The sequence below is a fragment of the Acinetobacter sp. C26M genome (genome assembly GCF_023702675.1).
In the GTDB taxonomy this organism is placed as follows: Bacteria; Pseudomonadota; Gammaproteobacteria; order Pseudomonadales; family Moraxellaceae; genus Acinetobacter.
Genome location: NZ_CP098478.1, coordinates 1,612,649 through 1,670,319 on the forward strand (window position 1 = coordinate 1,612,649; position 57,671 = coordinate 1,670,319).

Consider the following 57,671-nt stretch of genomic DNA (forward strand, 5'->3'; position numbering starts at 1 on the left):
GGATATTCGCAAGAAAGAACTTGATGCTGAAAAATCAAAACAGGTTGAACGTTTAAACCAAACTTGGGATAAATTCGGCCCTGAACAAAAATCACAATTGCAGCAAGATCAAGCAGATTGGTTTGAAAAGCGTGATATCGACTGTAAGGTACTCTCACAGAAAAACGTGTATGATATTCCAGAAAAAGATCGTGAGACTTATCAGAAACAATCCAGCTATTGGAATGATGCAATGCGTCAGCAAGACCAAGAGATGCAGTATACTAAATGCTTTACTCAACGTACCATTGAACGCATTGTCTATCTGAATAATGTCAATTAAGTGATCAGTAAAGAAAAGGGCGAATTGATTCGTCCTTTTTTTATTGGCATGCTTAAGCAATTACGATGAATAGAAAGAGATTATGCGAATTACATTGATTGGTGCTGGCCGTGTTGCGACACATTTAGCCAAGGTATTGCAGTTAAAGCATCAAATTGTTCAGATCTTGAGCCGAGATTTACAGCATGCCCAGACACTAGCAAATCAGGTTAAGGCACAAGCAATTAATGAGGTTCAACAGCTTGATTCGCAAACAGACTTAGTCATTATTGCGGTGAGCGATCAAGCAATTTCGAGTGTGATTGAAGCCATTACTCAATATTTACCTGATAATCTTATTGTTCATACATCGGGTAGCACAGATTTAGCGATACTTGAACAGAGACATCCGCGAGCTGGGGTTTTTTATCCCTTGCAGACTTTTAGTATGGAAAGAGCTGTGAATTGGAGGGGCACCCCTTTATTTGTTGAAGCGGCTCAGCAAAAGGACTTAACCTTATTAACCGATTTGGCAAATAGTTTAAGCCAACGTGTTTATCAATATAGTTCTACACAACGGCTGACTTTACATTTGGCTGCAGTGTTTGCTTGCAATTTTAGTAATTATTGTTATGACATTGCCAAGCAAGTGGTTGATGCTGAACAGGTTGATTTTAGTTTGTTATATCCTTTAATTTTAGAGACTGCAAATAAAGCGACGACCAATAATCCCAAGGATATGCAGACAGGCCCCGCGATGCGAGGCGACCAAAATATATTAAATATGCATCGCCAATTATTGGCAGATTCCAATCGGATTGACCTACAGGATATATATCATTTAATGAGTGAATCTATTTTAAAACGCCATCATTAAATCGGTTTAACAATAATTATACAAAATAGACAAATCAGTCTGTTTTGTATACCATGGCTAAAATTTGATTTAATTTTATATAAAAAGATGTTGGTTAATATATTTCAAGCTTTAGACAATTTAGGTTTGACTGCACAAAAACGTGCTATTCATATTCAATTTTCTAATCAAAATTTAAATTCGCAGGTTTTTCTGCAACGTATTGATGGTCAGCATCAACTGAATGATGGATTTAAGGCAGAATTGATCTGCCTATCGACCAATGCCACCATTCCGCTGAAACAATTTATTGGTAGCCAAGCAGCGGTTGATAGCGTGACCGATCAAGGTCAATTGACCCGTGTCACAGGCATTATCACCCAAGCCTTGCAAGGACAATCCGACGGTAGCTTAACTTTATATAAACTGACTTTAGAAGACCCAACCGCACTGTGGAAACAACGCCGTAACAGCCGCGTCTTCATGAATAAAAGTGTGCGAGATGTGGTGGAAATCATCTTCAAAGAGTGGCAGAGCAAAAGCCCCTTATTTGCATCAAGCTTAAGTTTAGATTTAAGTGGACTGAGTCAGGACTATGATGTCCGTCCCTTTATTATGCAGTCTAATGAAAGCGATTATGACTTTCTCACCCGTTTGATGAGAAGTGAAGGGATGAATTGGCTTATTGACGAAGCTGAGCGAATCGTTGCACTCAGTAGTGCTGCGATTCAGCCGCAAAAACTACGTTTGATTGATGACAATAGCCAGTATCAAGCCTTAGACCGTCGCCATATTCGCTACCACCGCAGCAGTGCCACTGAACAATACGACAGCATGACCAGTCTGGTTGGACAACGTTCATTACAACCGAGCAGCGTCCATGTACAACGCTGGCAAGCAGATGCACTTGAACAGGAAGATGGTGCAGGCAGTGTGCAGAGCACACATACGCACAGTGATCAGTATGACAATGCCAGTCTAGGATTAGAACAGGCATGGCACTTTTCACCAGCGTGGATGCAAGACCTCAATGGTGAAGACGGTGCTACCCAATCGGGCAATGCACAGATCGAAAAACTGAATCAAAATCTCGGTCAATACTACGACCTACAATCAAAGCAATTTACAGCCAATACCACAGTCCGCGATACTCATGTCGGTTACTGGTTTGAATTAGCTGAACACCCTGAAATTGATCAACATGATGGTGCAGACAAAGAATTCCTGATCACAGGCAAAAACTTTTATAACCAAAATAATTTACCTAAAGATCTATATCAACAGATCAATCAACTCTTAGCACAAAGTAATTGGCAACCAACACAGCAAAGCAACACAGAAGAACGCCAAGCCAATCAGCTCATCCTGCAACGTCGTAGCATCAAAACCGTACCTGAATATCACCCATTACAACACCGTCCAGCTGCTTCACCGCAACGTGCCAAAGTGGTTGGGCCAAGTGGAGAGGAAATCCATGTCGATGAATGGGGCCGTATAAAAGTCCGTTTCCTGTTTACTCGCAATGACGATCATAGCCATGATGGTGGTGCAGGTAGTAATGACAATGACACCGACTCTGCTTGGGTCGATGTACTGACACCTTGGGCTGGTGAAGGCTATGGTGCACGCTTCTTGCCACGTATCGATGAAATCGTAGTGATCGACTTCTTTGATGGCAATATTGACCGTCCCTTTGTAGTGGGACGCATTCACGAAGCACAACGCAGCCCAACCAAGTTCGACAATGCAGGTAAACTGCCAGACACCAAAAAACTGGCAGGAATCAAATCGAAAGAATATCAGGGTGAAGGTTTTAACCAACTGCGTTTTGATGACACCACAGGGCAAATCAGCGCACAACTACAAAGCAGCCATGCAGCGAGCCAATTGAACCTAGGAAAGCTCAGCCATCCCAAAGACAAAGCCGAAAGTGAAGATCGAGGTGAAGGGTTTGAGCTGCGGACTGATCAATGGGGTGCAGTACGTGCAGGTGAAGGTCTTCTTGTTTCCACGCATAAACAGGATCAAGCGCAAGGTGAACACCTTGATGCACAACCTGCTAAGCAACAACTTGAGGGCAATCAAAACAATGCCAAGGCACTGAGTGAAGTTGCTAAGAATCAGCAGACCGATGAAATAGAATCGTTGGATCAACTGAAAGCTTTTGCTGATGAAATTGAAGCTGATATTGCCAAGTTTAATAAAGCGATGCTGTTACTCAGTTCACCTGCGGGAATAGGTCTAAGTACCAGTGAGGATATTCATTTATCAGCAGATGGACAAATTAACCAGTTTGCGGGCGACAGTATCAATGTAAGTACGCAAAAGAATCTGGTGGCGCATGTGAGTGGTAAAGCGGGTCTGTTTGCCGCGCAAGGTGGGATCAAGCAAGTTGCGGCAAAGGGTAAGTTTGAGATGTTGGCACAGGCTGATGGAATGGACTTACTGGCCAAACAAGGCATCCAGATTATTTCGACCGAAGATCGAATTGAAATTACCAGCCCAAAAGAGATTGTGATTACTGCTGGCGGTTCTCAGATTAAGCTGGATGGTTCGGGTATTTTTCCCACCACAGGTGGCAAGTTTGAGGTGAAGGCGGGACAACATTTGTTTATGGGTGGAGCATCGGTGAATGTCCCTGCAATTGATTTACCAGATTGTTCTGCGAAGCAGGCTGATGCGGCAAAAAATGGTTCAGCAAAAGTGATATTAGACTAGAATGAAGTTTTTACTGCCAAAAGAAGAGATAGCTTCTGAAAATTTAAGTGAATTAATCGCTGATTTGTTTGAACAAAATGGTCATGTCACTTTTTTATGTGATGAAACTTTATTAAGTGGTTTTTTTGATGAGTTTGTTGATGAGTTAACAGATTATGAATTAGAGCCAATAGAGATTGCAGCTTCTAAAAAGAATAGTCGTCCAGCTCTTTTCTTTATAAAGATAAAAGTAAAAGAAGATTTACAACATTCATTAGATTTTATCATTCAAACTTTATTTATGAATTTGGATCAAAATGAAGATGGCTATTTTATTCATGGATTTGGAAAAGTTGATGATCTAAAAAACAAAGTTCAATTTTTTAAAAAGCTTGTTATTGCGAAAGATACAAAGAATAAATTTATTTTTCGGTGGTATGACCCTCGTGTGTTGGTTTATTTACCTGCAATTATTAATAAAAAAATTGAACGAATTGAAGCATTTTTAGAGGATTGGCATTTTGTTTTTTTTAATGGTTTGTATGATGTGAAAACTCAGGAAAAAAGGGCACTTTTTCCACTTACTTTTACAAATGACGAGTCAGCAAAACTAGATTTAATTGAGCTATCGAATACAGTGATCAAGCAATCTCTTATATATGATGAGCAATTATCGATTCGTCAGGATGAGATATTAGAGTCACTTCATCAAGCGATAAGGCAATATGGAATTTTACATGTAACTGATCTGATTGCTTATGGAATGTATTCCGTTATTTTGCATAAAGATTTTATGAGAAGTTCGCGAGTATCTTCAATAATTAGTCATTATTGGATTGAGAGATTGGAAGCAAACTCTTTTACAACAGCGATGGACTATTTAGAAGAAAATCAATATTCACAAGTTACACAAGAATGTGAAGAGGGCTAGCATGGCTAATGATAAACCAACTTTCGCAAATAATATAAAAAAGTTTGGGACAGTTGACCAGCAACAGAAAAAACTAACCCAGACTTTAGGTGTCAGCCCAAATCCGAGCAAAATTAGCCAACAGGCTGCTGCATCCACAACTCAGAATAATAAAATTCCAGTGACTCAGGTCGCCAAAAAGGAATGTACTAACTTTTGCCGACCGACGGGTATCAATATATTACCACTTAAGTATTCGGTGGCGCGTTTGGGTGTGAAGCCATTACCTGCACAGTTAGGTACAAATGTCACTAATGTTGCACTTAAGGAGTATAAATATACAGTTCGAATGATTGACTCGGGGTATATTTATTTATTGATCAAAAGAAAGTCTGGAAAGAAAGAGTGGGTTGCCTACATTACCAATAAAAAAGGATTTCATCAGGAGTTTCCTATAGGTAGTAAAGCGCCTCTTGTGGCTCAGGATTTTGCTTGTAATAAAGCAGGGCATAGTGCTAATGCCTCTTTAATTACGATTCCTTCAGTAAATAATGATGATGCCCAGACGGTCTATTTACTGCATGCTCATGCACCACTCAGTCAAAAAATGAGAACGCAGTTTGAAAAAAATGCTGATCAATATGCAACTTCAGGTTATTGGCAAAAAATAGATGTAGCAAAAGGAGCTACTCAGCAACATTGTCTTTCTGGTGCCCAATTAACTACGATAGCGATGGCATTAGATAGTTATGGTTCTGCTCGATGGGGAGCAATAAACAAGAAATTTAGTGAGAAGCCGAAAGAGCATATTGGTGTTGCCTTATATGATCCGATTGGAATCACCTCTAAGTTAAATGAAGATCGTAATATATTAAGTTTTCAGGGAATTGATAGCTTTTTAAAAGAAGATAAAGATGGTTTTAGCAATGAACATAAGCTTCAGACCATGACTTTAATTGATAATATGAAGCAAAACTTGGTTGCAAATTCCATTCAAGCAAAGTTCAAAATTATTGATTCAAATGAACAGCAAAGGAAGAAAATTACAGATCCATATCTACAAGCAGCGATTCAAAGAGCTGAACGTATGGGCGATAAAAAAGGACTCGAGAATCTAAAGAATGTCGAAAAAAATGCGCCTGCAAAAGCTGCAGCTGAACTTGGGAAACAGAGAGCAGAGGCTGTTAAAAAAGCAACTGTAGATGGCAATAATGCATGGAAAAAATACCAAGCACAGTTAGATATGAATGGCTTGGAGAAGTTCCGTAAGGACGTGGATAAAAAATCAGAAGAGAGTTACGCTGCTGCAGCTCGGTATGTAGATGATCATTATAACTGGCTGGTTTCTTCTAATCTTTTAAAAGGTCTATTCTATTTTGACCAAAGTGAAGAATTGAAACAGGGGAAAACACCGAAAGAAAGCAATGGTTTTATTTTCCATGCAGTCATTATGGACTTAATGTATGGCATGAATTTATTGCAAAAAGGGAAAGATTTACTGAATAAATGGATATGTGAAAAAAAGGTTTCAGATAAAAACTTATTCCTGAGAGCATATTGTTTTAACAATAAACGGTTAATAGATGAATATGCCAAGATTTTTGAAAGTCCAAGTTCAACAAAAGATTTGCTGGATTATAGTAAACAGAGTTTTGGTGTGTTTACCGCAGCCGATGCAGCCTTTGATAGTTGGTTAGGCAGTATTGAAGGGAAAAAGTTTATTTCAGCACAAAACTTTAAGTTACCAGAGAAGCTACTCTACTGGATGTCTTTGATGTTGAATACAGCTCTAAAAGAGTTTGGTGATATCCGCTTAAAAACTTTACATATTAGTCAAATTACGGTTATGGCGACGCAAGGTGCACAACGTCATACGGCTCAATTGCTTTATTTAAGATCAGGGAACTTAGCTCAACAGGTTCCGTTGATGCGCTTGATGTATAACCTGGAGTTTAGAGCCGCTGCAATTGCAGCTTTACCGCAAACTGGTACGACGTATACCTACCGTAATACCAGAGCAGTGGAAATTAAAAACTCGGTATCATTAGCGATTAAAGGGCAACCGGATATTACTAAAAATCGAATACTTGCTATTGTAGGTATTTTTGAGTTGCTGAATTTTTACTTCCAATATGATGCTTGGAAATCTGATATTAAAGATAAACCAGAGCTATCTGTACAATTAGTGGGCTCGATGTTCTCGGTATCTGCTGTTGCATTTGATATGTTAGGTGAGAGTTGGAGCCGTAAAACTGTCACAGGTGCAGCAGCTTCTGCGGCGGCATTTAGATTGACTGCTGGAAGTCTTGGTACATTAGGTGGAGTAACTGGTTTATATGTAGATTCAAAAACCTTAAAAGAGACAAACTCAGTTGTTATCCAAACAATGTTATTTACTAGAATTTTGATCAACTTAGGCTTATCAATTGGACAGGCAGGCGTATTAGCTAGTGCTATTTTACAATATAGTAAAAATGCAGTAATTAAAAGAGTTTTAACTAAATTCACAGCGAATGCTCTAGTTGCATTTTTAATGGGTGCTCGAGTGATTGCTGGATTAAATTTATTAACATTAGGCTTAATTAGTGCAGAAATTTTACTTAAAAAATATGTTTTGGATGATGCAATGGAAGACTGGTGTCAGAAAACCGCATTTAAGTTAGCATCTGACCCTAAAAAAGAGTCTATATTTAAATCTACATCCAGGAATGAGAAGAAGTTCAAAACTGTAGATGAAGAATATGAAGAGTTTATGAAAGCGATAGTGAGCGTTTAAAATGTATGAGATGTTGAAATTTGAAGGTCGCATTCAAAGATTAGAGATTTATGATGACTCTTTAAGTGCATTTGGAAAATCAGGTGATGCCCAAGTTGCAGCTTCAGCAATTCTAAGTGGTGTAGCAGAAAGTGTTTCATTGTCTGCACAGACGGTATTTCTCGCTTCACGTAGTCGTTTACATGTTAAGACAGTGGTTATGGAAATAGCTGGTAAAGTTTGTATTGGCCAATTTCATCGTGGGTTGTTTGAACAGAATGAATATGTCATTTGTGTCGTAAGACGGCTTGAAAACAATTTCTATGAGCTTTATTCGGTATTGAGCCCTAAAACAGGCTTACTTCATATGCAGGTTGGGATGGGAGCTTCTGTTAAAGCTCATCAGACTTCTATAGCTAAAGGTAGAAATGTCTGGTACGCGATAACAGTTTTTTTGGGATCTTTAATTTATTTTTGGGCAAGAGGTTTTAATCAGGTTGATATATTAATTTTTTTAGGAGTGGCTATTTTATTTTATTTTATTTTATTTTTTATTATAAAAAATGCTTCAAATTCATTAAAACATTTTTCAGAAAAGTCAGAACAGATTTTTGCTTTATATGGATTTAAAGACCCTCAAGAAGTTTTCTTATTACCAAGTCGCTACATGAGTGAAAAAGATCACTTATTGCTTGAGTCTGTATATGAATATAGAAAAATTATTGAAAGTGATCCATACCCAGAAAGCTATATAGAGCAAAAAGAACGGAATGTATGATTTACTAAAAATCGAAGGTCGCATTCAAAGATTAGAGATTTATGATGATTCTTTAAGTGCATTTGAAAAATCAGGTGATGCACAAATTGTATCTTCAGCAATTTTGAGTGGTGTAGCAGAAAGTGTTTCACTCTCAGCACAAACTGTTTTTTTAGCTTCAAAAAGCCGTTTACATGTGCAATCTATTGTTATGGAAATAGATGAGAAAGTTTGTATAGGTCAATTCCATCGTGCTTTATTAAAAGAAAATGAGTATGTAATTTGTATAGCAAAAAAACTTGAAAATAATTTGTATGAACTGTATTCAGTATTAAGCCCGAAGACAGGCCTGTTGCATATGCAGGTGGGAATGGGGGAGTCAGTAGAAAAAAATAAAAAGGGTCTCAAAAAGGAAGGGTTAATATATTATGGAGTGGTATTTTTTTTATTTTCCATAATTTTTTATGGGCAACTGGTATTAATAGTGAGAATTTATTTTTTTGGTTAATTATATCGGTTTTTGGATATATAGTTATAAATTATGTTGTTAAAAAAGCTGGAGAATCATTAATATATTTGTGTGAAAAATCTGAAAAAGTTTTTAATATTTATGGTTTTTATAATGCTGATGATTTATCTTTGTTGAAATCTCGTTATATCAGTGATGAGTATAAGTTGTTATTGGAGTCAGTTTATGAATACCGCAAGGTCATTGAACAAGATCCATACCCAGAAAGCTATATAGAGCAAAAAGAACGGAATGTATGATTTACTAAAAATCGAAGGTCGCATTCAAAGGTTAGAGGTTTATGATGACTCTTTAAGTGCATTTGGTGAGTCTGGTGATGCTCAAATTGCAGCTTCTGCAATTCTAAGCAGTGTAGCAGAAAGTGTTTCATTGTCCGCACAGACTGTATTTCTCGCATCGCGTAGCCGTTTACATGTCAAGTCAGTTGTTTTGGAAATAGATGAAAAAATTTGCATCGGCCAGTTTCATCGTGCTCTATTCGAACAGGAAGAGTATGTTATTTGCATTGTAAGACGGCTAGAAAACAACTTATATGAGCTTTATTCTGTATTGAGCCCTAAAACAGGTTTGCTTCATATGCAGGTTGGGATGGGAGCCTCACCTAAGCCTCATAATATTTCAGTTATGAAAGGTGGGTTAGTTTGGTATTCTATAACCATAATCATAACAAGTTTTATTGTTTTATTAGCTCGTGGAATAAATTTAAATACATTATTAATTTTAGCCTTTGTATTTATTTTATTCTACTTTATTTTATTTTTTATTATTAAAAATTCTTCAAATTCACTAAAGCATTTGTCAGAAAAATCAGAGCAGATTTTTTCTTTATATGGATTTAAAGATCCTCAAGAGATTTTTTTATTACCAAGTCGCTACATGAGTGAAAAAGATCATTTGTTGCTTGAAGCAGTATTTGAGTACCGTAAGGTCATTAAAGAAGATCCATACTCAGACAGTTATATAGAGCAAAAAGAACGGAATGTATAACTAGCTAAAATTAAGGTTATTTAAGGTAAATCATTTGAAACTAAACTTAAAGCTTGTTCAAGGTCCAATTCACTCTCTAGAGAAAGCCAAGTCCAAAATTCCTGTAAATCAGAATATTAGTGGGATTGCAGCAGGCACCGCTTTTGCAGGTGTACTTGCTGGAAGTAGTTCATTGCTTACAAGCTCGCCTATTTTATTAATGGCTGGAAAAGCAAAAGATGGTATAACTTTTATTGGTGAAATAGAGGGGTGTCCTTTGCTAGGACAATTTACGACGGTACGTTTTAAAGAAAATGATGAATTGATTGCTGTAATTAATGATAAGCCTGTAGATGGACGTTATCAGGTCTATGCCATTATTGATCCTAAATCCGGCTTATTGTATATGATCTATGAAATGGGGCGTTCTGTAAAAATGGGTTATAAAGCGATTATGATGCAGACCTATTATTTTAGTATTGCATCATTTGGCTTGTTTTTAATTGTACTTATATTTAGTTTTCTTTTTTCTTTTGATTATTCCGTTGAACGTATATTGTTTTTCTTTCAGGCAATACTTATCGCATTTTTTATTTCAGTTTCATTTTCTGCATTTATAAATTATTTTAGTTTTCGAAAATCTTATGAAATTTTTGGTGAGTTATCCGAACAAATATTCGAAAAATTAAATTTTGAATATCCCAAAGAGCAGGATTTTTATAATGACTTTTTGACTGATGATGGCGTTCAGATTAGTGTAATGAAATATCGTAATAAGTTAAAAGGCCAAGATCCCTATCCAGAAGATTATTTTGATAAGAAAGCATAGCATTTAGATGCTTAGCAATAAAAAAGCCACTAAACAATGAGTGGCTTCTTTAAAAACTAAATCGACTTATTTGATTTTCTTAAAAATAAAATCATTGATCTTGTGACCTGATTCAAGACCACGACGTTCAAATTTAGTCACTGGACGCCATTCTGGGCGAGGGTAGCTATTACCTTTACCTGCCAAGTTTTCCATATCTGGACGGTTATCTAGGATATCAAGCATCCACTCTGCATATGGTTCCCAGTCAGTTGCTGCGTGGAATGTACCATCAAGCTCTAACTTCTGTTCAACCAGTTGCATGCGCTCATGAATAACGAAGCGGCGTTTAAAGTGGCGCTTCTTCTGCCACGGATCTGGGAAATAAAGCTGTACACAGTTAATGCTGTTATCAGGCATTTCACGTAACACTTGGATTGCATCGGCATCCAGTACAAATAAGTTCTTTAAACCTGCCATACCCGCTTCATAAACACACTGTGCGATACCAGGCACATGAACTTCGATTCCGACAAAGTTACGTTCAGGATTGGCTTTCGCCATTAACACCAATGAACGGCCCATACCAAAACCGATTTCAACAGTTAATGGACGTTCAGGATGTTCAAAGTGTTGACGTAAATCGCCAACAGGATATTCCAAAATTAAATCACGATAATCTTCTAAAGCAGTACGTTGTGAAGTATTGAGCGGAGCTGAACGACGCATAAACGTCACAATTTCACGGTGCTCAGGCAAATTGTCGAGTTCCGTAATTTGCGTTTCTAACTGATCGTTTGACATGATTCTGGAGATATAAATATAGAAATGCCGTATTTTAAGTGTTCAGGTGGTCAAGTCAAACTTTAAGTGATTTTATTTAGCCGATCATTTCTGAAATTGCTTAAAATTTGTCAAAAAATCTTCATGTAGCTGTCACAGAAATTGCATAGCCTAATTACAATTTTAACACTAAGTAAAAAATGATGAACAATTTTAAATACCATTCGATTGCCATTTGCCTAGGTTTATTAGGCGCGTCTTCAATGTTTTCAGCTGCACATGCACAACTGATGTTTAGCCAGTATGTCGATGGCAGCAGCAATAAAAAGGGACTGGAAATCTATAACCCCGATGCTACAGCGGTGAATTTAGCGGATTATGAAATCCAGCAGTTTAATAATGGCGGCACGGTTAAAACCGTCGCTTTCCCATTACAAGGCACTTTGGCCAGTAAGCAAAAATTCCTGATAGGTCGTTCAGAATTACAGGCACAATTGGGCGATAAGGTTAATCAAGTCGCTGGATTATCTTTTAATGGTGATGATGCCATTGTGTTGTTGTATCGCGGTACACCCGTAGATCGTTTTGGTCGTATTGGTGAGCGTCCAACGGCAGGTTGGGGCACAACGGTATTCAGTACTGCGAACAGCTTTAAACGCATTCAAACAGATAATCCTGTAGTGAGTGTTGACCCGACCAGTCCATTTGACCTTGACCAATCTTGGCAGGCATGGACAGATCGAAATGATTTTTCGAATTTAAGCGGTTCAACCACCACTCCACCTGTAGATGCAGTTAGCTGTAGCAGTAGTGATACGCCGATTTCCAGTTTAGCCGAGTCAGCTCAGAATCAAAACTACACCATTCGTGGTGTGATCACAGCTGATTATCGTTATAGCAATGGTTTCTCAGGTTTCTATGTACAAACGCCTGATAGCAAAGCCACGCCAAATGTCAGCAATGCAATTTTTGTTTATATCCCTGCAAGTAGTGCAGTCAAAGGTGGACAGGTTGGTGATGAAGTTATCCTGCGTGGTCGTTTAACCAGTTATCAAAACCAACTTCAATTGGATCAGTTGCAGCAGGATATTAAGACCTGTAACCAGAATATGGCATCGTTGATTCAACCACTGGACTTAAACTTGCCATTTAGTAGTTTGACCGATACAGCGGGGAACTCGCCTAAGCGTTATCAAGGGATGTTAGTGAAATTACCGCAAACGTTGACGGTAAGTGAAAACTATAATTTTGGTCGTTATGGTGAGCTGTCACTAAGCCTTGGTCGCTTATTTATTCCAACCAATCTTTATCCTGCACTTTCAAATGAAGCCAAGGCTTTAGCACAACAAAATCTACTTTCTAAGATTATCTTTGATGATGGTTATAACAATCAAAACCGTGCACCGTGGTTGCCACAAAACTTTAGTGCTTTAAATACGCTGCGTTCGGGATATCAGTTAAAGAACGCACAGGGTATTTTGGAATACCGCTTTAATGCTTGGCGTGTACAACCGATTGCAGGTGCAAACTTGCCAGAAGTGGTAACCACCTCCAATCCGCGTTCAACGATTGCGGCTAAACAAAGTAAACATATTCGCGCTGCGGCATTTAACGTGCTGAACTATGACAATGGCAAGAATGGCTTCCCAACGGAACGCGGTGCCAATAGTCAGGCTGAATTTGATAAACAACATGCCAAAATCGTCAACGCATTAAAATCAATTGATGCTGATGTCTATGGTTTGATGGAAATTGCCAATAATGGTTATGGCAGTGATAGTGCGGTTGCTAACCTGACCAAAGCTTTAGGGGCAGACTGGAAATATGTGATTCCAGAAGGACTTAATCAGTTGGGTACAGATGTGATTGCAGTTGCAATTATTTATAACAGCAAACGTGTTCAGCCAGTGAATAAGCCTGCTGTATTGGATTTAGGGGATAAAAGCCGTTCAACCATTGCACAATCCTTCAAACCTGTACAAGGTGGACAAATCTTTACCGTGATTCCAAATCATCTTAAATCGAAGAGCTGTCGCGGTGTTGATGAAAACTCTCTCGATGCAGATCAACGTGATGGACAGGGCTGTTGGAACCCAACCCGAGTGAAAGCGGTTGAGCAACTCACCCAGTGGATTGCCAAGAATCCGACTCAAGTGAAGAATCCGAACATCTTACTGTTAGGTGATATGAACAGTTATGCCAAAGAAGACCCAATCCTCAGCTTTGAGAAAGCCAACTACAAAGTATTGCTGAATGACAGCAAAGTGGGTGAGGGTAATAAAGCTTATAGCTATGTGTTTGGTGTGGCGAGCGATGCCGATGGTTATGGCGGAGCAGGTAACCTTGATCATGCCATTGCCGACGCCAATCTATATAAACGTGTGATCAAAACCTTTGCATGGCATATCAATGCTGATGAACCAACGGTATTGGACTATAACGAAGAATATAAAACTGATGAGCAAAAGGCTTTGTTCTTCTCGGCAGATGCATATCGCTCTTCAGATCATGACCCTGTGATTGTAGATTTGGATATGAAAAGCTCGGATTCTCAACTTGAACCAAGTAATCCGAAGAATATCATCGTTGAATTTTTAAACTCATTATTTGAATGGTTAGGCAAACTTTTTGGTCGAGCGTAATCCATCTTCCGTGACATTGTTTGGTTTGTTTTTTCATAAATTAATCAATCGTCACGGAATATAACTTGCAAGGCAGAAAAAAATTCATTAATAGTAGTGGAGTAGATGTTCTTAGCATGAAAGCTATTATAAATTTTGGTTATTTCTGTTCTCGAGTTTCGTAGGAACGTTCTAGGGCATAAGTTGTTAGATAACAAGGATCAATTATGAAGTTGTATTATTCACCTGGCGCATGCTCATTGGCAGCCCATATTATTTTAAATGAAATAAACGTCGATTTTGATTTAGAACGAGTTGATCTAAAAACACATAAAACTTCAAAAGGTGCAGATTATTACGAGATTAATCCAAAGGGCTATGTACCTGCATTGGAAATTAATCCAGGTTTGATTTTAACTGAGAATGTGGCGATTTTACCGTTTTTGGCACAGCATGATCCTAAACAGGATTTAATTCCACCATCAGGGATGGGGCGTGCTAAAGTTCTAGAGTGGTTAGGATACTTGAACTCAGAATTGCATGATGCTTATTCTGTATTCTTTAGCGGCAAACTTTCTGATGATGAGAAAACCAAAGCCTATGCTGAAGTTGATCGCTTGCTTAAATATATCGACAACTATTTAGCTGAATCAGATTACGATTATTTGGTCGATGACAACTTTGGTCCTGCGGATGCATATTTGTTTGTTCTCACGAATTGGTCAAACCATATCGAACATGACTTGACGCCTTACATCAACATTATTGCATTGCGTAATAAAGTAGCTGAACGTCAATCTGTACAAATTGCAATGCGCGATGAAGGTTTATTAAGCTAAATTGGACATATAAAAAAGCCTCTGTTTACAGAGGCTTTTTTATTTCAACTCAATTACTGTTGAGCTTTTTCTTTCACGTCAGCAGCAGTTGATTCTACAGCACCAGCAACTTTAGCGGTTGCATCACGTGCAGCAGCTTCAGTTTTAGCAGCAGCTTCAGCAGTTGCAGTTGCAGTGTGATCAGCGGCAGCATCAATTTGATCACCCGCTGTATCTACCGCAGTTGCAACATTGTTAGCAGCAGTATCCGCAGCATTTTGAACATCAGCACTAGCTTGGCTAGCAGCATGTTCTAAATGTTCACCCGTGGTTGCACCTGTTTCAGGTGCTTTATCTTTATTACAGCCTACAAGCGCAACAGTAGCAGCAAGACCTAATGCAACAAGTAATTTATTCATTGTCTATTTCCTTTTCTTTGTGGCATCCAATCGGATATGGATACCGAAAATATAAACATAAACTAGATGAATAATAAAGTTGAAAATTTGTTGATAACTTGTAAAAACACGCACTTACATCGGAAAATGTAAGTGCGTGCACATGTTTTGGATCAGTTTAAACACCAGAACGGATCATATAATCAAAAGCAGACAGTGATGCTTTCGCGCCTTCACCTGTGGCAATAATGATCTGCTTGTATGGCACAGTCGTACAGTCACCCGCAGCAAAGACACCTTTAACATTGGTTTCATTGCGATCATTAATCACGATCTCACCACGATTGCTGAGTTCAACCGCACTGTTCTTCAAGAAATCCGTGTTTGGTAATAAACCAATTTGTACAAAGATCCCTGCAAGTTCAACGCTATGCTCTACATCAGTGGCACGATCTTTGTATTTCAATGCCGTTACTTGAGCACCATCACCGACCACTTCTGTACTGAGTGCATTCAAGATCACTGTCGTGTTCGGCAAGCTATTTAATTTGTCTTGCAATACTTGGTCAGCACGAAGTTTGGTATCAAACTCAACCAAAGTTACATGCTCTACAATCCCTGCAAGGTCAATCGCTGCTTCGACACCCGAGTTACCACCACCAATCACAGCAACGCGTTTGCCTTTGAATAATGGACCATCACAGTGCGGACAGTAAGCTACACCACGGGTACGGTATTCCGCTTCACCTGGTACATTCATTTCTCTCCAACGTGCACCTGTAGACAGAATGATGGTTTTCGATTCAAGTTTGGCACCATTCTCCAGTTCAACCTCAACCAAACCATTGGCCGTTTGATCTGCGCCTGTGATCTTGCTGACACGTTGTAAATTCATGATGTCGACACCGTATTCACGAACATGTGCTTCCATGTCTTGAGCAAATTGAGGACCCACGGTTTTTTGAACTGTGGTGAAGTTCTCAATGTCCATGGTATCCATTACCTGACCACCAAAGCGTTCAGCCACGATACCGGTTTTAATACCTTTACGTGCTGCATAAATTGCCGCTGTACCACCCGCAGGACCACCACCAATCACCAATACATCAAATGCATCTTTGGCATTGATTGCTGCTGCATCTTTCTCAGCTGAATTGCTATCCAACTTGGCAACGATTTCTTCCAAAGTCATACGACCTTGACCAATATGCTGGTTGTCTTGGAACACCATAGGTACGGCCAAGATTTTGCGCTCTTCAACTTCATCTTGGAAGAAAGCACCATCAATCATGGTTGCTGTGGTATTTGGGTTGTTGATCGCAATCAAGTTGAGTGCTTGAACCACATCTGGACAGTTATGGCAGCTCAACGATACAAACACATCAAAGTTCGCGCTTAAGTTTAAGCCTTTGATCTGAGTGAGTACTTCATCAGATACTTTAGGTGCATAACCAGACACTTGTAATAATGCCAAGATCAAAGAAGTAAACTCATGTCCCATCGGTAAGCCAGCAAAGAACACACGTGGTTGTTCACCTGCTTTAGCCACACCGAAACTAGGATGGCGAGCGTTTGAACCGTCAAAACGCGCCGTAACTTGATCAGAAAGTTCAGCAATTTCAGTCACGAGTTCTTTGATTTTTGCAGCTTTATCTGAGTCATCTAAAGCAGCAACCAACTCGATTGGACTTTCTAAACGTTCTAAGTAAGCTTTTAATTGAGTTTTAATATTTTGATCTAACATGTATTTCTCCAAACGCTAAGACTTTTAAATCAGCTAAATTCATTCAATGAAGCTATAGTACGCAAAAGTAATGAATAGGTAAAACAGTATGTTTTTATGAATTCGATCGGTTTTTTGAATTTTAATACTGTTGCCAAATTTTGAACATATCTTTCAGTAAAAATTTGAGTACAATCAAAGTTGTTATATAACTGCAATCATTTCATGGCATAAATAAAGGGTAAGAAATATGGCGTTACAACGCGGTATCTATCAACACTATAAAGGTCAATTGTATCAAGTGTTTAACGTGGCTCGTCATAGTGAAACGGAAGAAGAATTGGTGGTATATCAATGCTTGTATGGTGATTACTCAATGTGGGTACGCCCATTAGGTATGTTTACCGAAACTGTTCAGCTTGAAGGTGGTCAAATTCTACCGCGTTTTAAATTAATACAAACGACTTAAGCTCAATGCGCTTTTAATGTACGCACTTGGAGGATCAGGCATGACCAGCACTGTATTTTTACAACGTATTTCTGATTTATATGATGAGTTTAAACAACACGATGCTCGCCAGTCTGATCGTTTAAGACGTTACCGTAATATTGAAGCGGAATCTGCAAAGCTACTTGGTATGTTAGTCCGTACCCAACAATCAAAAGAAATTCTCGAGATAGGAACCTCCACAGGTTATTCGACACTTTGGCTGGCTGAAGCAGCAAAAGCCGTAGGTGATGCTAAGGTGAAAACCCTCGAGATTAATGCTTTTCGTAGTGCTCAAGCGCGAAAATATGCGGAAGAATTTGGCTTAGAGCCGTTTATTGATTTTTGGGTGGGTGATGCTGCAAATTATCTAGCCCAAGCAACTGAACCTTATGATCTGATTCTGCTGGATGCGGAACGTGGTAGCTATGTGAGCTACTGGCAAGACTTAAAGCGTTTATTGCAGTCTTCGGGAAGTACCTTGATTGTTGATAATGTGATTTCTCATGCAGCAGAAGTGAAGGAATTCCTCGAACTGATTAAAGATGATGAAGATTACATGAGCACCATTCTGCCGATCGGTGCAGGTTTATGTATGGTGGTGTTGAAGTGAATTGATTTTACTTTGATGGTGTAGTCGATAGGCTTGAGGGCTGCAGCCAATCACTTTATTAAATGCACGGGTGAAATTGGCAGGATTAGAATAACCGAGTTCATAGGCAATATGGGTAATGGTAAAGCTAGAATTTTCTAATAACTCAATGGCTCGCTCAGTACTGATCTGCTGCTTTAAAGCTTGAAATTCAACGCCATGTTGCTGCAAATAGCGTTGCAAGGTTTTGGTGGAAATGTTTAAGACTTTGGCGCATTCAGTTAAGGTTGGCACTTGATTCGCTTGTCTAAGCATCATGCTGATCCATTCTACAATTTCACCTTGATGGTAGATTTTCTGAATTTGTTCCTGACAGCGTTGCTCAACTACTTTTAAGCTATGTGCATCAGCCAAAGGCAAGGGTAGTGCTAATTGTTGCTGATCAATCACCACGCGGATACCTGAAAGCCAAGTATAGTTAAAGTGGAAATTGGCTTTTACCAAGGCTAAGTAACGTTCATGGTGGCTTGGTTCAGGAACACTTAAATAGACTTGGTAACGTTGTAATTGCTGACCTGCCAATTCTAATAGGCTGTAGTAGAACGCTACGGCAATCGCTTCAATATGAAAGGCCAAACATTGCTTATTCATCTGCAAAATTGGTTCAAATAGCAGTTCAACCTTTTGTGAGCCTGTTGGAAACTGAATGCTGAGCTTAAAGCTTGGCATAATCAGTCTAAAGTACTGGGCGATTAATCTTAACGCATGTTCCAGATTAGGACTGGTCATGAGTGCATAGCCGACGAGACTATGTGAGCTGAGCTTGATATTTTTGCCCAGTTCAAAGGCCAAGTCTTGGGTATTGGGCAGACTTAAACCAATCTCAATGAATTGTTCAATTTGTTGAATCGATAATAATTCTGTTTTTGCCAGTTCTTGCTGCACAGCCATCAACAAATCATTATCGTATTGATGCGTACCGATTAAAATTTCAATCAGGCGCAAATAATAACGTGATGGAATAACCGGGATCTGTTGCTTTTGCACAAGAAAAACTCAGTAAAGTCTTAAAATGATAATAGCAAGTCTTAAAATGATAATATAGAGGAGCGGTGAAGGAACACAATCAATTCAAGCAAAACATTTTGTGTTTGATTGAGGAGTTTCTAATGAATATGCATACTCAACTAGATGTCGAGCAAGCGACAACAACATTTAAGGATAAAAAACGTCATTTATGGCTATTAGGTTTGGCTGTACCAACCATTGCAATGGGGGGCTTGGCGGGCTATCAGTTTGGTCCTAAAAAAACGAAAAAATTCTTTGCTTCATTTGGACCATTATTTATTCATGGCGTTATTCCGACATTGGATAAATTGATTGGTGAAGACACCGAAAATCCACCATTAGACGCAATCGCGGATTTAGAAGCTGATCCGTATTACGCTCGAATCGTTAAACTTTTTATTCCTTTACAATACGCGACCAATATTTATGGGGCCTATTTAGCCAGTCGTAAAGATACGCCAGTCGCAGATCAAGTGTTATTGGGAACCTTAGTAGGAATGGTCAATGGAATTGCCATTAATACTGCACATGAACTCAGCCATAAGACAGGACGTTTAGAACATTATTTGTCGCATTTGGCTTTAGCACCATCGGGTTATAACCATTTCCGAATTGAACACCCTTATGGGCACCACCGTCGAGTTGCAACACCTGAAGATCCAGCATCTTCACAATTTGGCGAAAGCTTTTGGAAGTTTTTACCGCGTACTGTGATTGGTAGTTTTAAATCGGCGATCGAAATTGAGAAAAACCGTTTAGAACGTAAAAAACTACCTTTCTTCTGTAAGGAAAATGAGTTAATTCATGGTTGGGCAATGTCAGCTGTATATCATGCTGCCATGTTGAGCAAGTTTGGTATGCGTTCAGTCCCGTTCCAAGTCACGCAAGCGGCTTATGCGATTACTTTGTTTGAATCAGTAAATTATATTGAACATTATGGTTTAAAGCGTGCAAAGAAAGAAAATGGTCAATATGAACGGACTTTGCCAGAACATAGCTGGAACAATAATAATGTCGTGACTAATTTGTTCCTGTATCAATTACAACGTCATTCAGATCATCATGCTAACCCGACCCGAAGCTTCCAAACTTTGCGTCATTTTGAGGATGCGCCACAATTACCTGCTGGTTATGGCGCCATGATTTTGCCTGCATTTATTCCATCGTGGTGGTCAAAAATCATGGATGATCGAGTGGTGCAACACTATAAAGGTAATTTGGACAGAATAAATGTCTATCCTGAGGCTAAACAGAAGATGTTAGAGAAATATGCTGAACAGCAAGATGCTGCTTAAAGCTTAAGCTAAATACAACGAAAATCAGCCCAATCGGGCTGATTTTTTATGACTAGGCTGAAATACAGAGTCGCTTAAAATGCAGATCAAACTCAAGATATTTATGCACAAAGGCGGTTTTATCGTTGGTGCGAAGTAAATTATTGTAGATAAACTCTGGAACGGGATGATAAAGCTCACCTGAGCCATTGCTATAGAAAATTTTTAAATAGCGTGAAGAAACATCGTATTTCCAAGAGGTTACAACAACTGGTTTTTCCATATATTCGTCCCCATTTTGATTTGATCTTTTAGTACATGGTTAACAACTCTGATGTTCTATTCTTTGACAGTACTCCAACTGAAACCGTCTGACAATTCATAAATGAAGCTGGCTATAAATTTATAAGTATAAGAATTGTAAAAAATTAGCTATAAATTTTGGGTGTGAAATAGGGCTTGGATTGATCAAAATTCTCAATAAAAAAACCACCCTAAAAAGGGTGGTTTCAAACCGAGTGGTCTAATCTAAATAATTAGATTTTACCAACTAAGTCGATAGATGGAGCAAGCGTAGCTTCGCCTTCTTTCCATTTAGCTGGGCATACTTCACCTGGGTGAGCGTGAACATATTGAGCAGCTTTAACTTTACGAAGAAGTTCAGATGCATCACGGCCGATACCACCAGCGTTGATTTCAACGATTTGGATTTTGCCTTCTGGATCGATTACGAAAGTACCACGGTCAGCAAGACCAGCAGCTTCGATTAATACTTCGAAGTTTTTAGAAAGTGTCCAAGTTGGGTCACCGATCAATGGATATTGGATTTTACCAATAACTTCTGAAGTGTCGTGCCACGCTTTGTGCGTGAAGTGAGTGTCAGTAGACACGCCATAGATTTCAACGCCTAATTTTTGGAATTCAGCATAGTTGTCAGCAAGGTCGCCTAACTCAGTTGGACATACAAAAGTGAAGTCAGCTGGGTAGAAGAATACAACAGACCATTTGCCTTTAAGATCAGCTTCAGATACGTCAACAAATTGACCGTTGTGGTACGCAGTTGCTTTAAATGGTTTAACTTCAGTATTAATTAAGCTCATCATTGTCTCCATGATTGAGGTTTTATTGAGAGGCTAACGCCTTACTTGTTTACGAGGTCAAGAATAAATAATTTTTAGTTATTGGGGAAATAGTATTTTTACATGACTAAAATCGGAAAATTGAATAACTCAATCTGGAACGACTTTCACCCAAGGATATCTGTCTTATTTGACCGCATAGAGATGAAGTAAAAATGACAAAATATCCAAAACTAATGTGCATAACAACATGAAGTCTACGTCAGCAAAATTCAAGGGTAAAATTGAAAAAAGATAAAAATATATAAAAAACCAAGATATACGATTAAATTTTCTACATCGGATGTATGTGTAAAACGATCAGGGAATAAAAAGAGGTATGGGCTAAATAAGCTAAGTTTTGCATTCTGTCGCGAAGAGAATGAAAAGCTTTCTTTGCATAGCAAGGGCTTAAGGCGTAAAATAGTCGATTATTTTATTTTTCAGGAAAGCTGTTCAGTGCAGAGTCATTTAAATGTAGATCAATTGGTTATGGCACGTGACCGTCACCGTTTAAATCGACTGCGCAAAGATAAAAAAACAGAAACAGCAGAAATTGAAAAACTATTTGAACAGTCTAACCATAAAGTCAAACAACGCTTAGCGCGTATTCCCAAGATCAAACTGAATCAAGACCTGCCTGTTACTCAATACGCAGATCGTTTAATTGCGGCAATTCAAAAGCATCAAGTCATTATTGTTGCTGGTGAAACGGGTTCTGGTAAAACCACACAGCTCCCACAAATTGCTATGCTGGCAGGTCGTGGGCTCACTGGGATGATCGGTCATACTCAGCCACGTCGACTGGCTGCACGAAGTGTTTCGCAACGTATTGCTGAAGAGGTGGGTGAGAAGCTTGGCGAATCAATTGGCTTTAAAATCCGTTTTAATGAGCAAGGTTCACAAGACTCAATCGTCCGTTTGATGACCGATGGTATTTTGTTGGCTGAATTGACCAATGACCGTTTTTTATCAAAATACGATACGATTATTATTGATGAAGCACATGAACGTTCACTCAATATTGACTTCATCATGGGATATCTCAAGCAGCTTTTGCCAAAGCGTCCTGATTTAAAAGTCATCGTGACTTCGGCGACTCTGGACGTAAACCGATTTAGCCAATATTTTTATGATGCGCCTATTTTTGAAGTAGAAGGCCGTAGCTTTCCTGTCGAGCTGCGTTATCGCCCGATTTCTGAGCTGAGCATTGTCGGTAGCGATGATGACGAGTTTGATGATTTCGAAGAAAATTTACCGCGTGCTGTAGTACAAGCAGTAGAAGAGTGTTTTGCTGATGCTGAAGCAAAAGGTCATCCTGAATATGCGGATATTTTAATTTTTGCCAGTACTGAACAAGAAATTCGTGAATTGCAGGAAACGCTGCAAAAATATGGTCCTCGTCATACTGAGGTATTGCCTTTATATGCCCGTTTAGCGCTGGCGGAACAGCAAAAGATCTTTAGTCCAGGTGGTAAAGGTCGACGCATTATTATTGCCACCAACGTAGCAGAAACAGCACTGACTGTACCGAATATTCGCTATGTGATTGATAGTGGTTTTGCTCGTATCTCGCGTTATAACTACCGCTCACGGGTACAGCGTTTACCGATTGAAGCAATTTCACAAGCTGCAGCCAACCAGCGTAAAGGCCGCTGTGGTCGTATTGCGGCGGGTGTCTGTATTCGTCTATACAGTGAAGAAGACTTTTTAAGTCGTCCTGAATTTACTGAACCTGAAATTAAACGAACCAACTTGGCTTCTGTTATTTTGCAAATGCAAAGCTTGGGCTTAGGTAATCTAGAAGATTTTGATTTTATTGAGCCGCCAGATTTCCGTTTGGTCAATGACGGACGTAAACTCTTGGTTGAGTTGGGTGCGTTATCATCCCTCTCCTCTAACTCCTCTCCCTTTGGGAGAGGAGAACTCCTTCTCCCAGTGGGAGAAGGTTGGGATGAGGGTAAAAGAAAAGCTAGTGGTGGCTTAACCAAAGTCGGTCAAATGATGGCGCGTATGCCGATTGACCCACGTTTGGCGCGTATGTTGGTGGGTGGGGCTCATTTTGGTGTGCTCAAAGAAACCTTGATTATTGTCAGTGCCTTGGCCATTCAAGATCCACGTGAACGTCCTGCGGACAAACAAATGCAGGCAGATCAAAAGCATGCATTGTTTAAAGAAGCAGACTCAGACTTTTTATTTTATTTAAAACTTTGGAATACGCTGCAAACTAGTCCAGAAACACAAACTGAAAATAAGCGCCGTCAATTTGCACGTCAGCACTTTTTAAGCTGGTTGCGTCTTCGTGAATGGAAACAAACCCATCAGCAATTGGTTGAATTGGCAGAAGGTTTAAAACTCAGTTTTAATGAAAAATCAGCCAATTATGAAAACTTACACCGTGCGCTGTTAACTGGTTTGCTTTCATTTATCGCCAATAAAACAGACGAACGTAATACTTTTATGGCGGTGCGCCAGCAGAAGGCCAAAGTTTTTCCTGCGAGTACCTTACACAAGACCAATACCGCTTGGGTTATGGCATTTGAGATGGTGGAAACCTCGCAGGTGTATTTACGGACTTTGGCAAAAATTGATCCAGAATGGATTCTATTGGCCGCACGGGACTTATTGAAATATCACTATTTTGAACCACATTGGTCGAAAAAAGCAGGTATTGTTAATGCTTATGCGCAGATTTCTCTGTTTGGTTTGATTATTGAACCGAAAAGATTAATCAATTTTGAAAAAGTAGACCAACCTGCTGCGCATGAAATCTTTTTACGCGATGCCTTAACGACAGGTAATTTAGGTATTACCCCACCATTTTTAAAACATAACCTGCTCAAACTTGAAGAAGTTGAACGGGTTGAAGATAAATTACGCCGTCGTGACTTGGTGGTGGATGAAGAAACCATTTACCAGTTCTATGCAGGGAAGGTTCCAGAAGAAATTGCCAGTCGCAGCAGTTTTGAAGATTGGCGTGCCACGTTAGAGGCTGAAAACCCACGTCATTTATTTGTAGATGATGATGCGTTATGGATGAATGATCGTCCAACGACGCAACAATTCCCAGATTATTTGCATAATGGACAATTGCGTTTGGCCGCCAGCTATCGTTTTGATCCAAGCCATGATGAAGATGGGGCGACAGTTAAAATACCTGTGCAGGCTTTACCACAAGTGGATGAAAAGCAATGGTCATGGGGGATTCCAGGGTGGCGTCAGGATTTAATCGAAGCTTTATTGAAAGCACTGCCAAAAGACAAACGTCGCAATTTGGTACCGATACCTGATACCGCGAAAAAGCTCATGCAGGGGATTGATGCCGTGCATTTGCGCGAGCATTTATTTAGCTACTTGGCGTTTGCTTTACGCGGTGAGCAGATTACGGAAAAAGATTTTTCTTTTGAACGCATTGATCAGTATCTGATACCGTTTATTAAAGTCGTTGATGAGAAAGGCAAGTTGATCGCACAAGGGCGTGATCTGGACGAGTTAAAAGCACGTTGTCGTGTTGAAACTCATCGTCCAGTGAAACAGCAACAAGGTGAGTTCCAGACTTTCCCTGAAAATTTTGTGTTTGAAGCATCGCAGAAAGTAACAGGCGTTGTGATCAAGCAATACCAAGCGCTGGTACCAACCAAGTTATTTGCTGAGCTTGAAGCCAAAGACGAGTCGGGTGTAGTGATTCAAACCTTTAATGATCAAGATGAAGCAATTAAGCAGCATCGTGAAGGGGTGATTCGTCTGGTGCATATGCAATTGGGTGATTTAATTCGTCAATTGAAAAAGCAAATTTCCAAGCCATTGGCTTTAGCCTATTCACCACTGGGTGATCGTGCCAAGCTGGAACAAATGTTGGTCTATGCAACCTTGCAAGTTTCAATTCAAGAGCTACCAAAAAATGCGGCTGAGTTTCAACAACTGTTGACTGAAACTAAAAAGAAATTTTTAGCAAATGGTCAACAGACATTAAGTGATTTAACTGAAATATTTACCCAATGGCAGCAGATTCGCCGTGAACTATTGGTTTTAGATCAAACGATTTTTGGTCGAAGTGTAGATGATATTGAAGATCAACTTGATTTAATGTCATTAGCAAACTTTGTATATAGTCGTCCTGCTGAAATTTGGCAGGAATATCCGCGTTATTTGAAAGCGTTGCTATTGCGTTTAGATCGTTTGCCCAATAATCTACAACGAGACCTTGCTGCAATTGATGAAGTCGATCCATGGATGGACAAAGTGTTTAAATTTAAAAATGATCCTAAAATCAAAGAACTGTATTTGATGTTGGAAGAATTTAGAATTTCTTTGTTTTCTCAGCCGATGAAAACAAAGCTGCCTATTTCACCAACTAGATTACAAAAACTATGGGATCGATTAGCAATCGGTTAAACTGAAAAATATGAAAGTTAGAAGCATTCTTTACAGGAGTTTTACATGGGCATCCGTATAACAGGTACAGGTTTATTCCACCCAACCGAATCTATTTCCAATGAAGAATTGGTTGAAAGTTTAAATGCTTATGTAGAACAGTATAACCAAGATAACGCAGCGCAAATTGAAGCTGGCGAAATTGAAGCACTTCGTGGCTCAAGCCCTGAATTTATCGAGAAAGCATCGGGTATTCAACGCCGTTATGTGGTCGAAAAATCAGGTATTCTTGATCCGACACGTTTGCGCCCACGTTTGCAAGAGCGTAGTAATGATGAACTTTCACTTCAAGCGGAGTGGGGCGTTATTGCTGCTAAGCAAGCGATGGAAAATGCAGGTGTTACCGCAGAAGATATCGATGTTGTAATTTTGGCATGTTCAAATATGCAACGTGCCTACCCAGCAGTTGCGATTGAAATCCAGTCTGCATTGGGCATTCAAGGCTATGCCTATGACATGAACGTAGCATGTTCTGCTGCAACGTTTGGTTTGAAACAGGCCTACGACGCTGTAAAATGTGGCGCTCGTCGTGTGTTATTGCTCAATGTTGAAATTACATCGGGTCATTTGGACTACCGTACTCGTGATGCGCACTTTATTTTTGGTGATGTTGCGACGGCATCGATCATTGAAGAAACTGAAACTAAATCTGGTTATGAAATCTTAGATATCCATTTGTTTACTCAGTTCTCAAATAATATCCGTAATAACTTTGGTTTCTTAAACCGTAGTGAAGATGCTGTTGTTGACGATAAGCTATTCCGTCAAGACGGTCGTAAAGTCTTTAAAGAAGTATGCCCATTAGTTGCGAAAATCATTACCGCACAATTGGAAAAGCTGGAATTAACTGCAGAGCAAATCAAACGCTTCTGGTTACACCAAGCCAATGCCAATATGAATGAACTGATTCTAAAACTCGTTGTCGGGAAAGATGCTGACTTAGAACGTGCCCCAATTATTTTAGATGAATTTGCCAATACCTCATCTGCAGGTGTCATTATCGCAATGCATCGTACAGGCGAGCAGGTCAATGATGGCGAATATGCTGTGATTTCTTCATTCGGGGCTGGTTATTCAGTCGGTTCGATTGTGGTACAAAAGCATATTGCTTAAGCTTTTAAGTTCACAATAAAAAAACACCACAATTGTGGTGTTTTTTTATATTAGGATCATTTAAATAAAATTGCTAAATCAATCACTTGAGCTGTTGAATCGTTTCCAATTTTCGATGCAGCAAAGTTTGGTATGCCATCGACATTAATTGCCAGTCTTGCACGCGGTGTTGTAATCGTTGTATCGCTATTTAAATCGATACGATAGAGGATGGATGCTCCCGATCCACTTGAAACTGTAGCAAGGGCATAACCATTGTCCCCACCTGCAATATCAAAACCATTATCCATGCCAAGATCAATGCCTAAATTTCCAATTAAATTTAGTGTTCCATTATTTGGAGGGTTTTGTTTTGCGAGAGTTTTGTTGCTTTGATCTAAATCAAAAAGCTCTGTGTTCAGCATAGCTACAGGCGTTTTAAAGCTATTTGTGTACGCTGCCGCTGTTACTTTTGCACCCGAAGCTCCATTGATATCACCATCTTTAATCGTATCGCCAGTATCAACATTTATTCGTAAGTTTTGCCCTGTATCGCTAATTACACGGAGACGATCGGCTGTTGGATTGAAATCAACTGCAAAGCTCGTGCCTTGTAACGTTGTAAAACCACTGCTTGCCGCAGGTTTTAAGGTGGTGACTAAGCTTGCTAAACCAGAATCAGTATTAATGGTATACACGTTTGCTTTGTTGGTAAGTCCGTACAACTTGCCTGAATTTTCTGTTGCTGTTCTTAAACGGTAGTCAATACCAATAAATCTTTCATCAACGAGCAGACCGTTTAAGTTTTTTTCAACGACTGAATTTGGGTTGCTTAAAGCGAAACTTAACAACTTATTATTTGCCGTTAAACCAAAGCCTTGAGCTGTTGAGTCGGTGGCTCTTTTTAAAGCAATTCCACGAATTCCCATGCTATTAAAACTTGTATTTAAATCACTCGTTGCAAAAATCGCATCATTGCTCGTACCAATATTAGCAAGGTTAAGTTGGTAGAATTTGTATGTTCCAGATACAAGTTTTAGCGCAGCAAATCCGATATTGTTGACTGGATCTATATCAAAACCACCACCACCGTTGGTATTGATATCTGCGCCAAGTGCTGCTGAACTTCCAAGTGTACCTGCATTGGCATTTTGTAAATAAATTCGATCTGAATTTTGGTCAATGCTGTAAAGCTTGGTGGAGGCTGTTCCTGCAAAAGCATTGGTATATGCACCTGCAACAATAGCAGGGCTACTCCCTGCTAAATTAATTGCACCGTCAGTAATTGTTGTCCCTGTATCGACATTAATTCGAAGATTTTGTCCAGTATTGGTTATAACTCTTAAACGATCAGCGACTGGATTAAAATTCACAGTAATGAGGTTTGCCTCACCTAAAATTTTTGTAAATGGTGTATTTCCATCTATGGTATCGGTTGGATCTGCAATTAGTGCTTTAACAAATGTGGCAACACCTGTGGAGGGGTTGAGTGTATATATATTTCCCAGTAAACCAATTGCATAAAGCTTGCTATCTTTAGGCCGATAATCAATTCCAACCAGTTCATCACCAGATTGTAAACCTGTAATTTTAACATTTGAGGCAATTATGTTTGGTGTCATGCGGTCTATTGAACTGATCATCCCATTGTTGGTCAAAATTAAGGTGTCGCCAGTGTTGGCATTCACTGTCTCGGAGTCATTGTTTGAATCATTGTTACAGCCTAATAAGATTAAGCTTCCCAGTATTGTGGCGGTTAGTGTGAATATTCTCTTCTTCATAGTTTTGAATCCTGATTAATATATTTTGGTTATAAGAAGCTTTGTAGATATGTTCCCTGTTATTTATAAAACGTTGAGCTTCTTGTCATTGAATGGCCTAGAGGGTTGGCCTTAAATAAAAATTGCGGCTTTATTCTTTAAATGTACGGTTTCACAACCTTGTATTTGGTCTAATCAGAATATAGAGAGGGGTGGTTGAAGTAAATTAATGTTTTTATATGGTTTTTTTGTAGTTGGGTTTTGAGTTGTAATTATTCACACTTATTTCACGGCCAATAAGAAAGTCTATTTTTATCCTTAAATTTATTGAGGCTTGGATTTTTAGATATAAAAAAAGAGAGAATATTAGAATTCTCTCTTTCTCTTATTAAAGTTTAAGCTTCAATCGCTTGAACTGCAATTTTCTTGGCAGGATCAACTTTACGACGTACTGCTGGAACAGGTTCACCATGGTATTGGCGATCAGCAAAGTAGCTTGAGCGAACCATTGGTGCAGACCAGATATTTCTAAAACCAAGTTTACGGCCATGTTCTGCATAACGCTCAAACTCTTCTGGCGTTACAAAGCGGTCAATCGGTGCATGTTGTTTAGACGGCTGTAGATATTGACCAATGGTAATGTAGTCAACATCATGTGCACGAAGATCATCTAGCAATGCAATCACTTCTTCTTCAGTTTCACCGATACCGACCATCAAACCACATTTGGTTGGTACATCAGGGCAGTATTCTTTAAACATTTTTAACAAGGTTAAAGAGTGCTGATAATCAGAACCTGGACGCATCGCTTTATATAAACGTGGCACAGTTTCAATGTTGTGGTTGAATACATCAGGCGGACATTCAGTCATGATGCGTAAGGCAATATCCATACGACCACGGAAGTCAGGTACCAAAATTTCCAATAAGGTTTTTGGGCTTAATGCACGAGCTTCTTTGATACAGTCAACGAAGTGTTGAGCACCACCATCTAGCAAATCATCACGGTCAACCGAGGTAATCACGGCATATTTTAGACCTAGATTAGAAATGGTTTCTGCCATGTGGCGAGGTTCATCTGGATCTAGAGCATTTGGACGACCATGTGCAACGTCACAGAACGGACAGCGACGAGTACAGATATCACCCATGATCATAAAGGTTGCTGTACCACCACCGAAACATTCAGGCAGGTTAGGGCAAGCAGCTTCTTCACATACGGTATGTAGTTTTTGCGAGCGCAAGGTTGTTTTGATACGCTGAACTTCTTCTGGAGCGGTCATCTTGACTCGAATCCAGTCAGGTTTGCGAGGTACTTCAACCGTAGGGATAACTTTTACAGGAATTCTCGCGACTTTTTCCGCGCCACGAAGTTTTATACCCTGTTCAGGTTTACGGTGTTCAGACATATAAGTTCTACAGCCTTTGACTTGAGATATCCCGTTATTATAGTCAAATTTACCGTAATAAAGCATGAAAAGTGGTATTCATTTTGAAAATGTAAATATATAAAAATATATAGTTGTGAAATACATCATCTGGCTGCATATTGGTTATCATATACATAGCAAAACGGTTAAGAAATAAAGGAGCTTTGAATGCCACGTAAGAAAGAGGTCGTTGGTGGGAATATTGTTAAATATGATGCAGTAATTCTCGGTTCTGGCCCAGCTGGCGAAGGCGCGGCAATGAAGCTTGCAAAAGCAGGTAAACGTGTTGCAATCGTTGATGTTCGTGATCAACTCGGTGGTAACTGTGCACACGTAGGAACAATTCCAAGTAAGGCATTACGTCAAACGGTTTCAAGTATTATTCGTTATCAGCGTGACCCAATGTTTCAAAAAGTAGGTGAGTGGAAACAATTCACCATGAAACAGGTACTCCGCAATGCGCATAAAGTCATTCAACAGCAAGTCGATACGCATACACGTTTTTATGACCGTAATAAAATCGAAGTTTTCCACGGTCGCGCATATATCCAAGATAAAAACACCGTATTGATTTTCGGTCAGGATGGCATTAAAGACACCATCATTTGCAAACAAATCGTGATTGCAACAGGCAGTCGTCCATACCAACCGAAAGGTTTAGATTTCAATCATCCGCGCGTATTTGATTCGGACAAGATCCTTGATCTTGATTATTCAATCCAAAAAATCATCATTTATGGTGCGGGCGTAATTGGTTGTGAATACGCTTCTATTTTTATCGGACTTGATCATAAAGTTGATTTGATCAATACCCAGCAAAAGCTTTTAAGCTACCTTGATGATGAAATTGCCGATGCATTGTCATATCACTTACGTGAACAAGGCGTATTGATTCGTCACAATGAGCAAATTGATCGCTTAGAAACTTTTGATGATCATGTGGTCTTGCATTTACTCAGCGGTAAGAAAATTAAAGCAGATGCAATCTTATGGTGTAATGGTCGTTCAGGTAATACGGATGGTCTAGGTCTAGAAAATGTCGGCTTAGTACCGAATGGTCGTGGTCAATTGATGGTCAATGATCAATATCAAACTGAAGCAGAAAATATTTATGCTGCAGGTGATGTGATTGGTTGGCCTTCATTGGCGTCAGCAGCGTATGACCAAGGCCGTTGCGCGGGTGCAAACATGGTTGGTGAGAAAAATGTGAAGCCGATCCGTGATGTGCCGACAGGTATTTATACCATTCCTGAGATTTCCTCGATTGGTAAGACCGAGCAAGAGTTAACTGAAGAGAAAGTGCCTTATGAAGTGGGGCAAGCATCTTTCCGTCATCTGGCACGTGCACAGATTACCGGTGATACCGTCGGTGAATTAAAGATCCTGTTCCATCGTGATACTTTAGAAGTATTGGGTATCCATTGTTTTGGTAACAATGCGGCAGAGATTATCCACATTGGGCAAGTGGTGATGCACAGTCCAAACAATACTTTGAAGTATTTCGTGGAAACGACATTCAACTATCCAACCATGGCTGAGGCGTATCGTGTTGCAGCGTTGAACGGTATGAATCGTTTGTTCTAAATATTATAGACACGATATGATCAAAATGCCAATCAACTCGATTGGCATTTTGCTATCTTGGACTAAATAAAAGGTAAGTATGAAAACTCAAAAAAATAATTTGATCATTATTACGATTATTGTGTTGATCGCAGCTTATTTTGGTTTTGATTTAAAGCAAAAACAAAATACAAATAGTCCTTCACCGACTATAAGTAGCAATGTGTCTGTAGATGATCAACACAAGATCATGCAGGCCTATCAACAGCAACGAAGTAATGTACAAGTCCAAGCAAAGGGTGTTGTGAAAGCAATTTTGCCAGATGACAACGAAGGCTCAAGACATCAAAAAATGATCCTCAAACTGGAGAATGGTTTAACCGTATTGATCGCACACAACATTGATTTAGCCCCGAGAATCGAAGGACTGAAAAAAGGCGATACAGTTGAGTTTTTTGGCGAATATGAATATAGCCAAAAAGGCGGTGTCATTCATTGGACTCATCATGATCCGCGTGGAAAACATATTGATGGTTGGTTGAAATACCAAGGGAAAATCTATCAATAAGAGTTTCCCTCGGTTGGTCGCTTGCAAGATATACGCTAAATTAGCTTGTAATCGCTGATTTTTGACGAATTTTCCATTTAGGTAGGACTTTAGCTAAATAAGCGTCCATGCACCATACAGGGCCAATCAGAAGGAATTGTAAATCTTTAAAGAATGAGGGTTTCTTGCCTTCAACTTTATGCCCATAAAATTGTCCGATCCAAGCAATCACAAAAACGCCGATATAGAATCCAACACCGACAGGTAGGATCACAATTAGCCATGCCATAATGGCTAATAGGGCAGCCATCGCCACTGCTAAAACAATATCCAAACGTGCATAAAACACCAAAGTTAAAACCAGCAATAGCGCGGTAAGCAGGGTACTAAAATGCGCCAGAATACCAATGATCGAAAATAGAATTGCAGGAACACAGACCCAGTGGATTTTTTTGTTAGTTTGGTTTTGGTGACTGTCACTATATTCATCAAACCATTCATCGATCGACTTCACATTGCTCTCCATGCGATATTCATTTTTCTTGATTCAATATACCGAAGAATAGGATAGGGCGTAAAGCATTAACAAATGTAATAGATAAAAATAAAAAAGCCGCAATAAGCGGCTTTTTAGTAATGGTCTTAATGATTAAGAATTAGGACCATCAACACGTTCAATGCTCACATTACCTGTACCTGAGCTAGACATACCAAGTTGCTTTGCAGCACCATAAGATAAGTCTAATACACGGTTACCATGGAATGGACCACGATCGTTAACTTTTACAACAACACTTTTGCCGTTGTCTTTGTTTGTTACACGGATATAACAGTTCAAAGGTAGGCTACGGTGGGCAGCAGTCATGGCATTCATATCGAATGTTTCACCGCTTGCTGTTTTGCGACCATGGAATTGACGACCATACCATGATGCAACGCCATTTTGGCTGAATTTACGAACGGTGTTCGAAGCAACAGTATTCAGTTTTTCAATCACTGAAGGCTCTTCTGCTGGGATATCGATCTTAGCAGCGATCGTTTGGCGACGAACTTTGTCACCTGAACTCTCAGTGATTGAAAGACTATTAACGTTTGAAAAACGAGAATTAAAATTTTGAGAATCTTTGCTTAGTACGCGGGCAGCCAAATTAGAACCTTCCACATCATTTGCTAATGATGAAGACTGTACCATTTCAGCATGTAACGGGCTTAAACTTAAGCCTGCCGTCAGCGCTAGAATATATTTTAGCGAAAACTGCATTGTATAAACTCCTAGAGAACATGCTTTTCTATTTCAATAAAACACCTTGAAATATAGTGCACATGTCTAATTATTCACTTTTGCAATTACTTTAATCTTGCGGCGATAATATTCATCACTTACGAAGTGTGTCTAGTCCTTAACGATAAATAGTTACAAAAAGGGCAAAAACTTACAGTTTCGGATCAAAAAATGATCAACATTGTAACAATTTATGAAATTTGCTGAATATGTATACTTTTTTGATAAAAAAATTATTGACTTTTCATAATATTGTAAAAAAGCTAGCCTATCGGCTAGCTACTTCGGTGCCTAATAACCATACCGCAGTTGCATACATGCGGCTCTTATTGTAGGTCGTAATTACTTGGAAATTTGGATAAGTAATATAGTAAATTGGACCAAATTGATCTTGTAATTGAATGACATTGACTAAATCAAGATCATCAATTTTTACCAAAGGGTCAATTGGGGCGACACCTAATTTCTTTAATTCACCATAAGGGACTGGTTGAGTTAAATCCTTGGCAATAACGCTATCAGGGTTATTACCTAAGTAGCGAGCAGGGAAGCCAATAGGACGATCACGTTCCCAGCCATGTTGAGCTAAATAGTTGGCAATTGAACCGATTGCATCTGCCGCAGAGTTTCTTAAATCAATATGACCATTGCCATCGTAATCCACACCTAGTTTTTGAATATTACTTGGCATGAATTGCGGGTAACCAATTGCGCCCGCATAGGAGCCTACAATACTGTTGGTAGGATAGCCTTCTTTATATGTCCATGAAATCAACGCCGCTAATTCATCACTAAAATAGTCAGCACGACGTGGGTAACCAAAGGCAAGCGTTGCTAGGGCGTCTCTGGTGATGAAAGAGCCTTTATTGGCACCATAACCCGTTTCTACACCTAGAATACCGAGAATCACTGATTTAGGCACACCGTACTGCTGTTCAGCACGATTAAGTACATCTTCATATTGGCTTTTAAAACGCGCACCACGTTGAATGGTACCTTCAACCAAGAACATTGAACGATATTGATACCAAGGTTTGCTTTCACCAGGGCGGGTCATGATATTTAAAATATTAGGTAAATTACGTGCACCACTCATCGCAGCATCAATTTGCTCGCTGCTTAAGCCATAGGTTGTCATTGCCTTTTGTTTGAACGCAAAGTAATTAGGATGGTTATAAAATTCATTTGCTTGTGCCCAATTACTGCTCAAGAATAAACCAGCGCTTAAAGTTAAAAATTTAAAAGTTTTATTCAAAGTAGGAAGAAACATAAGTTTATAAAATTCCTCATTATCGATGTGTATGAATAGACATAACCAGTCCAAAAGTTGACATAAGGGTAATAATTGCAGTTCCGCCATAACTCATGAACGGCAAAGGCACACCTACAACAGGTAAAATACCACTGACCATGCCTGCATTTACAAATACATAAACAAAAAATGACAAACCAAATGCACCAGCAACCAAACGACCATAGTTGTGGAAGCTTTGTAAGCCGATTTGGAATGTTCTAAAAATGATCGCGCAATACAGAAGAATAAGTAAGGTGACACCAATTAGGCCAAACTCTTCTGAATAGGCTGCAATAATAAAGTCGGTATGACCTTCAGGTAAAAAGTGTAGGTGGGATTGAGTTCCCTCTAAGAAACCTTTACCTGAAAAACCACCAGAGCCGATTGCAGTTTTAGATTGAATAATATTCCAACCTGTTCCGAGTGCATCGGCTTCTGGATTAAATAAAGTTAAAACACGTTGGCGTTGATAGTCGTGCAGTAAAAATTCCCACGCAATTGGAATAATAATGCCCGCTACACCTGCTGCACCCGCAATTAACTTCCAAGACAATCCGCTAAGAAATAGCACGAAAATACCACTGGCAAGTACCAATAATGAGGTGCCTAAGTCGGGCTGTTCTGCAATAAGTAAAAAAGGTACAACAATGAGCAATAAAGACAGAATAACTTGCGAGAAGCTCGGAGGTAAGGCTTTGCGCGACAAGAACCAAGCCACCATCATTGGCATACCAATTTTCATAAACTCACTGGGTTGTACGCTACCAAAGCCGGGGATGTCGATCCAACGTTGTGCACCCATGCGAACTTCACCAAAAATCACCACTGCAAGCAGCGACAGTACACCGAAAACATAAAAGTACGGTGAAAAGGCCTGATACACTTTTGGAGGGATCTGCGCCAAACTAAACATGACCACAAAACCAATACCAAAGCTCATGGCTTGTTTGCTCACGAGTCCGACATCTTGTGCAGATGCACTATATAAGACAGTGAGTCCCAGTATGGCATTTAGAATAAGAAATAGACAAAGCCATGGGTCGATATGAAGTTGCTGCCAACGCGAAGGCTGATTGGCTGTGCTCAAGCCATCACGAGGTGCTTGACGTAAAAATTTATATTGTGGGCTTGGAGACATGCGATTCTAAATCAAGTAAATCAACGCTCCGCGAATGCTAACATAAACGCTGATTTAGACAATGCAAATTTAGAAATTGTGACATTTATAAGAGATTAATTTGGCATAAAAAAAGCGACGATTTTGCAATCGTCGCTTTCTGATTAGTCAAAGCTTATTTTTGTACCAACAACTGATCGAAGTGCTTGGTAAATACTTCGAGTTCAACTTGGCTTAAGCTTGGGATAAGTTTCTTAATCACGATATGAACTGCCGTTTCAACACCACTGGTTGCTACACTGGCAACGCCACGTTTTACCATACCTAGACCAAGTGTCTTGTTAAACTCTGTCATAAAGTGGTGGATCAAGGCATCAGCAAAAGTTTTAAACTGTTTTGTTAAAGCATCACGTTGTTCTTTACCGTTTCCAGCTGCAACTTCAGCAAAGCTTTTTTTCATTTCAGTCACAAGGCTATCTGGTAATACTGTACCGATACGTTGTTTACCTTCATTATCAATGAACAAGCTCTTTTCCATGAATGCTAATGATTCAAGGACTTGTTCATTTGGTGCCTTGCCGAGAAGCTGTTTCATTAAGGTTTCAACAATGCCGCGAATTTTAATCGCAAGTCCTTCGGTGGTATCTCTTTTGTCACTTGGTGGAAATTGTTGAACCAAGTGAACCAACATGGTGTCAATTAACTCATCGGTAAGCTGTAGAGAAATTTTGTCACGTAAAGGGTATTGTGGCTCTTTACTATCACGATTGGCTTGTGCAAGTTGAATGTCCTGACTCAAACTTGCTGACGGAAGAATACCGAAATAACTGGTCATTGAAGAACGTCCTCTATATCAAATTTATTCGTTTTATTGTCGTGCCAAGCGAATTGGCTCGGGCATCCATGACAAATCAGATACACGGCATGGGTTAATATCCAAGCCCCCACGGCGAGTATAGGTTGCATAGACCATCAGTTTTGCTGGTTTCAAAAGTTGCCAAATATCTGCAAACATTTGCTCAACACATTGTTCATGGAAACCATTATGCTGACGGTACGAGATAATATAAGCTAAAATGCTGCGATAACAAGGCTTTTTACCTTGTAAACGAATAAAAACAGTACCCCAGTCTGGCTGACCCGTCACAGGGCAATTACTTCTTAACAAATGCGAGTACAGCTCAATTTCAACGTCATCTTCTGCGGTCGTATCTAACTGCAATAAAGTTGAATCAGGATGTTCTGATAAACGCTCAGGGATTAGATCGTCGATACAGATCCCTTTAGGTTTAGAAATCTCTAAATCATCAACCTGAAACAGCTGTAGTTCAACTTTTGCACCAGCAGCACTGGATAAGTCACGTTCAACTGTTTCAACAAAAGCCTGTTGAGATTCAAATGGAGTGAAGTTCATGCTATTGAAATAAAGTTTAAGTGACTTTGATTCAATTAAATTTGGAGAACTTGCAGGTAGGGTTAAACGGCCAATCGCGACTTGCGGTAAACCAAAACTGTTCAGCCATGAGATTTCAAATACATGCCACCAGTCTTTACCCTGCGTAATTCCCTCAACATGTAAATACTGTTGACGAGACTCAGCACGGGCAATTGGAAATAAAACATCTGGTTGATATTGAGTAGGGTATTGGGTGTCTTTACCCAATAAAGAATGTTCAACACTCATTCACGCATTCCTGAACCACGAGCTAATAAATGATATGCAATTGCATACAGGACAACACAGCACAGCGTCACGATACCTAAAGAGAAGGTCACATTAACGTCGCTATGCCCTAAAATACCGTAACGGAAGGCATTGACCATATATACAATTGGATTAACTAAAGAGACGTTTTGCCAAAATGGGCTTAATGCACTAATGGCATAGAACACCCCACCTAAATAGGTGAGAGGTGTCAATACGAAAGTCGGGATAATTGAAATATCATCAAATGACTTGGCATAGACCGCATTGATGAAACCGCCCAATGAAAATAATAATGAAGTAATGATGACTGTATATATAGTCACAAACACATTATAAATTTCTAGGTGAGTAAAGAATAAGCTCATTATGGTGACGATTAAGCCGACCAATACACCACGACTAACACCACCAATTACATAACCCCATAAGATTAAATGTAATGGTACTGGGCTCATAATCAGCTCTTCAATGCTTTTCTGGAATTTGGCACTAAAGAAGCTTGAAGAAACGTTGGCGTAGCTGTTGGTGATCACGGCCATCATAATTAAGCCGGGCACAATAAACTGCATATAGCTAAAGCCGCCCATCTCACCGATACGTGAACCTACCAAGTTGCCAAAAATCACAAAGTACAAACTCATGGTGATTGCAGGCGGGAGCAAGGTCTGTGGCCAGATTCGCATAAAGCGACGAATTTCTTTAACAACTAAAGTCCAGAGAGCGGTTTGTAATTGACTGAAATTCATTGATCCGCTCCTGCAAGATTCTTCTCGACCATTTTCACGAACAATTCTTCTAAGCGATTCGATTTATTACGCATGCTGCTGACTTGGATATTCTGTGACTGTAAGAGCAGGAACAGATCATTCATGCTATGCGCCTTATCCATTGTTACTTCTAGGGTAACTGGATCAATCAGATTAAATTTAAAACCGATAATATTCAGGTCAAAAGTTTCGATTGGCTCGGCTAAATCGCAGATAAACGATTCTTCATTCAGTTGATTGAGGAAACCTTTCATCGAGGTATCTTCTTTAATCACACCGCGGTCAATAATTGCGATGCGACGACACAGCATTTCTGCTTCTTCTAAATAGTGTGTTGTGAGAATGATGGATGTGCCATTTTCATTCATTTCGGTGAGGAAGTCCCACATCGAACGACGGAGCTCAATATCGACGCCTGCTGTCGGTTCATCAAGGATCAGCAGTTTAGGTTCATGCATCATCGCACGTGCAATCATTAAACGGCGTTTCATACCACCCGAAAGCATACGCGATTGAATATTACGTTTTTCCCATAAACCTAATTTTTCTAAATAATGTTCAGCACGCTGCTCAGCCAGCTTTTTAGGAATGCCGTAATAACCCGCTTGGGTCACTAAAATATCGAAAGTTTTTTCGAATTGCCCAAAGTTAAATTCTTGAGGAACAACACCAAGACATTGTTTTGCATGAGAGGGATGGGTATCTAAGTTGTGCCCAAAAATCTCAACAGAACCAGATGTTTTTTTGGTTAAAGAGCTGATGATACCAATCGTTGTCGATTTTCCTGCACCATTAGGTCCTAATAATGCATAAAATTCACCTTCAGGTACGGTCAGGTCGATCCCTTTTAACGCCTGAAAACCATTACGATAAGTTTTGGACAAACCGCTCAACACCAAAGCATCAGTCATAAACGTCTCACGTTGTTAAATAGAACGGGTATTTTGAGCGATATGAAAAAATAAACCAAGTAGAAAAATAGGTTTATGGCGTGTTAAAAACAGAACGATTATAGAAAGGAGAGAATATATAGAAGAGAAGAAGATGCAATGGTGCGCTCAGCGGGACTCGAACCCACGCCACAGGCTTCGGAGACCTGTACTCTATCCAGTTGAGCTATGAGCGCATGTATGCGTGCCACATCATAGGCAAAAAATACAAGTAGGTAAATATATACCTTCTAATAAAGGTACTTCTTGTTTATTAAAACATCAATTTTATCGCTAGCTTATAAAGATTCTATATATCCAACTATAAATGTTGCACCGAATAATTAATTAACTTCAGTGTTTGATTCAACTGACTTGGTGGAATCCGCGATTCTTGCAAGGAGGTAATCCATTGCATTTGGCAAGCTTTAAGTTGTTGCAGTGAGTTGATGGATTGGATTTTTTGTATGAGCGGGCGAGCCATCAGACCGCAATAGGTCGTGAGTGTTTGAATCATGACTTGTTGGATTTCAACAAAAGGCAATTTTTCTAATTCAATAATTTCAGGTTCGATTTCTGGTTTTGGTTCAGCTGCAATCGGTTTTTGTACAATTGTGATTGCTTCTTCTGCTGTAACTGGCTCTGGTGTTGTTTTGAGATCATTGCTTTTTATTTCGGGTTCAATAGCTTCTTCTTGAACAATAGGTGATGCTTGTTCTGCTAATAGTCCCATATCAATCAGTTGTTGAACAAGTTCAGTCGGTGCAATCCTTTCCTTATAGTCTTGATCCAACTCTTTGAAATCTTCATGATCAATTAAAAGTAGTAGACGACGTTGACGTGCAGTCAATGCAATACTACGTTCTTGTAGGGCAGTTTGCCCAAGCTCTGTTTTAAAAAAATGTGACATCTCTTAATCTCCCCCAAATCAAGATCTAGACGGAGATTAAGATAAGGTTAAAAAATGACAGTAATGTTAACAATTTATTAAATATCATTGCCTTGTTTAAACTAAGTGGCAAATAATCTAAAAATTGCGAACTTTTACTCTTATTTAACCAGTTTAGCCTCTAATGCTTTACGCAGATATGGGTCAAGATCATCCTGACGCATCAACCATTGAATATAGTCGGCAGGAAGGTCTTGAATGGCTGTACCTTTATGTTTCCCAAAGGTAATCGTTTTGGGAATACGCGCTTCTTCTGAGGCAAGATAAAGTTGCTCGATATTTTGAATATTGAGTTGATGAATAATATGCATCAAGATGTTGGCTGTTAAGATAATGTCAGCATCTGCGCGATGTGCACCTTTCAACATTTCACGTGCTTTATCACTGCCTTTTGAGATCAAATAGATTAGAGCAGAAATATTATGTGCTTCGGCATCTTCCCAAACGTGACGTGCTAAAGCTAAGGTACAAATTGGTTTCAACTTTGAGGTGTCAACACCACAACGTGCAATTGCGGCAACATCATAATCAACATTATGCCCAATGATATAAGTGGTTTGAGCGGGAAGTTTGAACTCATTATAAAAAGGTTGGTCAATCAGATCTGATTCTAGAATATGGTGTACTGCCATTGCCGCGAACGAGATAGGCTGGCCGACCTGATAAAGCTGGTCAAAAATCTGTTTTTTATCGAGACTGAGTTTTCCATTTTCAATTTCAATGGGAGCATAAGCAATTTCAATTGGCAAACCATTCAGCGTGTGTGTTTCAGTGTCTAAGATGATTGCTTGCATAAAGTTGGCCTAGCTTGGTTGAGAATGTGAACATCTTACAAGAAATTCTCACAAGCAGTATTGAATGAGGTTGTATCAATTTCATTTTTTAGAAAATTGGCAACAACTTTGAATAAATAAGCAGCAAAGTGAAAAAATACTTGAACAATTTGATATTAAGCGCATTCTTATGGAAGTAATTGCCTTAGTAAAAGAAATACTAAGCATTAAAATGAAAACGATAAAAAATCAGGGAACATGACATGAATATGAAATTACTAACGGTTGCACTGCTGAGTTCTAGTTTGTTACTTACAGCCTGTAATGATGATGACAACGACAATATTTCGTTTATACCTAAGCCAGAAATTCCAGAAAATAATATTCAAAACCCTGTGGTTGGTATTCCAGTTGCTTATACCAAGACTGACTTCGGTGCTGTGGCTTCTGAAAGTTCGGTCATGACCTATAAAATGTTAGGGCAAGATGGAAAAGAGACCATGGCGACCAGTTTATTGTTTGTACCTGGTGGACCAATGCCAACTGGAGGATGGAAAATTGTTGCTTGGGCACATGGTACAACGGGAGTTGCAGACCAATGTGCACCAAGCCGTAATGCGACTAGTCCTGCTATTAAAGATATGATTAGTCAATTTCTGGCAGCAGGTTATGTGGTGGTTGCACCTGATTATGAGGGTTTAGGGGAGCCTGGCAGTCGAGAACTACATCCATTCTTAAATGTAAAAAGTGAAGCTTATTCGATTACCGATGCAGTGGTTGCTGCGCGATATTATTTAGCTGGTCAAGGTAAGCTGGTTTCTCGCCAATGGATGACTGTCGGGCATTCTCAAGGCGGTCAAGCCGCATTAGGTGCAGCACAATATCAAAGTCGGGCCAAGCTTGATTATAAAGGAACGGTTGCTATCGCACCTGCTTCTAATCTGGATTTAATTTTAACATTAGGAGAGCTGTCTGTTATAGGTAAACCATCAGCAGTACAGATTCCCGTTTATGCCAGTCTAGATACTTTTACTGCACTGATTACAGCAGGGTTACGTAATTCAAATCCTGACTTGCAATACAGCCAAATTTTCAAAAATCCAACGGCAGAACTTGCACAGAAATATGCCGAAACAGGATGTTCTGGTGATCTCGGGAATGCCTTTGGGTACAGTATGACGTTATATGATAAATCAACAGGAAGTTTAAATGGTTATGGTCGCACCCAAGATAATTTCTTAAACCTTCCTATTGTTAAAAACTTTACCACTAAAGATGGTCAACCTTTAACGGTCAAAGTGACTACACCAATTATTATTTATCAGGGAACCAATGACGCTACTGTTCCTCGATTGGCAACTAATACCTTGGTGAATTCTGCGCAACAACAGGGTACTTCTATTCAGTATATTACTGATGATAATAGTCCTGTAAAGTGGGACCATGGTACTGCCTACGAGGCGAATATTATTAATATTGTCAATGATGTAAAAACGGCAATGCCTGTGAATAATTAAGAGCAGGGAACAGCCCAACTTACTTTGTAAAAGGTAAGTTGGGTAGGTTGTTTAATTTCTAATGATCTGTGTTTCCCAACCATCATATTGAGCATTAAATTGTTGAGCCAATTTAATTAGCTGTGTAGTACATGCATCAATAGATTGTTGGTTCACAGAATCAATTCTGGAAATTTGTAGTTGATAATGAAAGTTTTGACTTGCTTCAACTTGATCTTGCTGAATAACTTCAAAGCCTAAAGATAGAATTGCTTTTGAAAAAACAGTTCGATCTGTGTCATTTTGGAAGTAAAGCCAGTGATCTACAGGGCGTTCAATTTCAAGATTATCTCCATGGTTTAAAAGTTCTTCAATGACAGATCTATTCGAGATGGATTGCATGGTTTCTTCATTTGGATACATATCATTGAAATAGGTTGACCAATCTGAATCAACTTTTTGGCCAAAATGATAACTATAGTCTGGACAAGATTGCATGATTTTATGAAGAATAGGGTCTACATCTATTCCATCTTTGCAATAAAAGTAGAAATATCTCAAGTGATTATGAGTCAAACGACCGACATAGAGAGCAGGGAGTCTGGTCGTAAGTGCGGGGATGAGTTGATCCTCTATTTCAATCAGGTGATCAAATTCCTCACTGGAAGATAGACCATCCTCTCTTGAATGGTTCATCTTTATCTCAACCCAGAGCAAGGTTGATCTATCTAATATCGGTGCAATTCTCGTCAAAGCCAGATTGAGAAAATAACTTGCAGGTTGTCCATTTAAATCACACATATAAAAATCCCAATTTTCTGGAACTTCTAGTAATTGATGAGTGGATTCTTTTGTTGTTGTATGATTCTTACTCGGCCAAAATTTATCGATTAATCCCATTTAGATATCCTTTTTTATTGTGTTGTTAGCATAACAATTAAGATGAGTAAAATTCACGAATAATTAAATAAATATCAAGCGGTGAAACCATAAACTTCGTGCTACAATATGTGCCAATCTTTAGCACGGCTTAAAAGCCCTAATTCATAGGACCCTCCGCTAATGTTTGCCAATATCTCTATTGCTGAATTTGATCCAGAATTAGCTCAAGCGATTGCTTCTGAAGGCGTACGCCAAGAAGCGCATATTGAGTTAATCGCATCTGAAAACTATTGCTCACCAGCTGTAATGGAAGCACAAGGATCAAAACTTACGAATAAATATGCAGAAGGCTATCCTGGCAAACGCTACTATGGCGGTTGTGAATATGTGGACGTGATTGAACAACTTGCAATTGATCGTGCAAAAGAGTTGTTCGGTGCAGACTATGCAAACGTTCAACCGCATGCGGGTTCACAAGCAAACTCTGCTGTTTACCTAGCGCTTCTTAACCCAGGTGATACTGTATTAGGTATGAGCTTGGCTCACGGTGGTCACTTGACTCACGGTGCTAAAGTAAGCTTCTCTGGTAAAACATATAATGCTGTTCAGTATGGTTTAAATACTGAAACTGGCGAAATTGATTATGAAGAAGTAGAGCGTTTAGCGTTGGAACACAAGCCACGCATGATCGTTGCTGGTTTCTCTGCATATAGCCAAATCGTTGATTGGCAGCGTTTCCGTGACATCGCTGACAAAGTGGGTGCATACCTTTTTGTTGATATGGCGCATGTTGCTGGTTTAGTTGCTGCAGGTGTTTATCCGAACCCAGTGCAAATTGCGGACGTTACTACAACAACGACGCATAAAACACTTCGTGGTCCACGTTCTGGTTTAATCTTAGCTAAAGCAAACGAAGAAATTGAGAAGAAACTTCAATCTGCTGTATTCCCAGGTAACCAAGGTGGTCCTTTGATGCATGCAATTGCTGCTAAAGCAATCTGTTTCAAAGAAGCAATGTCGGATGAGTTTAAAACTTACCAACAACAAGTTGTGAAAAATGCACAAGCTATGGCTGAAGTGTTGATTTCACGTGGCTTTGATGTTGTTTCTGGTGGTACAGAAAATCATTTATTCTTATTGTCTTTGATCAAACAAGACGTAACGGGTAAAGAAGTTGATGCTTGGTTAGGTGCTGCTCACATTACAGTAAACAAAAATGCGGTTCCAAATGACCCGCGTTCTCCGTTCGTAACTTCTGGTATCCGTATTGGTACGCCAGCAGTGACGACTCGTGGTTTTGGTGAAGCTGAAGTACGTGAACTTGCAGGTTGGATTGCTGACGTAATCGACAGCAAAGGTGACGAGAAAGTTATCGCTGACGTAAAAGCTAAAGTTGAAGCTGTTTGTGCAAAATTCCCAGTGTATGCAAACTAATTTGTATATCTAAAAAGAAAGCGCCGTAAGGCGCTTTTTTTATGCATAAAGAAAATTTAAAAAACATCAATTATTCTTATCTAAGGGCATCAAATTGGTGCTTTGTTTTTAAAACCGCACTCTGAACAAGCTAAAAATGATTCTTTTGATATTACGAATATGAAAAATCGTATTACTAAGCTGGCATGTCTTTTGCTTCATACCAATACAGATAAAGTTGTCTAGGGTTCCGATGTGTCCGTATGGAAACATGGCTGGTCCGAGAGATAACGGTTCGATAGAACTACACGGAGGGATAAAAGCCCGGGAGGACAGGCATATTGCCATAACGAGGTTAAGCATCCGAAAGAGGTTTGTTATGAATCAATCGTTCTATCACGACAATAAAATACTGTGGCAAGAAATATTACCCGGTGGGCATCACTGGTCTGGTCGCATTCAACGCGGTGCAGTTTTACAGCTTGAAGCAGTGGGGTATCATGCCAATGTGTCATTGTATTGTGTTAACGCCGATGACAAGCTCGAACGCTTTAATATGCCTGATAGCGTAAAAGCGCAACATACCGCTTTTCTCTCGACAGGCCATGTTCTGTATTCTGATCTTGGTCGCGTGATGGCCTCCATTGTTCAAGATGAACATGGCTGGAATGATGTGTTTTGTGGCCCGAGTACGGCACAGCAAATTGAACAACATTTTGGCAAAAAAAACTTTCAGGATGCGCGTAATGACATGCATCAAAATGGTCTAGATAGTTTATTGGTGGAATTGACCAAATTTGGTCTAGGCCAAGCCGATTTGAGCGCAACGGTAAATTTATTTTCAAAAGTCCAGCCTGATGATCATGGCCGATTAAGCTACGTCACAGACGATAATCAACAGCAAAAGATTGAACTGCGCTTTGAAATGGATTGTCTGGTTTTTCTTTCTGCAGCACCGCATGCACTCGATTCATCTACACATTATCAACCCTCCGATATCCAACTTCGTCTATTCAAAGCAAATGCCTTAACTGAACAAGATGTCTGTCGGGATTCATGTGCTCAAAATCAGCGCGGTTTTGCCAATAACACACGCTATTACGCATTGTCGAATTAAGATAGGGAGCAAGAAAATGACAGCATCAGCAAAAATTGAACAGATTGTTTTAGACGAGATTTGCCTTGCAGGCGAAGCATGGATGGGCGAAGTGAAGCAAGGTCAGTACTTCCGTATTATTGATTTGGAAGGCAACCAAGCCGTTGATACCTTATTTATCAGCGCCAACAATGTTGAAGAGCGTTATAGCGCAACCGATACCTTGGCGCAAAATCAACAACTTTATCTGGAAAAAGGCACGACTTTATTTAGTAATTTTGCCCGTCCCATCGCTACGATTGTCGAAGATAACTGTGGCAGACATGACACCTTAGGCGGCGCATGTTCATGTGAAAGCAATACGGTACGTTATGCGCATGATAAATATTCGATGCACAGTTGTCGCAATAATTTCATGTATGCCTTGGCGCAGCATCCGATTGCCAAAAAGTATCGGCTCAATGTCCGTCATATTGGCCCCAATATTAACTTTTTTATGAATGTGCCTGTGACTGCTGAAGGTTATTTAAAGTTTGAAGATGGGGTTTCTGCAGCGGGTAAATATGTCGAGATCAAAGCGGAAATGGATCTGATCGTTTTGATCTCGAATTGTCCGCAATTGAATAATCCTTGCAATGCCTATAACCCGACCAAAATCCAACTTGTTATAAGTGACGTGTGAGGTGGCATAATGTTTAAAAAAGTACTCATTGCCAATCGGGGTGCGATTGCCTGTCGCGTCATTCGTAGTTTAAAAAAACTGGGGATTCAATCGGTTGCCGTCTATTCCGAAGCGGATCGGGATTCCTTGCATGTCAGTTTAGCTGATGAAGTGATTTTTATCGGTGATTCGCCTGCACAGCAAAGCTATTTAAATATTGAAAAAATCCTTGCCGCAGCACAGCAAACTGGGGCCGAAGCGATTCATCCTGGTTATGGCTTCCTATCTGAAAATGCCACATTCTGTGATCTGTGCGAGCAACAGGGCATTGCCTTTATTGGTCCAACCTCACAGCAAATGCGTGATTTTGGTCTAAAACATACCGCACGAGCATTAGCAATCCAGAACAATGTGCCTTTACTACCGGGTAGTCAGTTGCTCATCGACTTGAATGATGCATTGCTTCAAGCCGATCAGATTGGCTATCCCGTGATGTTAAAAAGCACCGCAGGTGGTGGCGGTATTGGCATGCGTTTGGTGTGGAATGAACAGGAACTAAAAGAAGCTTATCAAACCGTTTCCTATCTAGCGCAAGCGAATTTTAAAGATGCAGGACTGTATTTAGAAAAATTTGTCGAAAATGCTCGTCATATTGAGGTACAGATTTTTGGTGATGGTCAAGGCCTTGTCATTGCACTGGGGGAGCGTGATTGTTCAGTACAACGTCGTAACCAAAAGGTGATTGAGGAAACTCCGGCACCACATTTGAATGATGAGCAACGCACTTATATTCAACAGGTAGCAATTCAATTGATGCAGTCGGTGCAATATCGTTCTGCAGGTACGGTTGAATTTGTGATGGATACCGATACACAACAGTTCTACTTTTTAGAAGTGAATACACGTTTGCAAGTGGAACACGGGGTGACGGAACAGGTTTATGGTGTTGATCTGGTTGAATGGATGGTGACCTTAGCTAGTGGGGATTGGCATGCACCGCAACAGATTGCGCCACCCAAAGGTCATTCGATTCAAGTGCGTTTATATGCCGAAGATCCAATCAAAAATTTTCAACCCAGCGCGGGCTTATTGACCAGCGTCAAATTTGATGCTCAGTCACGGGTAGAAACATGGGTGGAGACAGGCTCGAATGTTTCTTCATTCTATGACCCTATGATTGCCAAGATTATTGTCACGGCAGCAGATCGTGAGCAGGCCATTGCTGCCATGCAAAATAGCCTAAGTAATACGGAGATTGCAGGGATTGAAACCAATCTCGAGTACTTACAGGAAATTATTAGTGGGAACGTGTTTCAGCAAGGAACTCAGACCACACGTTTCTTGAATCATTTTGAATGGAAAACCCAAAAAATAGAGGTGTTACAGGCCGGTATTCAAACCGCAGTGCAAGATGTAACAGGACGCTTGGGGTATTGGGATGTCGGTGTTCCTCCCTCAGGTGCTATGGATGCATTAAGCTTGAATGTTGCCAATCAATTATTGGGCAATGCATTTAACAGTTCAGGTCTCGAATGTACCTTGCTTGGACCGACTTTAAAATTTCATTGTGATAGTCAGATTGCTATCACTGGCGGTGAGATGGAGGCCAGTCTAGATGGTCAGCCTGTGGCGATGTGGTCTACTATCAATGTGCGTAAAGGTCAGGTGTTAAAATGCGGTCGCATTAGTACCGGCTGCCGTAGTTATATCGGGATTAAACATGGTTTTAATCTGCCAGCTTATTTGGGCAGTTTAGCCACGTTTAGCTTGGGGCAATTTGGTGGTCATGCAGGGCGTAACTTACTGATTGGTGATATGTTGCCAATCACTGAGGCGAAAACCAAGCAAACTGTTGCATTAACACCTGAACAAATCCCAAGTTTTAAAACTGAGTGGGAAATCGCAGTCATGTATGGCCCGCATGGTGCACCTGATTTCTTTACGCCAAATGATATTGCCATGTTTTTTGATCAAGATTGGGAGATTCATTTTAACTCGAGCCGTACTGGTATTCGCTTGATTGGACCGAAACCTGAATGGGCAAGGATTGATGGGGGCGAAGCGGGCTTACACCCATCGAATATCCATGACAATGCCTATGCCATTGGTGCAATTGATTTCACTGGGGATATGCCGATTATTTTAGGACCTGATGGCCCGAGTTTAGGCGGCTTTGTTTGCCCTGCGGTAGTGATCAACTCAGAATTATGGAAATTAGGGCAACTCAAAGCAGGCGATAAAGTGAGGTTTATTCCTGTTAGTTATGCGCAGGCGCAACAGCTGGAACAACGTTATCAATCGGCCTTACAGGATGAAACCACATCACAGATTAATTTTGAACCGATATTCAAAGCAGAGCCTGTCACCTTAAAAAATGCGGTGTTGGCGACTTTGGATCAGGGTACTGATAAACCGAAAGTGAGCTATCGTCCCGCAGGTAACCAGTATTTGTTGGTGGAATATGGTGAACTGGTCTTAGATCTCAATTTACGTTTCCGTATTCATGCCTTAATGCAATGGGTGCAGCAACAAAATATTCAGGGCATCATTGATCTAACCCCAGGTATTCGTTCATTGCAGATTCATTATGATTCAATGGTTTTGGAGCAACTGGATTTACTGCGCTTGTTACAAGTGGCTGAAAGTGAATTACCAGATATTGAAAATATGCAGGTACCGTCTAGAACTGTGTATTTGCCGTTAGCTTGGGAAGACTCAAAAACGCAGCTTGCAACTGAAAAATATACGCAATTGGTTCGTCCAGATGCACCGTGGTGTCCCGATAATATCGAGTTCATTCGCCGTATTAATGGTCTTGCATCGAAGCAAGCAGTAAAAGATGTAGTCTATGACACGGCTTATTTGGTGATGGGTTTGGGTGATGTCTATCTGGGTGCTCCTGTTGCCACACCGCTAGACCCGAGACATCGTTTAGTCACCACCAAATATAATCCAGCTCGAACATGGACGCCTGAAAATGCGGTTGGAATTGGCGGGGCTTATATGTGTGTTTATGGCATGGAGGGGCCGGGTGGCTATCAGTTTGTAGGACGTACCACACAGGTGTGGAGTCGTTATCGTCAAAATCCGAATTTTGAACCGCACAAGCCGTGGTTGCTTAGATTCTTTGACCAGATCCGTTTTTATGAAGTGTCTGAATCTGAGCTGTTGGAAATGCGTGAAGACTTTAAAGCAGGCCGTTTGCAACTGCGGATTGAAGAAGGGGTACTGAACCTCAAAGACTACAACGCCTTTTTGAAAGAAAATGAACGTAGCATTCAGGCCTTTAAACAGGTTCAGCAAAGCAATTTTGAAGACGAGCGCCGTCGATGGCATGAAGCGGGCTTGGCTGAATATGTTTCTGAAAGTATGGATGCAGTACTGGATGATTCAGAGATCACAGTTCCGAGCGGCGGCATGATCGTGGAATCACACATGCCAGGCTCGGTCTGGAAAATTGAATGTACCGTAGGCGATATTATCGAAGAAGGCGGAACTTTGGCGGTAATCGAAGCAATGAAAATTGAAATCCCAATCCTTGCGCCTGCAAAAATGAAAGTTGATAGTATCTTGATTGATAAAGCGCAAACAGTAAAAACAGGACAGGCATTATTCACACTTGCGCCTGCTGGATAGCAATCAAATTCATGATGCAGAAAAGGCCCTATGATGAGACATCGGGCTTTTTTTATGTGCATTTATTCAGTAATTCAAACGGTTTTTCCTACTTTATTTGGCTAAAAAACTGGCATAGATACTGCATTAAGTATTACGAATTATAAATTTGGTATTACTAAGGCTGAGGTGGTTATGAAAATGCAATCAATCCTAATTCAGTATTTCAAAGTTACAGTACGCTGTTTTGCCAATTTACTGAGCGTCCGAGCGGGGCTGTATGTAAAGCAAACCCAGCTTCCTAAACAGTAGTCAGATTATCATGAATGCGCGTCCTAAACTGACTCGAATCAGTATTACCGTCCCTGAAAAAACGGTTGAGGCCTTAGATCAAACCATTGTCGAAGAACATTATGAAAGTCGCTCTCAGGCGATTGTCGACATGATCAACAAGCATCTCATTGCTGAACAGGCACAGCAAAATGCAGTCATGGTGGGAACACTGACTTTGCTCTATGACGCCAGTTGTATGCCGTTGCGTATGCAACTCTTAGACTTACAGCAGAAATTTTTAGAACAGGTGATCAGTTCATTACATATTCAACTGGATCAACAGAAAATATTGGAAGTCATGCTGTTACAAGGTGGCAGTAATGACCTTAAACAGATTAGTCAGAAATTTACTGCCTTAAAAGGGGTGATTAAAGGGCATCTGGAGCTCATGGATGCTGTGATGCCACCCTTACAGCAAAACGATTAGGAAGCACGGTATTGTCGCTAAACACGCGATTTAGATGTGGGAAAAATTTTCAAAAAATATGGGGTGATTATGAAGCAAGCAATAGCAACTTTATCGGTTTCAGTTCTGCTGGGACTCAGCCTTACAGCTTGTGATAATTCGGCTAAAGTGCCAACAGCAGAGAAAGCAACGGAGTCCAAAGATTCGATGTCTACGACTCCAATGACGATTGGTTATAGTGATTGGCCGGGTTGGGTGGCTTGGCAAGTGGCAATTGAAAAGGGTTGGTTAAAAGATGCGGGCTTAAATGTTGAATTTAAATGGTTCGATTATTCTGCCTCAATTTCTGCCTTTGCTGCCAATCAACTGGATGCGGTTTTTATTACCAATGGAGATAATTTAGTCAATGCCTCGGGTGGAAGCAAGGGCATGGTCATTATGGTGACCGATTATTCTTCGGGTAATGATGTGATTATTGCCAAGAATGGCATCAACAGCATTCAGGATTTAAAAGGCAAATCCATTGCTACAGAAAAAGGATTAGTCGATCACCTGTTGTTATCGACGGCTTTGACCGATGCCAAGATTCCATTCTCAGATATTAAATTGGTCAATTCAGTAACCAACGAACTTCCTCAAGTGTTTAGCAGTCAGGATATTGCTGCAATTGCCGTTTGGCAACCCGTTGCCAATCAAGCCTTAAAAGCCGTTGCGAGCTCTAAGATCATTTATAGTTCCAAAGATAAACCCGGCTTAATCTACGATACGCTTGCGGTGAATCCAAGTCATTTATCTGCACATAAAGAGGATTGGAAAAAGCTGATCCAAGTGTGGGATAAAACAGTTAAATATATCCAAGACCCTGCGACACATGCAGATGCAGTAAAAATCATGGCTAATCGTGTTGGTGTTGATCCTCAACAATATGAGCAATTTATTGAAGGGACACATTTACTGGATATTGCTGCGAATAAGAAAGTGTTCCAAAAGGGAACAGGCTTTGATTCGATTTACGGTTCGACCTATCACGTTAATCAGTTCAATGTCAGCAATGGGATTTATAAAACTGAAGTGGACGTAGATGGCTTGATTTATCCAGCGTTGGTGGATGAGTTGAAATAGAGATTCTCATGTATAAAAAATCGCTCATTAAGAGCGGTTTTTTATTTTCGGATTTTGAAATCTGAAGGACAATCGTTTTAAAGCATTAATTGTCCTTTCTAGAATCAATTACATTGAAACAGGATTAGTAAGCTGGCGTGGCATTTTTTAATAAATGCTTTTGCTCGGCATCCAACCAGTGTTGTGTATCCGTGGTGGTTGCTGTTGTGGTATTAAATACAAAATCAGGTTGATACATATCCACATGAAAATAAAGTTGATACAGCTCACCTTCAATCTGTTTCAGTTGGGTCAGGGTATTAACATCTTCTATTTCAAAATCATCCAGTGAAATCGATTGCTGCAAACGACTGGTGATTGTACTAAAACCAATAGAAGAACCATTTAAAGCAACCGAAACTTCATAGTTTTCAATTGCTTTGAGATCATTTTCAGGATGATCAATTGGGTCATTTTTCAATAGATGTTGCAGTTGTGGATGACGTGATTGTACATAAGCTATGTGTTGATCGCTCATAATCAAACCACCGTCCATAGGTATCATCTGTTGTGTTGCTACATGTCGCATTTGGAAGAGTCGTAAACCGAGCAATAAGCCCTGTTGAGCCTGTTGCCTCCAATCTTCTACATACGCATGTGAAGGTGAAAACTCTAAAATACTGTTACCTATTGGGTAAAGTTTAGCAGGTTCAGGCCATTGAATATGATTCTGATAGTTCTGATGAACCTGCCAAGAGAGTAATTCTCGCTCTGAATCCCATAAAGTATCGCCAATCCATCCTTGCCGCTCATGCACTGTAGTTTGATTGGCATCGACCAGTCGTAGATCAATGCTAAAAGATTTGGACTGAAACCAATATACAATGGTCTTTTCATCGGTCATGCCATTGAAGAAGCTGATACTTTTACGTCTGAAACATCGCAATAAATAGCGAGGTAAGGGCAAGTGATCATCAATTACTGTTGGCTCAAGTTGCGCTAATAAGTTGATTAGATTCATTCGCTTGCTCCTTGTTCATTTAAACCAAAGGAGTACAGCGGACGGGCATTTTCAAGTACCAACTCACCCGACTGAATGCGTTGCTTGAGGTACATAAAAGTTTGAGCGGTTTGATTAAATAGATGCTCACCACCTTTCATTGGCGGATATAACGGCGCTTCATTAGGAATCAGTGGTTGAATCAGATAGTCATAATCACAGGAGAAGAACAGCGGAAATGAGTAACGCTCTTGCTGTACCCGTCTTACACGATGCTTAGTTGCCAGATAACGACCGTTGGATAAGATTTCCATCATGTCGCCAATATTCATCACCATGGTGTTTTCGATTAAGGGAATATCGATCCATTCGCCTTGTTTATTGAGTACTTGTAAACCTTCAGCCGTTGGAAATAAAAGGGTAAAACATTCATAATCGGTATGTGCACCAATACCTGATTGATCTTCTGCCTCGGGATTGTAAGGGTAGTGAATCAGCCTCAATTGGCTTGGTGCATGCTTTGAATGCGGTTCAAAAAAGTCCTCATTCAAATCAAGTGCCAAAGCAAAGGCTTTAAACAGCTGATTGCCGATGGCTTTGATATGTTGATAATAATTTAAAACGGTGTGTTTAAAGTGGGCATCTTCAGGCCATAGCGTTGGGCCGAGTAAAGGACGACGATGCTGCTCACCGAGATAGTCATAATTGATGTCATAGGATTCTTTTAGATCATAGACATTGGCTTTGAACTGTTCTTCGCCAATCGGCACATAACCACTATGATTTTCGGAAAGGCCAATATAATGTTGCATTTTAGTGGCTTGGTCTTGGCTAAAATATTGCTGCGCGATTTGTTTTAACTGATCGAACAGTTCGGGCTGAAATTGTTCGCCTTGAATGTATAAAAAGCCAATATCTTTACAGGCTTGATCAAGTTGCTTCACCACCTGTTTGCGGTCTTTTAAACTCGCGCTGTTGAGGAGTGAAATATCAATTAAGGGCAACACATAATCATGGTCCATGAGATTCACCATTGGCTGGTCGTCCAGCAATACATGAGATTCACCATTGGCTGGTCGTCCAGCAATAAATGAAGCAGATTGGGTCGTCCCAAACGCTATTTTATTTCTGTGTACTCATTTGGGTCATACGTGGAATTTTAGGTAAATCCTGTAAAGCGGGATCTAGGGCTTCCTCTTGGTGATGTACCAACAGATCAACACGCTCCCTTAGTTGTTTAAATTCAGGGGAATGCATCAGTTCCATAGTTCGTGGACGTGGTAAATTGACCTCGATAATCTCTTTGACTTCACCCGGATTAGCTTTTAAAGCCACAATGCGATCTGCCAGTAAAATGGCTTCATCCATGTCATGCGTGACAAATAAAATAGTGATATCAATGTTTTGCCATAAGTCCATCAAATGCTTTTGCATTTTTTGGCGGGTATAAGGATCGAGTGCGCCAAAAGGTTCATCCATGAGTAATATCTTGGGTTCATTGACCAAGGCACGGGCAATGGCGACACGCTGTTTCATCCCACCTGAAAGCTCATGTGGAAACTGATTTTCGTATTTTTCTAAGCCAATAATGTTAATCCATTCACGCGCCATTTCTTCGGCACGGGTTTGACTGATGCCTTTCATCAAGGGGCCAAACATCACATTTTCTTTGACCGTTTTCCATGGAAATAAGGTGTAACCTTGAAAGACCATGCCTCGTTCTGAACTTGGGCCTTTAATCTTTTGTCCTTCAATCAGAACTTCACCACTATGATAGTCATCTAGACCTGCAACCACACGGCTTAAGGTTGATTTGCCACACCCTGAAGAACCAATTACACAGACAAATTCACGTTTATGAATACGAAGGTCGATCTGGTTGAGTACGATTCTTTCAGATGCGCCATGTTTAAAAATTTGTGTCAGTTGCTTGGTTTCTAGCATCACAGGGAGCGTATAAATATGCTTAAAATAGGCTTTGGCATCAAAATTATCCGTCATATTTATACTCCTTTTTTCCATTTAAACAGGGTGCTGCCGAATTTCATTAAAATCAAATCACACAACAGTCCGATCACCCCAATAATCAAGATGGCTGCATAAACATTATCGAAATTTTGATAACGCGCTTGCTGAGTAATGAACCATGTAATTCCTGAGGTCGCACCAATCAGTTCCGATACAATCAAATATGTCCACGCCCAACCCAATAAGACACGTTGATCACGATAAATGTCGGGTAGTGCCGCAGGAATCACCACATGAAACAGGCTTTTGAGCTTATTAGTGCCTAGGGTGTAGCCTGCTTCAACCAAGCCGCGATCAACCATACGGGTGGTATTGGCAATAATCAAAATTTGCTGAAATAAGGTCCCAATCACGATAATGGCAATTTTCGGGGCATCATTAATACCTAAAATCGCCACCGCCAATGCCCCAAAGGCAGGTGCAGGCAGGTAGCGAAAGAACTCGACAAAGGGTTCAGTTAGCTTAGAGATGGTATTGGAAAAGCCACACAGAATGCCAAGCGGCACACCGATCAATGAAGAGATAAAAAACGCCGTAAATACAATCTTGATACTGTGCCACAGGCTTTGATGTAACCAAGGTGCATCGGCCTGTTGCGGGGGCGTGGTAAACGAAGTGAACAGTGCTTTCGCCACTTGATGCGGAGCAGGCAAATAAATCGGATTGACCAGAATACCTGTAGGCGGTGTTTTGCCTTGATTGACGGCATCTTGAGCCTCTGCATAATAAGCCTGCTTATCTATTCGGGTCCCTGCCTGTAGATAAGTGGCTGAGCCTGTATTGGTAATTTGAACTTGTGGATGCCAGATAAAAGGTAAGTAACTGACACAGCTCCAGATCAGGATGGGAATCAGAAAAGATCCCAAACTCAAGTAAAGCTTTTTCCTTTTTGACAATACTGAATGATGCATAGGTGCACACCCGTAGTAATACTGATTGAATAAAACGTAATACTAATTAGCAATTTTGATGCCAGTGCGAATGCTCGATAGTAAAATCAGGATGAAGTGCGTTAAATGAAAGCAGGATAGGCACTTTGTAATTTTATAACGATGCTTGTGCCTATCTCGAGGTTTATCTTTAATGATTGAATAGATTAAGATTATTGAATTTTATAAGCAGTTGATCATGGGATTCCACCCACGCTGGGTCAGGCTGAATACAATCGATGGGACAGACAGCAAGGCAGGTGGGTACTTCATAAAAGTCAACGCATTCAGTGCAACGTTGTGGGTCGATTTCATAGACTTTTGCACCTTCATTAATCGCTTGATTGGGGCATTCAGGCAAGCACATATCACAATTGATACATGCACTGGTAATTAACAGTGCCATGTCAATCTGCCGAATAGGCAAGAGCCGCAGAACGTAATTCCGCTGTGGCATGTGGTAGATTGCGAATCAAGAGTGCATATTCAATATCGATTTCTGGAGAGAATGGAATTTCGACGATATGGCCTGAACCTTTGGCATTTTCAATGGCATTGCCTTTAAGATCACGCATTTGTTCCAATCTAAAGTTAATATTGCCTTTGGGCGTCATCAACTCAAGCGAGTCGCCAATCACAAAGCTGTTTTTGACCTCGATCCGAATATAGTCGCCATGACGTGCAATGACTTCACCACAAAATTGTTGATAGTCAAAATGTGATGAGCCATCAGTATAATTTTGATAATCGCTATGCACATGGCGTCGTAAAAAACCTTCGGTATAACCACGATTGGCCAAGCCTTCCAGTTGTGTCATCAAGCTAGGATCAAATTCTTTACCCACTAATGCATCATCAATGGCTTTGCGGTAAATCTGTGCAGTACGGGCACAATAAAAATAAGATTTGGTACGACCCTCGATCTTTAAAGAAGCAATACCCATTTGAGTCAGACGATCCACATGCTGTACTGCACGTAGGTCTTTGGAGTTCATGAAATAGGTGCCATGCTCATCTTCTTCGGCGGCAAACATGTCTTCATCATTACGCTGCACCAAAACAGTTTGCGCCATATTTGTGCTGTTTGATGTCTGTGCGCAACATTGCTGTTGAGTAGTAACCTGCTGAACAGGAATGACATCACCATTGGCATCTTCTTGCGCTGCGTGGATTTTATAGTCCCAACGACAGGCATTGGTGCAGGCGCCCTGATTGGCATCACGTTTATTCATATAGCCAGATAATAGGCAACGTCCTGAATAAGCCATACATAGTGCACCATGTACGAACACTTCCAGTTCAATGTCTGGGACTTGTGTTTGAATCTCTTCTATTTCTTCGAGCGAAAGTTCTCGTGATAAGATCACGCGACTTAGACCATAGTCTTTCCAGAATTTTACAGTAGCCCAATTGATTGCATTGGCTTGTACCGACAGATGAATCTGCATCTCCGGAAAATGCTCACGTACCAGCATAATCAAACCAGGGTCTGACATAATCAGTGCATCTGGTTGCATGGCAACAATTGGTTCAATATCTCGGATAAAATTTTTCAGTTTGCTGTTATGCGGCTGGATATTGACCACCACATAAAACTTTTTACCT

General features: G+C 40.1%; 50 protein-coding genes, 1 tRNA gene, 1 pseudogene and 1 riboswitch (2 of these 53 running past the window's edge). Of the genes and pseudogenes, 26 read left to right on the forward strand and 26 right to left on the reverse strand.

Going from position 1 to position 57,671, the window contains the following annotated elements:
* The 9 genes and pseudogenes from NDN11_RS07240 to NDN11_RS07280 all read left to right on the forward strand — a co-directional run.
* Positions 1 to 322 carry the 3' end of a DUF1311 domain-containing protein gene (locus NDN11_RS07240; RefSeq protein WP_251111237.1) on the forward strand. It extends 731 nt beyond the left edge of the window, so only the last 322 of its 1,053 coding nucleotides appear in the window; the start codon falls outside the window, past its left edge; the stop codon is at positions 320 to 322.
* Between the two features lie 82 nt (positions 323 to 404).
* A complete protein-coding gene (locus NDN11_RS07245) occupies positions 405 to 1,178 on the forward strand; it encodes a Rossmann-like and DUF2520 domain-containing protein (RefSeq protein WP_251111238.1) in 774 nt (257 codons plus the stop codon).
* Positions 1,179 to 1,265: 87 nt separating this feature from the next.
* Positions 1,266 to 3,875: a type VI secretion system Vgr family protein gene (locus NDN11_RS07250; protein ID WP_251111239.1), complete on the forward strand. Its 2,610-nt coding sequence runs from the start codon at positions 1,266 to 1,268 to the stop codon at positions 3,873 to 3,875.
* A gap of 1 nt (position 3,876) precedes the next feature.
* The gene (locus NDN11_RS07255; RefSeq protein WP_251111240.1) at positions 3,877 to 4,785 is read left to right on the forward strand and encodes a hypothetical protein; all 909 of its coding nucleotides are present in this window, start codon (positions 3,877 to 3,879) and stop codon (positions 4,783 to 4,785) included.
* A gap of 1 nt (position 4,786) precedes the next feature.
* Positions 4,787 to 7,540 (forward strand): T6SS effector BTH_I2691 family protein, encoded by a 2,754-nt coding sequence (locus NDN11_RS07260; RefSeq protein ID WP_251111241.1) that lies wholly within the window; start codon positions 4,787 to 4,789, stop codon positions 7,538 to 7,540.
* Between the two features lie 10 nt (positions 7,541 to 7,550).
* A complete protein-coding gene (locus NDN11_RS07265) occupies positions 7,551 to 8,297 on the forward strand; it encodes a putative type VI secretion system effector (RefSeq protein ID WP_251111508.1) in 747 nt (248 codons plus the stop codon).
* Positions 8,290 to 9,044: pseudogene (locus NDN11_RS07270) on the forward strand (putative type VI secretion system effector). Before NDN11_RS07265 ends, NDN11_RS07270 begins: the two are co-directional and overlap by 8 nt.
* Entirely contained in the window at positions 9,037 to 9,792 is a 756-nt protein-coding gene (locus tag NDN11_RS07275; protein ID WP_251111243.1) for a putative type VI secretion system effector, read from the forward strand. Before NDN11_RS07270 ends, NDN11_RS07275 begins: the two are co-directional and overlap by 8 nt.
* 34 nt (positions 9,793 to 9,826) lie before the next feature.
* Positions 9,827 to 10,600, forward strand: coding sequence for a putative type VI secretion system effector (locus tag NDN11_RS07280; RefSeq protein ID WP_251111244.1), 774 nt, complete (start codon positions 9,827 to 9,829; stop codon positions 10,598 to 10,600).
* Between the two features lie 66 nt (positions 10,601 to 10,666).
* On the opposite strand, the gene trmB is transcribed toward NDN11_RS07280, so the two are convergent.
* Positions 10,667 to 11,383 (reverse strand): tRNA (guanosine(46)-N7)-methyltransferase TrmB, encoded by a 717-nt coding sequence (trmB, locus tag NDN11_RS07285; protein ID WP_251111245.1) that lies wholly within the window; start codon positions 11,381 to 11,383, stop codon positions 10,667 to 10,669.
* A 182-nt stretch (positions 11,384 to 11,565) separates the two neighbouring features.
* Here trmB and NDN11_RS07290 point away from each other — a divergent pair, with 182 nt between their 5' ends.
* Together NDN11_RS07290 and NDN11_RS07295 are read left to right on the forward strand one after the other, a co-directional pair.
* Positions 11,566 to 14,004, forward strand: coding sequence for an ExeM/NucH family extracellular endonuclease (locus NDN11_RS07290; RefSeq protein WP_251111246.1), 2,439 nt, complete (start codon positions 11,566 to 11,568; stop codon positions 14,002 to 14,004).
* Between the two features lie 206 nt (positions 14,005 to 14,210).
* Entirely contained in the window at positions 14,211 to 14,822 is a 612-nt protein-coding gene (locus tag NDN11_RS07295) for a glutathione binding-like protein (RefSeq protein ID WP_251111247.1), read from the forward strand.
* Positions 14,823 to 14,875: 53 nt separating this feature from the next.
* On the opposite strand, the gene NDN11_RS07300 is transcribed toward NDN11_RS07295, so the two are convergent.
* Both NDN11_RS07300 and ahpF read right to left on the reverse strand, forming a co-directional pair.
* Complete coding sequence (locus NDN11_RS07300) at positions 14,876 to 15,220, reverse strand: hypothetical protein (RefSeq protein WP_005153865.1); 345 nt, start codon at positions 15,218 to 15,220, stop codon at positions 14,876 to 14,878.
* A 157-nt stretch (positions 15,221 to 15,377) separates the two neighbouring features.
* A complete protein-coding gene (gene ahpF / locus NDN11_RS07305) occupies positions 15,378 to 16,943 on the reverse strand; it encodes an alkyl hydroperoxide reductase subunit F (protein ID WP_251111248.1) in 1,566 nt (521 codons plus the stop codon).
* Between the two features lie 229 nt (positions 16,944 to 17,172).
* On the opposite strand from ahpF, the gene NDN11_RS07310 reads away from it, so the two are divergent.
* Together NDN11_RS07310 and NDN11_RS07315 are read left to right on the forward strand one after the other, a co-directional pair.
* Positions 17,173 to 17,391 (forward strand): DUF1653 domain-containing protein, encoded by a 219-nt coding sequence (locus tag NDN11_RS07310; protein ID WP_167246561.1) that lies wholly within the window; start codon positions 17,173 to 17,175, stop codon positions 17,389 to 17,391.
* 40 nt (positions 17,392 to 17,431) lie between these two features.
* The gene (locus NDN11_RS07315) at positions 17,432 to 18,022 is read left to right on the forward strand and encodes an O-methyltransferase (RefSeq protein ID WP_251111249.1); all 591 of its coding nucleotides are present in this window, start codon (positions 17,432 to 17,434) and stop codon (positions 18,020 to 18,022) included.
* Here NDN11_RS07315 and NDN11_RS07320 read toward each other — a convergent pair.
* Positions 17,999 to 19,048 carry an AraC family transcriptional regulator gene (locus NDN11_RS07320; RefSeq protein WP_251111250.1) on the reverse strand — a complete coding sequence of 350 codons (1,050 nt, stop codon included), beginning with the start codon at positions 19,046 to 19,048 and terminating at the stop codon, positions 17,999 to 18,001. The two genes, NDN11_RS07315 and NDN11_RS07320, sit on opposite strands and share 24 nt — an antisense overlap.
* A gap of 122 nt (positions 19,049 to 19,170) precedes the next feature.
* Between NDN11_RS07320 and NDN11_RS07325 the strand changes: the two genes are divergently transcribed.
* The gene (locus NDN11_RS07325; RefSeq protein ID WP_251111251.1) at positions 19,171 to 20,364 is read left to right on the forward strand and encodes an alkane 1-monooxygenase; all 1,194 of its coding nucleotides are present in this window, start codon (positions 19,171 to 19,173) and stop codon (positions 20,362 to 20,364) included.
* Positions 20,365 to 20,416: 52 nt separating this feature from the next.
* On the opposite strand, the gene NDN11_RS07330 is transcribed toward NDN11_RS07325, so the two are convergent.
* Positions 20,417 to 20,626 (reverse strand): KTSC domain-containing protein, encoded by a 210-nt coding sequence (locus tag NDN11_RS07330; protein WP_005204416.1) that lies wholly within the window; start codon positions 20,624 to 20,626, stop codon positions 20,417 to 20,419.
* Between the two features lie 253 nt (positions 20,627 to 20,879).
* Complete coding sequence (gene ahpC / locus NDN11_RS07335) at positions 20,880 to 21,443, reverse strand: alkyl hydroperoxide reductase subunit C (RefSeq protein WP_016539767.1); 564 nt, start codon at positions 21,441 to 21,443, stop codon at positions 20,880 to 20,882.
* 477 nt (positions 21,444 to 21,920) lie between these two features.
* Between ahpC and hrpA the strand changes: the two genes are divergently transcribed.
* Both hrpA and NDN11_RS07345 read left to right on the forward strand, forming a co-directional pair.
* Positions 21,921 to 25,856 (forward strand): ATP-dependent RNA helicase HrpA, encoded by a 3,936-nt coding sequence (gene hrpA / locus NDN11_RS07340; protein ID WP_251111252.1) that lies wholly within the window; start codon positions 21,921 to 21,923, stop codon positions 25,854 to 25,856.
* A gap of 45 nt (positions 25,857 to 25,901) precedes the next feature.
* A complete protein-coding gene (locus NDN11_RS07345) occupies positions 25,902 to 27,008 on the forward strand; it encodes a beta-ketoacyl-ACP synthase III (protein WP_241271221.1) in 1,107 nt (368 codons plus the stop codon).
* Positions 27,009 to 27,064: 56 nt separating this feature from the next.
* Here NDN11_RS07345 and NDN11_RS07350 read toward each other — a convergent pair whose 3' ends face one another.
* Positions 27,065 to 28,768, reverse strand: coding sequence for a DUF4394 domain-containing protein (locus tag NDN11_RS07350; protein ID WP_251111253.1), 1,704 nt, complete (start codon positions 28,766 to 28,768; stop codon positions 27,065 to 27,067).
* Between the two features lie 374 nt (positions 28,769 to 29,142).
* Positions 29,143 to 30,156: a lipoyl synthase gene (gene lipA, locus NDN11_RS07355; protein ID WP_016539771.1), complete on the reverse strand. Its 1,014-nt coding sequence runs from the start codon at positions 30,154 to 30,156 to the stop codon at positions 29,143 to 29,145.
* A gap of 189 nt (positions 30,157 to 30,345) precedes the next feature.
* On the opposite strand from lipA, the gene sthA reads away from it, so the two are divergent.
* The gene (gene sthA / locus NDN11_RS07360) at positions 30,346 to 31,761 is read left to right on the forward strand and encodes a Si-specific NAD(P)(+) transhydrogenase (protein ID WP_159883223.1); all 1,416 of its coding nucleotides are present in this window, start codon (positions 30,346 to 30,348) and stop codon (positions 31,759 to 31,761) included.
* A 79-nt stretch (positions 31,762 to 31,840) separates the two neighbouring features.
* Positions 31,841 to 32,308 (forward strand): DUF3465 domain-containing protein, encoded by a 468-nt coding sequence (locus tag NDN11_RS07365; RefSeq protein WP_251111254.1) that lies wholly within the window; start codon positions 31,841 to 31,843, stop codon positions 32,306 to 32,308.
* Positions 32,309 to 32,348: 40 nt separating this feature from the next.
* Here NDN11_RS07365 and NDN11_RS07370 read toward each other — a convergent pair whose 3' ends face one another.
* The 11 genes from NDN11_RS07370 to NDN11_RS07420 all read right to left on the reverse strand — a co-directional run bounded on the left by NDN11_RS07370 (position 32,349) and on the right by NDN11_RS07420 (position 41,127).
* Positions 32,349 to 32,801 carry an Mpo1 family 2-hydroxy fatty acid dioxygenase gene (locus NDN11_RS07370; protein ID WP_251111255.1) on the reverse strand — a complete coding sequence of 151 codons (453 nt, stop codon included), beginning with the start codon at positions 32,799 to 32,801 and terminating at the stop codon, positions 32,349 to 32,351.
* A gap of 135 nt (positions 32,802 to 32,936) precedes the next feature.
* Complete coding sequence (locus tag NDN11_RS07375) at positions 32,937 to 33,548, reverse strand: septal ring lytic transglycosylase RlpA family protein (RefSeq protein ID WP_251111256.1); 612 nt, start codon at positions 33,546 to 33,548, stop codon at positions 32,937 to 32,939.
* Between the two features lie 289 nt (positions 33,549 to 33,837).
* Positions 33,838 to 34,839, reverse strand: coding sequence for a lytic murein transglycosylase B (mltB, locus tag NDN11_RS07380; protein WP_241327853.1), 1,002 nt, complete (start codon positions 34,837 to 34,839; stop codon positions 33,838 to 33,840).
* A gap of 19 nt (positions 34,840 to 34,858) precedes the next feature.
* Positions 34,859 to 36,001, reverse strand: a complete 1,143-nt coding sequence (rodA, locus tag NDN11_RS07385) for a rod shape-determining protein RodA (protein WP_167246575.1) — start codon at positions 35,999 to 36,001, stop codon at positions 34,859 to 34,861.
* Positions 36,002 to 36,155: 154 nt separating this feature from the next.
* Entirely contained in the window at positions 36,156 to 36,815 is a 660-nt protein-coding gene (locus NDN11_RS07390; protein ID WP_167246577.1) for a hypothetical protein, read from the reverse strand.
* Between the two features lie 33 nt (positions 36,816 to 36,848).
* The gene (queF, locus tag NDN11_RS07395; protein WP_251111257.1) at positions 36,849 to 37,664 is read right to left on the reverse strand and encodes an NADPH-dependent 7-cyano-7-deazaguanine reductase QueF; all 816 of its coding nucleotides are present in this window, start codon (positions 37,662 to 37,664) and stop codon (positions 36,849 to 36,851) included.
* The gene (locus NDN11_RS07400; RefSeq protein ID WP_167246581.1) at positions 37,661 to 38,434 is read right to left on the reverse strand and encodes an ABC transporter permease; all 774 of its coding nucleotides are present in this window, start codon (positions 38,432 to 38,434) and stop codon (positions 37,661 to 37,663) included. The genes queF and NDN11_RS07400 overlap by 4 nt, the downstream gene beginning before the upstream one ends.
* The gene (locus NDN11_RS07405; protein ID WP_005204396.1) at positions 38,431 to 39,366 is read right to left on the reverse strand and encodes an ABC transporter ATP-binding protein; all 936 of its coding nucleotides are present in this window, start codon (positions 39,364 to 39,366) and stop codon (positions 38,431 to 38,433) included. The genes NDN11_RS07400 and NDN11_RS07405 overlap by 4 nt, the downstream gene beginning before the upstream one ends.
* Before the next feature lie 139 nt (positions 39,367 to 39,505).
* A tRNA-Arg gene (locus NDN11_RS07410) sits at positions 39,506 to 39,581 on the reverse strand.
* Between the two features lie 125 nt (positions 39,582 to 39,706).
* On the reverse strand, positions 39,707 to 40,294 hold the full coding sequence (locus NDN11_RS07415; RefSeq protein ID WP_251111258.1) for a hypothetical protein: 588 nt from the start codon (positions 40,292 to 40,294) through the stop codon (positions 39,707 to 39,709).
* Between the two features lie 140 nt (positions 40,295 to 40,434).
* Positions 40,435 to 41,127 carry a putative quorum-sensing-regulated virulence factor gene (locus tag NDN11_RS07420; RefSeq protein ID WP_251111259.1) on the reverse strand — a complete coding sequence of 231 codons (693 nt, stop codon included), beginning with the start codon at positions 41,125 to 41,127 and terminating at the stop codon, positions 40,435 to 40,437.
* 242 nt (positions 41,128 to 41,369) lie between these two features.
* Here NDN11_RS07420 and NDN11_RS07425 point away from each other — a divergent pair, with 242 nt between their 5' ends.
* Positions 41,370 to 42,623, forward strand: a complete 1,254-nt coding sequence (locus NDN11_RS07425) for an alpha/beta fold hydrolase (protein WP_251111260.1) — start codon at positions 41,370 to 41,372, stop codon at positions 42,621 to 42,623.
* Between the two features lie 51 nt (positions 42,624 to 42,674).
* Here NDN11_RS07425 and NDN11_RS07430 read toward each other — a convergent pair whose 3' ends face one another.
* Positions 42,675 to 43,502 (reverse strand): DUF695 domain-containing protein, encoded by an 828-nt coding sequence (locus NDN11_RS07430; protein ID WP_251111261.1) that lies wholly within the window; start codon positions 43,500 to 43,502, stop codon positions 42,675 to 42,677.
* Positions 43,503 to 43,664: 162 nt separating this feature from the next.
* Between NDN11_RS07430 and glyA the strand changes: the two genes are divergently transcribed.
* From glyA to NDN11_RS07460, 7 genes are all read left to right on the forward strand, one after another.
* Positions 43,665 to 44,918: a serine hydroxymethyltransferase gene (gene glyA / locus NDN11_RS07435; RefSeq protein WP_005187674.1), complete on the forward strand. Its 1,254-nt coding sequence runs from the start codon at positions 43,665 to 43,667 to the stop codon at positions 44,916 to 44,918.
* Between the two features lie 210 nt (positions 44,919 to 45,128).
* A riboswitch (guanidine-I (ykkC/yxkD leader) is annotated at positions 45,129 to 45,230 on the forward strand.
* A gap of 46 nt (positions 45,231 to 45,276) precedes the next feature.
* Positions 45,277 to 46,014, forward strand: a complete 738-nt coding sequence (locus NDN11_RS07440) for an urea amidolyase associated protein UAAP1 (protein ID WP_251111262.1) — start codon at positions 45,277 to 45,279, stop codon at positions 46,012 to 46,014.
* Positions 46,015 to 46,030: 16 nt separating this feature from the next.
* Positions 46,031 to 46,675, forward strand: a complete 645-nt coding sequence (locus NDN11_RS07445) for an urea amidolyase associated protein UAAP2 (protein WP_251111263.1) — start codon at positions 46,031 to 46,033, stop codon at positions 46,673 to 46,675.
* A 9-nt stretch (positions 46,676 to 46,684) separates the two neighbouring features.
* Positions 46,685 to 50,290 (forward strand): urea carboxylase, encoded by a 3,606-nt coding sequence (uca, locus tag NDN11_RS07450; RefSeq protein WP_251111264.1) that lies wholly within the window; start codon positions 46,685 to 46,687, stop codon positions 50,288 to 50,290.
* A 174-nt stretch (positions 50,291 to 50,464) separates the two neighbouring features.
* Complete coding sequence (locus NDN11_RS18245; RefSeq protein WP_502801347.1) at positions 50,465 to 50,581, forward strand: hypothetical protein; 117 nt, start codon at positions 50,465 to 50,467, stop codon at positions 50,579 to 50,581.
* Between the two features lie 10 nt (positions 50,582 to 50,591).
* Positions 50,592 to 51,029: a CopG family ribbon-helix-helix protein gene (locus NDN11_RS07455; protein ID WP_251111265.1), complete on the forward strand. Its 438-nt coding sequence runs from the start codon at positions 50,592 to 50,594 to the stop codon at positions 51,027 to 51,029.
* 69 nt (positions 51,030 to 51,098) lie between these two features.
* Entirely contained in the window at positions 51,099 to 52,130 is a 1,032-nt protein-coding gene (locus NDN11_RS07460; RefSeq protein ID WP_502801348.1) for an ABC transporter substrate-binding protein, read from the forward strand.
* A gap of 124 nt (positions 52,131 to 52,254) precedes the next feature.
* Here the strand turns inward: NDN11_RS07460 and NDN11_RS07465 are convergent, their stop codons facing one another.
* From NDN11_RS07465 to trhP, 6 genes are all read right to left on the reverse strand, one after another.
* On the reverse strand, positions 52,255 to 53,130 hold the full coding sequence (locus NDN11_RS07465; protein WP_251111266.1) for a hypothetical protein: 876 nt from the start codon (positions 53,128 to 53,130) through the stop codon (positions 52,255 to 52,257).
* The gene (locus NDN11_RS07470) at positions 53,127 to 54,143 is read right to left on the reverse strand and encodes an isopenicillin N synthase family dioxygenase (RefSeq protein ID WP_251111267.1); all 1,017 of its coding nucleotides are present in this window, start codon (positions 54,141 to 54,143) and stop codon (positions 53,127 to 53,129) included. The genes NDN11_RS07465 and NDN11_RS07470 overlap by 4 nt, the downstream gene beginning before the upstream one ends.
* A gap of 88 nt (positions 54,144 to 54,231) precedes the next feature.
* A complete protein-coding gene (locus tag NDN11_RS07475; RefSeq protein WP_251111268.1) occupies positions 54,232 to 55,110 on the reverse strand; it encodes an ABC transporter ATP-binding protein in 879 nt (292 codons plus the stop codon).
* 2 nt (positions 55,111 to 55,112) lie between these two features.
* Positions 55,113 to 56,048: an ABC transporter permease gene (locus NDN11_RS07480; RefSeq protein WP_251111269.1), complete on the reverse strand. Its 936-nt coding sequence runs from the start codon at positions 56,046 to 56,048 to the stop codon at positions 55,113 to 55,115.
* A gap of 169 nt (positions 56,049 to 56,217) precedes the next feature.
* A complete protein-coding gene (locus NDN11_RS07485) occupies positions 56,218 to 56,472 on the reverse strand; it encodes a YfhL family 4Fe-4S dicluster ferredoxin (RefSeq protein WP_251111270.1) in 255 nt (84 codons plus the stop codon).
* A gap of 1 nt (position 56,473) precedes the next feature.
* On the reverse strand, positions 56,474 to 57,671 hold the 3' portion of the coding sequence (trhP, locus tag NDN11_RS07490; protein WP_251111271.1) for a prephenate-dependent tRNA uridine(34) hydroxylase TrhP. Its footprint extends 170 nt past the window's final position; 1,198 of the gene's 1,368 nt are visible here — the last part of the coding sequence; the start codon falls outside the window, past its right edge; its stop codon occupies positions 56,474 to 56,476.

Coding starts and splice junctions, on each gene's coding strand:
- NDN11_RS07465 (WP_251111266.1), bottom strand. CDS start 53,130: ATGAATCTAATCAACTTATTAGCGCAACTTGAGCCAACAGTAATTGAT.
- NDN11_RS07310 (WP_167246561.1), top strand. CDS start 17,173: ATGGCGTTACAACGCGGTATCTATCAACACTATAAAGGTCAATTGTAT.
- trmB (WP_251111245.1), bottom strand. CDS start 11,383: ATGTCAAACGATCAGTTAGAAACGCAAATTACGGAACTCGACAATTTG.
- NDN11_RS07260 (WP_251111241.1), top strand. CDS start 4,787: ATGGCTAATGATAAACCAACTTTCGCAAATAATATAAAAAAGTTTGGG.
- NDN11_RS07480 (WP_251111269.1), bottom strand. CDS start 56,048: ATGCATCATTCAGTATTGTCAAAAAGGAAAAAGCTTTACTTGAGTTTG.
- uca (WP_251111264.1), top strand. CDS start 46,685: ATGTTTAAAAAAGTACTCATTGCCAATCGGGGTGCGATTGCCTGTCGC.
- NDN11_RS07295 (WP_251111247.1), top strand. CDS start 14,211: ATGAAGTTGTATTATTCACCTGGCGCATGCTCATTGGCAGCCCATATT.
- NDN11_RS07265 (WP_251111508.1), top strand. CDS start 7,551: ATGTTGAAATTTGAAGGTCGCATTCAAAGATTAGAGATTTATGATGAC.
- NDN11_RS07405 (WP_005204396.1), bottom strand. CDS start 39,366: ATGACTGATGCTTTGGTGTTGAGCGGTTTGTCCAAAACTTATCGTAAT.
- glyA (WP_005187674.1), top strand. CDS start 43,665: ATGTTTGCCAATATCTCTATTGCTGAATTTGATCCAGAATTAGCTCAA.
- NDN11_RS07400 (WP_167246581.1), bottom strand. CDS start 38,434: ATGAATTTCAGTCAATTACAAACCGCTCTCTGGACTTTAGTTGTTAAA.
- queF (WP_251111257.1), bottom strand. CDS start 37,664: ATGAGTGTTGAACATTCTTTATTGGGTAAAGACACCCAATACCCTACT.
- NDN11_RS07470 (WP_251111267.1), bottom strand. CDS start 54,143: ATGGTGAATCTCATGGACCATGATTATGTGTTGCCCTTAATTGATATT.
- NDN11_RS07430 (WP_251111261.1), bottom strand. CDS start 43,502: ATGGGATTAATCGATAAATTTTGGCCGAGTAAGAATCATACAACAACA.
- NDN11_RS07375 (WP_251111256.1), bottom strand. CDS start 33,548: ATGCAGTTTTCGCTAAAATATATTCTAGCGCTGACGGCAGGCTTAAGT.
- NDN11_RS07275 (WP_251111243.1), top strand. CDS start 9,037: ATGTATGATTTACTAAAAATCGAAGGTCGCATTCAAAGGTTAGAGGTT.
- NDN11_RS07315 (WP_251111249.1), top strand. CDS start 17,432: ATGACCAGCACTGTATTTTTACAACGTATTTCTGATTTATATGATGAG.
- NDN11_RS07440 (WP_251111262.1), top strand. CDS start 45,277: ATGAATCAATCGTTCTATCACGACAATAAAATACTGTGGCAAGAAATA.
- NDN11_RS07255 (WP_251111240.1), top strand. CDS start 3,877: ATGAAGTTTTTACTGCCAAAAGAAGAGATAGCTTCTGAAAATTTAAGT.
- NDN11_RS07420 (WP_251111259.1), bottom strand. CDS start 41,127: ATGCAAGCAATCATCTTAGACACTGAAACACACACGCTGAATGGTTTG.
- NDN11_RS18245 (WP_502801347.1), top strand. CDS start 50,465: ATGAAAATGCAATCAATCCTAATTCAGTATTTCAAAGTTACAGTACGC.
- NDN11_RS07455 (WP_251111265.1), top strand. CDS start 50,592: ATGAATGCGCGTCCTAAACTGACTCGAATCAGTATTACCGTCCCTGAA.
- NDN11_RS07475 (WP_251111268.1), bottom strand. CDS start 55,110: ATGACGGATAATTTTGATGCCAAAGCCTATTTTAAGCATATTTATACG.
- NDN11_RS07425 (WP_251111260.1), top strand. CDS start 41,370: ATGAATATGAAATTACTAACGGTTGCACTGCTGAGTTCTAGTTTGTTA.
- NDN11_RS07290 (WP_251111246.1), top strand. CDS start 11,566: ATGAACAATTTTAAATACCATTCGATTGCCATTTGCCTAGGTTTATTA.
- NDN11_RS07445 (WP_251111263.1), top strand. CDS start 46,031: ATGACAGCATCAGCAAAAATTGAACAGATTGTTTTAGACGAGATTTGC.
- NDN11_RS07365 (WP_251111254.1), top strand. CDS start 31,841: ATGAAAACTCAAAAAAATAATTTGATCATTATTACGATTATTGTGTTG.
- sthA (WP_159883223.1), top strand. CDS start 30,346: ATGCCACGTAAGAAAGAGGTCGTTGGTGGGAATATTGTTAAATATGAT.
- NDN11_RS07330 (WP_005204416.1), bottom strand. CDS start 20,626: ATGGAAAAACCAGTTGTTGTAACCTCTTGGAAATACGATGTTTCTTCA.
- NDN11_RS07390 (WP_167246577.1), bottom strand. CDS start 36,815: ATGACCAGTTATTTCGGTATTCTTCCGTCAGCAAGTTTGAGTCAGGAC.
- mltB (WP_241327853.1), bottom strand. CDS start 34,839: ATGTTTCTTCCTACTTTGAATAAAACTTTTAAATTTTTAACTTTAAGC.
- NDN11_RS07460 (WP_502801348.1), top strand. CDS start 51,099: ATGAAGCAAGCAATAGCAACTTTATCGGTTTCAGTTCTGCTGGGACTC.
- NDN11_RS07250 (WP_251111239.1), top strand. CDS start 1,266: ATGTTGGTTAATATATTTCAAGCTTTAGACAATTTAGGTTTGACTGCA.
- NDN11_RS07485 (WP_251111270.1), bottom strand. CDS start 56,472: ATGGCACTGTTAATTACCAGTGCATGTATCAATTGTGATATGTGCTTG.
- NDN11_RS07415 (WP_251111258.1), bottom strand. CDS start 40,294: ATGTCACATTTTTTTAAAACAGAGCTTGGGCAAACTGCCCTACAAGAA.
- NDN11_RS07300 (WP_005153865.1), bottom strand. CDS start 15,220: ATGAATAAATTACTTGTTGCATTAGGTCTTGCTGCTACTGTTGCGCTT.
- NDN11_RS07350 (WP_251111253.1), bottom strand. CDS start 28,768: ATGAAGAAGAGAATATTCACACTAACCGCCACAATACTGGGAAGCTTA.
- lipA (WP_016539771.1), bottom strand. CDS start 30,156: ATGTCTGAACACCGTAAACCTGAACAGGGTATAAAACTTCGTGGCGCG.
- ahpF (WP_251111248.1), bottom strand. CDS start 16,943: ATGTTAGATCAAAATATTAAAACTCAATTAAAAGCTTACTTAGAACGT.
- NDN11_RS07345 (WP_241271221.1), top strand. CDS start 25,902: ATGGGCATCCGTATAACAGGTACAGGTTTATTCCACCCAACCGAATCT.
- ahpC (WP_016539767.1), bottom strand. CDS start 21,443: ATGAGCTTAATTAATACTGAAGTTAAACCATTTAAAGCAACTGCGTAC.
- NDN11_RS07325 (WP_251111251.1), top strand. CDS start 19,171: ATGAATATGCATACTCAACTAGATGTCGAGCAAGCGACAACAACATTT.
- NDN11_RS07245 (WP_251111238.1), top strand. CDS start 405: ATGCGAATTACATTGATTGGTGCTGGCCGTGTTGCGACACATTTAGCC.
- rodA (WP_167246575.1), bottom strand. CDS start 36,001: ATGTCTCCAAGCCCACAATATAAATTTTTACGTCAAGCACCTCGTGAT.